Here is a 57,671-nt window from a genome sequence, read left to right on the forward strand (position 1 = left end):
ACTGGCGGTCGATGGCGCTCGCGGCGTATGTCGTTGTCGCCGCTCTGCTACTGGCCCGGCTGACCTACGGATTCCACCTTGCCCGCGGGCTCGTGGGTCGATCACGAGCCGTTGACCCCTCGCTCCTTCGACCGTTCGAAACGAATGGCGTTCGCGTCGTCGAGTCGAGCGAAGTCCGTGTGCCGTTGACGGCCGGCCTCTGGCGGCCCGCGATTGTGCTCCCCGCCGACTGGCGGAGTTGGTCCAACGAGCTGATCAAGATGGCCCTGCTGCACGAGGAAGAGCACGTCCGTCGGCGCGATGGGTGGACAAGGTTAGTGAGCGAGCTCAACGCTGCTCTCTACTGGGCACATCCCGTCGCTTGGTGGTTGCGTCGGCGGCTGAGTGAACTCGCCGAACAAGCGTGCGACGACGCCGTCCTCCGCACGACGGGCGACCGCGAGAGTTACGCCGAAGCCCTGGTTGCGATGGCGCGGCGGGTTGCGGCGCCGGGGCTGCGTGTCGTGCCGCTGGTGACGCCGATGGCCCAGCGGCCGATGCTCGAAAAGCGAATCGACGCCATCATCGACGCCAACCGCGCGCTCACCAAGCGGCTGCCTGCTCTGGTCGGCGTGGCGCTATTGGGGGCGGCGGCGCCGATCATTGCGATGGCGGCCGCCCTCGCGCCCGCGTTCCCCGCAGCGGCCGAGCCCAAGTCGTCCGACAGTGTCGCCGCACCCAACGCCGTTGCTGCTGACGCCGCCCGTGCCGAGCCAGTTGCGGAAGCAGTGGACGCCAAAGGCCCGCTCGCCGGGCGCGTCGTACTCGCCGAGAGTGGCGAACCTGTCGCCGATGCCCAGGTCCGGCTCCTCGTTTGGCCGCCGGACGCAACCAGCTACTCCGCTACGGTCACCCGCTCGGGTCCCGATGGCGCGTTCCGCTTCGACGACTTCGGCGTCGGCAAGCTGAAGCTGGCCGCCTTCCGGGGCGACCTGGCATCGCGCGCCAAGCTCTTCGGTGGCTACCAAGCCCGCCCGGGCGAGGGGGCAATCCGATTGGAAATGCGCGAGGCGCCGGCGCTGCGGGTCCGCGTCGAATCGAAGTCGACCGGCGAGCCAATCGCCGGCGCTACGGTGCGGCTCACTTGGACTGATCTCGAGAGAGATCATCCAACCGACGAAGACGGCGCCGTCACGATCCGTGGCCTGACGCCCGAGGTCTGGACCATCGAGGTCCACGCCGCGGGTTACGCAGAGGACGAGCAAGCGATCTCGCTGCCGCCTGCCGGCGTGACGACGGTCACCAGCAAACTCTCCCCCGGCGCCGAAGTGCGGGGCGTCATCCGTGACGAGCAGTCGGCGCCGCTCGCCGGCGTTGGAGTGAGCGTCTTTCCAGCCGACATGCAGGGCGGGCAGATTGAATACATGAAGACCGACGCCCAGGGCCGGTACCACTTTCGGTACCTACCGATCGCCGCGCTCCAATTCAATCTATCGAAAGACGGCTACGTAGACTTACGTCCGCAGGTAACGACACTCGCCGACCAGAACGAGCCCCAAGAGCTCGACTTCACACTTCCCAAACGCCCCGATGGCGGTTCGGTGGCGGGCATCGTGACCGACGAAGCGGGCGCCCCGATCGCCGGCGCACGCGTGGCCAATCGCGGCAACTCTTCCAGCGACCTCCGCGAGGCCTTCACGGACGACCAAGGCCGATTCCGAATCGACAACGTGTTCGACAGCGTCCGCGGGCACATGCTCTCCATCCGAGCGGAAGGCTTCGCGCCGCTCGCAAAAGAGTTCCGGCCCGGCGATGCCTCCACGCCCACGAAGGTGTCGGTCAAGCTCCGATCCGGCCACCGGGTCATTGGTCGAGTGGTTGACGAAGAAGGCAAGCCGATGGACGGGGTCCGCGTCTACTACGGATACGGCTACGAATCGTTCCACGAAGACCTCGGCGGCCACGTCATGACCGGCGCCGACGGCCGCTTCGAGTTCAACTCGCTCCCCGCCGATGTCCAATTCACGATCGACAAGAACGGCTACTCAAAGATCCAAGGCTGGGAGCTTCCCCTGGACGGCGATAGCATCGTCGACGTTGAGTTGCTCTCAGGGGGCGTGATCCGCGGCCGGGTGGTGAACGCGCAGACGGGCGAGCCGATCTCCCCCACCACGGTGCATCTCACCATCTCGCCCGACCGCACCAGCAGTGATCCTTCGGCGAGCCTCTCCGGCCCGGCGGCGACCGGCCCCGGCGAGCGCTTCGCGGCGCCCGGCGGCGACTTCCGACTGGCCGGACTCGTCCGCGGCATGCCTCTGCAGGTGACGGTCGAAGCGGATGGCTACCGCCGCGCGGTAAAGCGGCGTGTGGTCGTCACGAAGGAGGCCGACGCGTCGGAAGTCGTCTTCCGGCTCCAGCCGATCCAAGCGGATGAGCTCCAAACGATCGCTGGGCGTGTGGTGGACAAGAACGATCGCCCCGTCCCCCGCATCGCCCTGAGATTGATCGTCGCCGACCGCCGTCCCTTCCCACGCGACGAGTTCCCCTTCAACTGGGAGATGATTCAATACGCGGGCGGCGCCGGCGGCGCGGCGAAGAACGCGTCCGTCCGCCAATTCCTCACGGCGGTGACCGATGCGGAGGGTCGCTTCGCCTTCGAGCGCGTCCAACCCGGCGAAGATATCGAGATCGCTTATTGGGGCGAAGGCGTCGCCCGCGATCGGTTCGCCGGCATCGAAAAGCTCTCGGCCACTGAGCGGGCCGATATCGTGATCCCCACCATCGCCGGGGGAATCGTGCGAGGCACAATCGACGCGCAGGAGTATCCCGACGTAAATGACGTCATTCTGAGCGGATCAAGGAACTTCGTAAGCGGCGCCTTCGAGCCGGGCGACAACACGTTTGAGATCCGCAACGTGCCCGCCGGGAGCTACGAGCTCCAAATTTATGGACCGCGGGAGCCCGACGCCGCAAATCCCGAGTACAACGAGAGCGAAGTCATCAAGCGCGTCCGCGTCCACGTGGCTTCGGGGGAGACCGTCGAGATCACGGTCAACAGCGAGGCGCCGATCGGAGTGAAGCCCGCTCCACCGACGACGAAGAAGACAGAGCCGCCGACGAAGGAGTCCGCGCCCAGCCAAGGGCCACGCGGCGCCATCGACGCCGACACGATCACCATCGCTGGCACGGTCGCCAACGATTCGGGCGCCGCGGTCGTCGGCGCGCGGATCGTCCTGCCGCTTCCCGAGTGGCCCAAGGACCGCGACCGCGCGGTCGAGGCCACGAGCGACGCCGCCGGACAGTTCTCGCTTGTCGTCCCGCGACCGTGGGTCGAACCCGGTGGCTACACGCCCCTCTTCACGGCCTGGTGCTTCCATCCCGAGCAGCAACTCGCGGCCGGTTCGGTCTACGACCAACTGAGCCGCGGTTCGACCGACCCAATTCGATTCACGCTGAAGGCAAAGTCCGACACCGCCTTCGTCGTCAAAGGCCCCAGCGGTGACCCGATCGCCGGCGCCGTCGTTGAGCCTTGGTACTTCCTCATTGGCGCTTACCAGATTGTTCCGGCGTCGCTCCGTAAGGCGATCGGGGCGACGACCGACGCAAACGGGCTCGCTCGCCTCCCCGCGATGGGGCGTGAGGGATTCTCTGCGGTGCAAGTGACCGCCGAGGGATTCGGCATCCAGCAACTCCGACTGGCGGATTCCGCGTCGGCGCCCGCGACGCGCGAGATCGCCCTGCGTCCGACCGGACGTCTGGTCGCTCGATTGCTGACCGACGATCTAAGCGTGCTCGAGTCAGCGAAGGCCTTCGCGTACCAAGAGGACTTTGGCGGCAGGTACACCTCGGCAGCGGCCGAGCCCGAGTTCGACGCCGATGGCGTCATGGAGATTGCCGAGTTCGCCGAGGGACCGATCGACTTAGGCGTCCACATCGACGAGTCCCTGACCGTCCGGCCCCGCGTTCCCAAGGACCTGCAGGTCTACGCCGGCGAGACCACGACGGTCGATATCCCGCTCGAAGCTACGGTCCGCGTCCGCGGCCGGCTGCAGACCAAGGAGAACACTCTTCCAATCGCCGGCGCGCTGATCTCGGTGAACTATGGCGCCCGCTTTATGAGTGAGCAGGTCCGCACCGACGACGACGGCCGCTTCGTGGTGAATGCATTACCCGGTATCGTCCGGCAGCAACTTATCATGAAGCCGGATGCCTATTCGACTTGGGTCGAAGAGGACGCTGGCTGGCAGAATCCGGTGGAGGTACCGTCCGATGTAAAGGAAATCGACCTGCCGCCGCTTGAACTGATAGAGACTGTTGAGCGTGCGGGGCAACTCGTCGACCGGGCCAATCAACCGATCGAAGGGGCTCGAGTTTCCGCTGTCAGGGACAACCGGGTCTACGCGGGCGCCATGACAGACGCCGAAGGGAGATTCAAACTGTCGCTTCCGGCGTCACTGGCGGTCGGGGAATACACCGTCCACATCGGACGTGGCGGATCGAGATCGGTAGCGGCCGTCCAGAGCACGACTCCTTTAGTGCTCCAGGCTCGGGAATAAAGGGTTCAGTTCGTGGAGTTGCAGCGACCTTCACAAGACGTCCAGCAGCCGTCCGGACTCGTCATAAGACGTAACGGCCATGTTCTTGAAACGGCGCAGGGCATGGACTGAGGTTAGATGGACCGACGCTAATTCGGTCACGTTCAAATCGTAGTCGGATGGACCACCACCGGCGGCTTGGCCCGGCCGCGAAGTCGCAGCGGTCTCCTGGCAGCACGGACACCTCTGCAGTTTCGGAAGACGGCACGAGGGGTCAGTCGTCCGCTTCGAATCTGGGGTCGGTGGACATCACCTCGGCGGGTTATGCCGGTGCATGGAAGGTCTGTCAAAATATCAGAGTTCTCGGTGTCGCTTCTCGACGCAATTGCAGATTCACTTGTGAGCTTCCCCAGCGCCACGCGTCTTTCGCGTGCCGCCCGCGGCTAGCGCCGTCGGCTCAGTGGCCTTGGCTTGGCGCTAGCGCGCATGAAAAAGGGCCGGCGGATGCCGGCCCTCGTTCTCTCTGCGTCTTGGCGTCTCGGCGCGAGACGATTTCTCTCAGCTGGCCGCCGAGGCCTTCACGGCCTTGATCGCCTTCGTCAAGCGGGCCTTGGTGCGGGCCGCGGCGTTGGCGTGGATCAGGTTGCTGGACGCCGCCTTGTCGAGGGTCTTCTGGACCCGCAGGTAGGCCGCTTCGCTCTTCTCGACATCGCCCTCGGCGATCGCTGCACGGACCTTCTTCACCTGCGTCCGGAGCGAGGTGCGGGCGCTGCGGTTGACGAGGCGGCGCTCCTTGTTCTGGCGGAGGCGCTTCTTGGCGTTGGGCGAATTGGGCATAGCGAGAGGGGGCCTGGAATTTGACGCATCGGGGTATCGGACTCGCGGGGGGGATCGGCCACGCCGCCCCCCTGCCGCCACGGCTCCGCGGTGGCGAAGTCAGTGAGTTTTGCGGATCGAGGCCAGTTTGTCTAGCCTTGCCGACACGTCGCGGTACCCAAAATCGGCCGAAGCGAGGTCAGTCAGGTGTTTTTCGGCCGTATCGAGGTCCCGCAGCCCCATCGCCAGCACCCCGGCCCGGTAGAGGGCCAGTTTCCGCAGGTCGGTCCATTCGGTCGTTGGGCAGGCCGCGATCGCCGCCTCGTAGCTGCGGATCGCCAGCCGGTGCTGCTCGATCTGCTGGAAGCACTCGCCGAGCAGCAATTCGACCTCCGCCAGCCGCTTTTTGTCGGCCCGTGCGGCCTGCAGCGGGTTGACCGCCTCGCGGAACTTGCCGACCCGCTTGAGCCGCAGGCCGAACTCGAACTGGGCCCGCGGATCGCCGGGGTTGCGCTCGGCGCGGGCGCCGAAGACCTCGGCCTCGGCCTGGTTCGCCTCGCGGAGGGCCTCCTCGGCCAGTTTTTGACCGGCCGGGCCCCCTTGGCGGGCGGCCCGCTGCTCGGCGACCCGGGCCGCGTCCCGCTTGCGGGTCAGGAAGACCTCTTCGAGTTTCTCTAGCAGCGCCAGGTCGCCGCCCCCCGCCGCTTGGTAGGCCTTCTTGTAGAGCCGCTCGGCGTCGTGCAGCCGGCCCAGGGCCGTGTAGTGCTCGGCCAGGGCGGCGTACGCCTGCGGGTCGGCCGGGTTGGCGTCGATCGCCGCGCGGAGCTGTTCTTCGGTGAGCGTGACGGGCGCCGCTGCGGCTTCGGCCGGCGGCTGGTCGGGCGAGTCGTACTTCAGCCGCGCCGACGCCTCGGCCACGCCCGACGGGTGCGGCATCGACACCTCGCCGGCGCCCTTGAGCAGCTGCGGGTTGTAGCCGCCGCGGTCGATCGTCTTCTCGACGCTGAGCCGATTGATGGCGCGGTTGACCTGTTCGTCGTTCGGCCGCTGTTGCTGGACCCGCAGCCAACAGCCGATCGCCTGGTCGAACTCGCCGATCGCCTCGAGCGCGAGCGCCGCTTGGCGGTTGACGTCGAGGTCTTGCGGCGACAGGTCGAGCGCCCAACGGAGGTAGTAGAGCTCGCAGTCGGAATGGCCCAATTCGCCGGCGGCGGCGCCCATCTCGGAGATCACGCCGGTGTCGCCGGGCGTCTTTTTGAGCGCCTTGCAGCCGGCGGCGAACGCCTCGCTCCAGTCCCCCTTGCCGGCCGCCTTGGCGACCACGGCCCGACCACCGCCGAAACCGGGCAGCCCCTTAAAGTTGCTCGCCTTGGCCGCGACCGCCTTGGGGTGCATCTGGGCCAGGTTCGCCCGGAAGTGCTGCAAGTAGACCAGCGAACCGGGGTCTTCGGAGACGCACTGCGAGAACAGGTCGTGGGCGTAGGCGTAGTCGGCCTTCTGGAGGCACTTCTTGGCCCGTTCGAAGACCTGCTGCAGCCGCTGTCGCTCGGCGTGCGAGAGCCCCCCCGCGGCCGCCGGGGGCGGGTTCTGGGGCGGGGGCGTCTGTGAGGGGGACGGCGTGCTCATGCCTGCTCGGATTACAACGTCGCCCGCGCGCGGGCGACGTTGGCGTCGTGCCTGTTTTCTCGTTCCAGAAGAGGGGGCTGCGCGGGGCGGCCTCTCTCCTTGAGTCTACAACTTCCTGCCGCTGCGGACCAATCGGCGGCCGCCGCCCCTCGTTCGCCGGCCACGCCGCAGGGCATAATCGGTGCAGCTGGCGCGACCCGCGCCGCTCCACCCCCCCATTCGTCCCCCCCGCCACCGCGGATTGCACCCGTGCCGACGACCCCGCCAGGCCGCGACCCCGCCCCGTCTGCCAGAAGCAGTTCGGCGGCCGGCCGCGTCTACCTGGTCGGCGCCGGGCCGGGGGACCCCGAGCTGCTGACCCTCGCCGGCGCCCGCCGCCTCGCCGAGGCCGACGTCGTCCTCTACGACTACTTGGCCAACGACGCCTTGCTGCGCCACGCCGCCCCTCACGCCGAGCGCGTCGGCCTCGGCCGCCACGGCGTCGGTAAGCTCTGGACCCAGGACGAAATCAACCAGCGGATGGTCGCCGAGGCGCAGGCCGGCAGAACCGTCGTGCGGCTCAAGGGGGGCGACCCCAGCGTCTTCGGCCGAGTCGCCGAGGAGATCACCGCGTTGCAGGCGGCGGGCGTCGAGTACGCCATCGTCCCCGGCGTGACGACCGCCGTCGCCGCCGGCGCCTACGCAGGCGTCACCATCACCGACCGCGACCACGCCTCCTGCGTCGCCCTTGTGACGGGCCACGACCGCCGCGACGGCGACCCGTCCGGCACGGCCGACTTCGCCAAGCTGGCCGCCTTCCCGGGGACGCTTGTCGTCTACATGGGCGTGACGAACGCCCCCGAGTGGAGCCGCCGCCTCATCGAAGCGGGTAAGCCGGCCGACACGCCGGTGACGATCGTCCGCCGCTGTTCACTCCCCGATCAACAGACGCTGCACGGCGTGCTAGGCGACCTGCCGACGATCCTGGCGCCCAAACGGATGCGGCCGCCGCTGGTCGTGGTGATTGGCGCCGTCGCCGGAGCCACCGAGGACACCAACTGGTTCACCAGCCGCCCGCTGTTCGGCAAGACGGTGCTCGTCACCCGACCGGCGGGGCAGGGGGGCGCCATGGCGCAGCGGCTGGCAGACCTCGGCGCCCGGGTGCTCGAGCATCCCGTCATCGCGATCACGCCGCCCGATGACCCGGCGGCGCTCGACGACGCGATCGACCACTTGGCGGACTACTCGTGGATCGCCTTCAGCAGCCGCAACGGCGTCGACGTCCTGCTGACGCGGATGCAAGAGCGGGGCCGCGACGCCCGGTCGTTCGGCGGGGCCAAGATCGCCGCGATCGGACCCGCGACGTCCGAGGCGCTCGCCGCCTGGCGCCTCCACGCCGACGTGGTTCCCGATGAGTACCGCGCCGAGGCGCTCGCCGAGTCGTTGCGTGAAGAAGTCACCGGCCGGCGCGTCCTCTTGATCCGCGCGAGCCGCGGCCGCGAGACCCTCGCCGAAACGCTCCGCGAAGCAGGCGCCGAGGTCGATCAGGTCGTCGCCTACCAGAGCCGCGACGTGACGACGCCCGACGAGGCGATCCTTGAAGAAATCACCGCCGGCCGCGTCGATTGGATCACGGTCACCAGCTCGGCCATCGCCCGCGCGACGACGGCGCTGTTCGGCAAAGCGATCCGAGAGTCGCCGACGTCGCCCCGCTTCGCCGCCATCAGCCCCCTCACGGCCGCGACGCTGCAAGACGTTGGGTATGAAGCCGATGCAGTGGCGAGCGAGTACACCGCCGACGGCGTGATTGACGCGATACTTAAGCACGCGGGTTGGGAATCTTGATTCCCACATAACTCATTGCCACATAAAAAAAGCCGCCGGGGACCGAAGTCCCCGGCGGCTAGCAGGTGGCATCGCTGTGAAGGTGCGGTCTGCTCAACCGCAGCAGTCGCCCTTCTTCGCGTCACGCAGGTCGCGGACGCGGTCGTGGACCTTCTTGACGCCCTGGTACTGCTCGGCGATCAAGCCGGCGATCGGCGACGTGCCGACGTCCTTCAGGGCGTCCTCGTAGGCTTCCTTGATCTGATCCTCGCCGCGCTCGGCCTCAGAAAGTACAGTCTGCAGGCTATCGGACGAGCACGCCTCGCGGACCTTCACCCACGCACGGTGCATTGCGGCCAAGTAGCTGCCATCTTCCGCCTCGAGCTCGTCGTTCCACTCGATCTGGCGGCCGAGTTGATCGGCATTCTCGAGTCGTGACTTGGCGATCTCCGTGAAGGCCGACTTCGCCTTCGGGTTGTCAACGAGGTCGGCGCACTCGTCAAGCCCTTGGCCGAATCGACGTTCATCTGACGCAGCTCGCGGAGCTTCTTGAGCGTTTCGTCTTTCAGACCAATAACAGCAGTGGCAGTTGACATGAGGTTCCCTCCTGAGGGTTGATTTCGGTGATTGCTCGGCCACTGCCTCGGAGCGACGCAGGGCATTGCAGTTGAGGTCGTGGCCAGCTTCGAGAGAACGTTAGTGGGAATCCCATGCCAAACCCGTATTGAGGCCGCCGGGCCGGTTAGTGGGTCGCCGGTTGGTCGCCTGGCGCACGCCTTGGTGGATTTCGCCCCAGAGCGAGCCCCCTCGCCGCAGGAGTTCAGGACGCGTCGCCAGCGGGTTCGCGACGGCGACATGAAGGCGATATTAAGCCGTGATGACGTTACCCGTTGCGAGCGCGAGGGGGTCTCAAATCCCCCTCCCCCCGGTGGGGAGGCCACTTTCCCGGATAAGTGAGGGGAGGGGGACGGCCCGGGTACCCGGGTTCCTCACCCTTCCCCGACCCTCCCCATCAAGGGGAGGGGGATCTTGTGACAAGGGGGTATGGAGGCAAAGTCGCCTCGTGAAAGTCACATGACCTGTGAGTGGGCCGGCTGCGCTGGTGATGTCGCAAATTGTTGGAAGGACCTCGCGCGCTGGGACCGGGCTCGGTTTCATGAAAAACGACAACTGGCGCCGTCTGTCGGGCGGCCGGACGGGTTGTTGAGAAGCGTTGGGGCAAACCGCGCCGGTCGTGACGGGGGTTCCCGCTGCGGAAGGGGCGCCGTCGCGCTGGGAAAACTTCGGCCGGCGGCGTCGGGGCGGCCGATCCCCAGAGGAGGCGGGCCGGAATGCGCCCGCTGTGGCGTCGGCTGCTGGGAAAGTTCTTGTAACACCCCGCGACCGGCCCCGCTTAGTCCAGCAGCACGATCCCACGGGGGCATGGAGGGCCTCGCAGGACGGCCGTACCCGTTTGCCTGTAACGGAGCCGTTCCCCATGACCTACGTCACAGATCGATCCTCGACCGCACCTTCCTCCCTAGCGAGCGTCCCCTTTGCGAGCCGCATGAGCGTCTCGTTCCGCCGCGCGGGGCTCAGCGCTGACGAGGTCGCCGTCCGTCGGCTCCGCCGCCGGTTGCTGCGATTCATCCTCGAGAACCACCGGCGCCGCGAGGCGGAACGCGGTCTCAGCCAACAGCCGCTCGCGGGACGCCAATGAGCGGCCTCGCCGTGCGGATCGCCAGCTTACTTCTGTCCGTGTTCATCACGGCGCCGGCGGCCGCTGCGCTGTTCCAGGCGACTCCGTCGGCGCCCCACCCGGCCGTCTGCCGCGTGGCGGTTGTCGAGCGCGACGGCATGGCCTTCGGCAGCGGCACACTGATCGACGCCCGCGAGCAGTACGGCCTCGTCGTCACCAACTGGCACGTCGTCCGCGACGCCAAGGGGAAGATCGAGGTCCGCTTTCCCGGCGGGTTCACCAGTGAAGCGCGGCCGCTGAAGCTCGACGAGACGTGGGACTTGGCGGCGTTGGTTGTTTGGCGACCGCCGACCGAGCCCGCGCCGCTCGCCCAACGGCCGCCGCAACCGGGCGAGACGCTCACGATCTGTGGCTACGGCCAAGGCGACTACCTGCAGCAGACGGGCCGCTGCACCGACTACTACTCTCCCGAAGTGGGCCAGCCGCAGGAGTTGGTCGAGCTCAACGTCCAGGCGCGGCAGGGCGACTCGGGCGGGCCGATCTTCAACGAGCGCGGCGAGCTGGCCGGCGTCCTCTTCGGCGCGGCGCGGGGGACGACGCTCGGCAGCTTCGGCGGCCGGGTGCAAACGTTCCTGGCGTCGCTCGCCCCCGACATCGGTGCGGCGAAGGGGGCGTCGACCTTGATCGCCCAAACGCCGCGGCCGACGCCGCAACACGACCCGTTTCTCGCCGCGGAACGCTCGACCCCGCCGGAGGCCAGTCGTCCCCTATCGCCCGTCAGCCCCCCGCCGTCGCTGACCGACCGCAGTGCGGCGCCGGTTCTGGCGTCTTCAAGGCCACCGACACGCCACTCGGCCGACTCGTGGCGGTCGGCCGAAGCCTGGCAGCCGGCGGACCGTCCGGCTACCGGTGCGACTCCCGTGGCGGCGCCGATCGCCAGCGTAGGTTTTTCGCCCCAGGTCAGCCTGCCGGCGGCTCCTGGGACGGACAGCGTCGACTGGTACGACGATGGCCGCACGTTGCTGGCGTTGGTGGGGGTCGCCGCCCTGGTGGTGACCGGACTGCGGGCCCTGGGGTGAAACGGCCTCAGGGGTGATATCAGAGCAAGATTCGAGCGAAATCGGCGAACAGAAGGCATGAAGGCGAGGGCGTCTCGCGACAAAAAGCGCTCCCTTTTGTTGCGTTTGCGGGCGAGCCTTGATTTACGGGGTCCCGCCACGCAATCTAGAGAGACAGGCGGATCCAAAGGGCGGCGACGACACAATTGCAGGAGATGGGACGAACCGGATGGATCAACTGAGCGCCGAGAGCGCCTTTAGTAGCGTCGAGTTCGCCGAGAACCCCGAGCCGCGGGTTCCGTGTGTGCTGGTCGTCGATACCTCGACCTCGATGCAGGGCCTCAAGCTCATTGAGCTCTCGAAGGGACTCGCCACCTACCGCGACCAGCTGATGAAGGACGCCCTGGCGTCGAAACGCGTCGAGGTCGGCATCATCACCTTCGGTGGCCGCGTTCAACGACGCACGAAGTTCGTCACGGCGCCCGACTTCGTCCCGCCGCAGCTCGACGCGATCGGCGGCACCCCGATGGGCGAGGCGATTCTCGAGGCCATCACGATGGTCGAGGAACGTAAGCAGGCCTACCGCGAGAATGGCATCGCCTACTACCGCCCGTGGATCTTCCTGATCACCGACGGCGAGCCCAACGACCACTGGAAGCCGGTCTGTAGCCGGGTCGAGGCGGGCGAGAAGGACAAGTCGTTCTGCTTCTTCGCGGTCGGCGTGGAGGGCGCGAACATGGAGGTGCTAAGCGAGATCTCGGTCCGCAAGCCGCTGTGGTTGATGGGGCTGAAGTTCCACGAGTTGTTCACCTGGCTATCGAACTCGCAGCAGGCCGTTTCGCAGTCGAGTCCGGGCGAAGAAGTGGCGCTCCAAGACCCGACGTCGGGCCCCACGGGTTGGGCGGCGATCTAGGCGAGGGGTTAAGGACCGGGGACGAGGGCTTAGGCTTCGTTGCCGGTCCTGTAATTGCCCGACCTCACCGACTAGGCCCAAGCCGTCCCCGTTATAACTTCGCCGAGATCAACCCTCGTCCCCCGTCCCTGCCCCCCCGTCCCTTTCCCCTGCCATGTGGCGATACATCGCGGCTAGCGTCACGGGGCCGTCGCACGTGGGGAGCGGCGCGCCGTGCCAGGATAGCCATCAGGTCAGCGTCTTAACGCGGTTGGGCGATTCCGCCCTCGTCGCCTGCGTGGCGGACGGCGCCGGCAGCGCCTCGCGGAGCCAAGACGGGTCGGCGATGGCCTGCGAGGCGGTCCTCGAGCTCGCCACCGCCCACTTCGACGCCGCGCAGGGGTCGTTCGCCGGGGTCACCGCCGACGAGGCTCTCGGCTGGGTCCGGGAGGCCCGCGATCGGATCGAGCGGCTCTCGGAGATGCGGGGTGGCAAGCTGCGCGAGTACGCCACGACGCTGTGTGTCGCCTGCTTGTCACCGGCGGGGGGCGTCTTCCTACAGATTGGCGACGGGGCGATCGTCGCGCGTCGCAGCGGCGCGCTCGGCGTGGTATTCTGGCCTCAGTCGGGCGAGTATGCGAATTCGACGATGTTCCTCACGGGCGACCGGTTCGAGGAGCACGTCCAGTTCCAGGCCGCCGAGGGCGACTTCAGCGAGGTCGCTTTGCTGACGGACGGAGTTGAGAGGCTAGCGCTATCGTTCGAGGGGCGGACGCCCCACCCGCCGTTTTTTGACCCCCTGTTTAGCGCCCTCCGTTCTGCCCCCGATCCCGTCGCCCTTAACGCCGAGCTGACTCGATTCCTCGATTCGGAGTCGATGAGGCATCGGAGTGACGATGACAAGACCGTCGTCCTCGCTGCTCAGGCAGCCCCTCGATAAGCCGCTGCTCTACGACTCGTCGGATCGCGTCGTCCCCCTGGGAGACGCGATCGGCGCAGGCGGTGAGGGGACGGTGTTCGAAATCAACGGCCACCCCAAGCTGTTGGCCAAGGTCTATCACAAGGCCTCGCTCAACGATCAGCACGACCACAAGCTGCGGACGCTCGTCTCGCTCGGTGCCGAGGACTTGCTCGGCATCGCCGCTTGGCCGCGGGCCCTGCTGTTCGACCCCCGCACCAAGGCGGTCCGCGGTCTGATGATGGACCGCGTCGCCGACGCCCACCCGCTCCACGAGCTGTACGGCACCACCAGCCGTTCGCGCACCTTCCCGCAGGCGCAGTGGGGCCACCTCGTGCTGGCCGCCCGCAACCTGGCGGCGGCGTTCGGCACGCTCCACGAGCGCGGCGTCCTCGTCGGCGACGTCAACCAGGGCAACCTGCTGGTCGACGGCAAGATGTGCGTGCGGATGATCGACTGCGACTCGTTCCAGGTGACGCACCGCAAACACGTGTTCCGCTGCCCGGTCGGGACGCCCCACTTCACGCCCCCCGAGCTTCAGTCGATGAAGCTCGCCGACGTCGATCGCACGGCGGAGCACGACGCGTTCGGCCTGGCGATCCTGATCTTCCACCTGCTGTTTGTCGGCCGGCACCCCTTCGCGGGCCGCTACCAAGGCCCCGGCGACATGACGATAGAGAAGGCGATCGCCGAACGGCGGTTCGCGTTCTCGCACAACCGCTCCGACACCCAGGTCGACCCGCCCCCCGCTTCGCTACGGCTCGACGACTTGCCGCACGGCATCGGCGAGCTCTTCGAGCGCGCCTTCCGCGCCGACATCGACAATCCGGTCCGGCCGAAACCCGAAGAATGGATCGGCGAACTGGAGACGCTCATCAAGCAGCGCCGCGTCTGCCCGATCGAGGAGGCGCACGTCTACTCGTCGGCGTCGCTCGACTGCCCGTGGTGCCGGATCGAGAACGCGGGCGGGCCGTCGTTCTTCCTCAACATCGGCGCCGTCGATGGGACCAGCGAGTCGCGGCTCGCCGCGCTCGACGCCCAACTCGAAAAGATCGAGGCGATCCAATTCCCCGAGCTGCCGACGCTGACGCTCAAGCTGCCGCGGCTGCCGATGGCGATGCAGTCGGCCAAGGCGCCGCAGCGGGGCACGGCCGACTGGCTCGCCGCCGGCTGGATCGGCTCGGCCGCGCTGTGCCTCGGCGGCGCGTTCTGCGGGCCCGTGCTGGCGGCCGGGGCGGTCGGTTCGCTCGCTACGGCGGGGATGCTCGCCTTCGGCAAAGCGGGCAAGCAGCGGCGCCAGACGCTGGTCGAGGCCGACGCCGCGCTCAACGAGCGGCTGCGTAAGCTGGCCGCCGGCTCCTCGAAGATCTCCGCCGACCACGGCAAACGGCTTGAAGAGTACGACGCCTACGCGGCGAGCGTCTCGACCGGCATCCAGCGCTACAAAGCCGACACGGAGGACATGGAGACCATCCTCCGCCAGCTCCGTATCGAGCAGAAGGAAGACTTCCTCCGCGGCTACTCGATCCGTGACTACCGCCGCCGCATCCCCGGCCTGACGCCGCAGATGGTCGCGATGCTCGACTCTTACAGCATCGACTCGGCGTACCACGTCCAGAAGATCCTGCTAACGGGGGTGCCGGGGCTCACGCCGGCGGTGATGCTCGAGCTCCAGGCGTGGCGCACCCGCGTCGAAGAGAAGTTCGAGTACAAGGCCGAAGAAGGCATCACCGAGCGCGAGCTCAACGCGGACAAGCAGGAAGCGACGCGGCGGTTCAAGATCGCCCTGGCGCGCAAGATCCTGCAGGGCGCGAAGCGGATGCGTTCGATGGCGTTCGCCGCCCAGGGGCAGCTCGACCAAGCGATCGCCGTCTACAAACGCCACGTCGAACAGTGGCGCGGCCTCGCCCACCAGCGGCAGCAAACGCAAGCCGCCCGCGCGCCGTGGGAGCGGAAGCTCAACCTCAACCTGGCGACGGTGATCGGCGCCGGGGTGGGAGCGCCGCTGGTGGGAGCGTTGCTGTGGTTAATCGTGCGGTGACGCTCTGCGTGGCGCGCCGCTGGCTACCGCCCGCGGCTGAGGCCCACGAGGATGGTGCGATTACCGCCACTTCTCAGCCGCGGGCGGTAGCCAGCGGCGGCGCTACGAACGACTCGCGTGCTGATCGAGCACAACTCATTAGGCGTTCAAGGTGAGTCTCGATGAAAATCGTTACGAAGAGCACGATGTATTTGGCATGCACAACGGCGGTGCTGACCATTGGCGTGCTTTGGTTTGCCGTTCGAGAAGCGGTTGAAGCGGCTCGTCAATCTGCATGCCAAGGGCATATGAACGGGCTGCAAAGCGCACTCCGTAACTATGAAGCGTTGAATGGGCACTACCCACCGGCCTACATTAACGGCCCCGATGGGAAGCCGTGGCATAGCTGGCGTGTTCTGTTGCTCCCATTCCTTGGGGAGGAAGCTGTTTACGATCAGTATCGCTTTGATGAACCGTGGAACGGCCCCAATAACCAAGCGTTAGCGGACAGAATCAGCCCCAACCTGTTTCGATGCACAAACGCGCCGGGCGGCAAGCGTGAATGGAACACCAACTACGTCGCTGTGGTTGGTAAGGAGACGGCCTTCCCTGGAGCTGAAACGGTCGCTTCCGATGACATCAAGGACGGCGTCGAGAATACGATCTTGCTGGTCGAAATCGGAAACTCGGACATCCATTGGATGGAGCCGTGCGACCTGCAATACCGTTCGTTGACTTTGCAAACGGACCCTGAAAAAGCATCGTCAATGTCCGTCTCAAGCCGCCATCCGGCCGGTCCCGGCGTGGTGTTCGCCGATAGAATCACTGCCTACCGAATTCACTCGCCCTTACTACTATCGACTCTACGGGGACTACTCACGATTGCCGGAGGCGAAGAGGAAACAAAGGAATCTTTGGAAGGCTGGGACAACAGTGGCCGCTACCTTGTTGAGCCTCCAATCGCCAGCGATTGAATCGCCGAGCGAGTCCTCGCTTCTCGGGGCTTCCGCTACCCCTTATCCAATTCGCTGACCCCGACCAGTGCGCCCACGGCTCAGACGTTGATTGATGGCGAGTCGGCGACATCGCCCACAGCATCCCCGTAAAGGGCCCTGGAAGGCTCTAGAATTTTCGCCGACGTGTCAATGTGTCGGGTTGGCGAAGGAACGCGTCAGCGGGCCGCTGTGGGGCTTTGGCGCGGGGGTCGGTATTCCCCGCGTTTTAGCGGCTTTTTGCTTGCTTTTGGCCGCTAGGGTTTGGTTGCAGGGTCGGACGCAAGCGTCCGACCCGCCTCACCCCAACCCCAGCGTCATCACTTCAATAAAACTCGTGTGCCCCGCCAGGAGCTTTTCCACCGCGTCGTCGGTCATCGACATGCCGCCGTGCTTCTTTGCTTCGGCCGTTAGCTCGGGCTCCGGAGCGCGCTCGACGATGAGCCGCTGCATGCTGGGCGAGACGGGCAGCAGCTCGAAGACGCCGACGCGGCCGCGGTACCCGCGTTTGCCGCACAGCTCGCAGCCGACCGGCTCGTAGATCGCCGAGCCCGCCATGTCGGGGTGGCCCAGGGCGCGGGCCTCGGCGGGGGACATCTCGCGGCGCTGGCGGCACTTGGGGCAGAGCCGCCGCAGCAGCCGCTGGGCGACGCACAGCCGCAGCGTCGCGCCGACGAGGAACGGCTCGACGCCCATGTCGATGAGCCGCGTCACGGCGCCGGCGGCCGAGTTGGTGTGGAGCGAACTGAACACCAAGTGGCCCGTCAGCGCCGCCTTGATGCCGACATCGACCGACTCGAAGTCACGCATCTCGCCGATCATGATCACGTCCGGGTCGCTGCGGAGGATGTTCCGCAGCACCGAGCCGAACGCCACCTTGTCGGCCGTATCGACCTCGACCTGGGCGACGCCGACGATGTCGTGCTCGACCGGGTCCTCCACCGTGATGATGCGGCCCGGGTTGTTGGCCAGCCGGTGGCGAAGAGCGGCGTAGAGCGTCGTTGATTTGCCGGTGCCGGTCGGGCCGGTCAGGAGGATCATCCCCTGCGGCTGGGCGATGGCGGCCGCGAAGAGCTTGTGTCCTTGCTCGGTGAGGCCGAGGCGGTTGAGCGTCATCCGCGACGCCTCGATCGCCAGCAGCCGCAGCGTGAGCCGTTCGCCGTGCGTCGTCGGCAGGCAGGCGACACGCAAGTCGACGCGACGCTTGTCGGCGCCGAGCTGGACCATGAAGCGGCCGTCTTGCGCCTCGCGGTGCTCGGCGATGTCCATGCCGGCTAGCACCTTGAAGCGGGTGATGATCGCCGGGTGGTGCTTCTTGGCGAGCTTGCGGCACGGCTCGAGCGTGCCGTCAACGCGCAACTGCAGCAGGACGACGTTCTCTTCGGGGTCGACGTGGATGTCCGAGGCGCCCCGCTCGAAGGCCAGCTCCATGAGCTCGTCGCAGACCTGCACCGCGTTGATCGGGGCGGTTTCGGTCTCAAGGTCCTTGGCCTTCGGCTTGCCCATGCCGAGGCGGAACCCGCGGCGTTTCGGCTCGCCGGCGCCGTCCAAATCCGCAGCCGGGGCGTCGGCCGCGGTGGTCAATTCGAGGCCGTCGACGTAGGCGGCGATGAGCCACTCGTCCGAGTCGGCGTGGCGGACGCGGTGCGTCGGCATCAGGTTGCCGGCGGCTGCCCACTTCTGCAGCTTGGCCATCGGGTGCGGCCCGTAGACCTGGCCGTCGCCGATCTCGAAGTACCAAGCGTCTTTCATGGGGAGATGCGGGGATGGCGGCGTGCGGCAGTCAGCTCGCGGCCGGGTTCGGGCCCGCGAAGGCGACAGACGCACCGCTGAGATAGGGGGGATGGCGGTCTTGCCCTGGGCAATGCGACCCCTCAGGAAGGATAGCGTGCGTGAACAGTAAGGGCGATAAAGCCTGGAGACGGTCTTAACCGCACGCGCGGCCTAGCGTTCCATCCCGCAGGATACTCCATCCCGCAGGATACACAGCATCGAGCCGCCATCCCCCCCATCTCCTCGGAGAAAGCTACGCAGCAAGCCCCAACGAAACCTGACGCGGACGCCAAGCTGCAAAGAGACCATCCCCTCAATCCCCCCATCTCCTAGACCTTCACGTCCGCCGCCTTGCGCGGCGTGCGGCCGCCGGGGACGGCGTCGCTGGCGGGGTCAAACCACTCGGGATCGAACTCCATGCGGGCCTGCTTCTCGATGGCGATGTTCGTCGTCAGGGCGATCACCGCGTCGGCCAGCGCGACCTTCGGGTGGCAGTGGAGCGTCGTGGCGGGCTCGCCGTTGCGGATGCACCAGGCCCAGTGTTCGATCTCTTCTTGGTAGCCGCGGCTGACTTCCTGCGTGACCGCTTCGGCCGCCGGGGTGTAGCCGCCGCCGGTCTCGTACGAGTCGAGCGCCGTGGCGGCGTCGTTGACCGTCACCTTGGTGCGGGTCTTCGAACCGGCGTAGAGCATGACGTCCTTCTCGCGCTCGAGGATCAGTGTCCCTTCCGTGCCGAGGACAACCTCGCCATAGCCGCCGAAGCCGTTGCCATTGATCGACGAGTAGACGACGCCGACCTTCTTGTTGGCGTCGGCGACCTTGGCCTTGGTCGGGTCGTTGTCCTCGTAGTAGCCCTTGCCGGGGTACTCGTAGGTGGCGTAGACGTGGTCGTCGCAGTCGCGGTCGTGCGGGAAGATGTAGCGGCCGCCCACGGCGTTGACGCTCAGCGGGTTGACCTTCACGTGGCCCTCGAACTGCGAGCTGATGAAGATGCCCGAAGCGTCGAGTTGGTGGCTCCCCAGCTCGGCCATCAGGCCACCGCCGGTGCGGTTCCAGATCCGCCAGCGGATGAGCTCTTCCAGGGCGGTGCGGTGGTAACCCCCTTCGAGCGTGCCCGCTTCGTAGCCGTACTTGGCGGCGTCGACGCGGAAGTCGTCGAGCTGCTTCTCGGTCTGGGCGAGCCGCATCGAGAGCTTCTCTTTGTCGGCGATCTTCACCTTCGGGTCGTCGATCCGCTTCTTGTAAGCGGCGATTTCGCGGACCAGCTGGTGCTCGATCCGCCACTGGCGGAGCCCCTCCTCGCCGCCGGCCGCCTTGGCGGCGCGCTCGCCGGCGCTGATCTCTTCGGGGGTCAGCATCTCGGTCGGCAGCGGCGGCTGCCAGCTGTCGTTGCCCGGCAAGTTGCCGCGGTGCCACTGGGCGCGGATGCTGTGGATGTCGCCGATCAGGCCGCGGCGGATCGTGTCGACCGCGTTGTCGTACAGCACGCTGTAGTGGCGTTGGTGGCCCGTGGCGAGCAGCAGTTCGGTCTCGTCGGCGACGCGGGCCATCTCCTTGCACTGGGCGACGTCCCACGCCATCAGCTTCTCGGTCAGCACGTGCTTGCCGGCGCGCATCGCGGCGATGGCGGCCGGGTGGTGCATCCAGAGGGGCAGGGCGATGATCACCGCCTCGATGTCGTCGCGCTCGAGCAGCTCGTTGTAGTCCGTGTAGACCGCGATCTCCTTCTCGGCGGCGGTGCGGTCGGCGTAGCCGTAGACCTTGCAGAGGCCGGGGCGGGCTTTGAGGGTGCCGTCGCTCGACCAGTCGCCGTAGAACGCGCGGTGCTGGTTGAACGGCCGGATGTCGGCGATCGCCTTGACCTCAATGTAGTTCGGGTTCAACGCGCCGATGAGGACGTTCCCCTCGTCGCCGGTGCCGATGACGCCGACCCGCAGGCGGTCGTCGAGCTTCTTGCCGTAGCCCCAGTAGGCGGCGCCAAAGCCGCCCGCGGCGACGGCGCCGGCGAGCGTGACGTCCTGGAGGAAATCGCGGCGCGACGGGTTGGTGCTGATCAACTCGCCGGTAACGCGGCGGAAGTTGTCCTGGCCGATGGCCTTTTCTTCGTCCGAGAGATTCATAACGGCTGGCGGAGGGGAGAAGGTGGTTGGCGAGGCCCCCGCGAAGGGACGCGTCGGTGTGTTGTTTGAAGACCGTTAGTTTACGCAACGGCCGACGAGGCGGGTCGGTCGGGCAGACGCTGGTAGCGGGGTGACAAGTCACCAAACCGCACACGGGCGGCGTAAAATAACCCGTCGATCCCGGCCCACCGGCCCGCGCCGACCGCGGCGAGCACCAGGAAGGCGGCCATCTCGATCGACCAATTGAAGAAAGCCGTCATATCCGCCCCCGCGATCCACGGAGGCTGGGTAAGGATGAGCGAGAGCAAGAAACACGCGGCGAGGACCGCGGCGACCCGCGTCAGGAGCCCCAAAAAGACGCAAATGCCGGCCCCAAGAACGACGCAAGCGACGGCCGTATCGAGGCGGCTGACGACCGAGCGCTCGCCCAGGGCGTCCTGGACCCGCCGCGGTCGAACATCGAACTCGGCCTCGATCGCCTGGGCATCCTCAATGAAAGAGTTCTCGATTTGACGCACCGTGGCGATCCACGGCTGCATCGTCTTCCAGATTTCGTCGGCTTTCTCGTCGATCCGCAGCTGGAGATACGCCGGCGGAGAGACGCCCCCTTCGTCACGGAGCTTCGTCAGCCGCCATTCCTCGTGCTGCAGGTCTTCGATCGAGGGGAAGATGCCGTGGAGGTAGTAGACGATCTCGCCCAGCTTGGCGTCGCGGAGGGCCTGCAGGCGCTCGGCGCTGTCCTCGTCGCCGCCGAGCCGACCGAGTCGCTCCAGACCTTGGTCCCACCCCTTGGCGATGTTGCCGACCCAGCCACTCCCCGGAACGGCCGGGTCGATGTCGTGGGGCAGCGGCTCGGCGTTCTTAACGGCGTCGTCGGCGCGGCGGGCGTAGTCCGCCAGCCACTTGTCGATGGCGGCTTGGTCCTCGGCGCTACGCGAGCCGTATTCGATCGGCCGGGCCAGATCGACGTGCGCGCCGTAGGGGCCGGGGATCATCGACCGGAAGATCGGTGCGAACGGCCCCCGGGCGGTCCGCAAGAAACCGGCGGAGGTGAAGTTGGGGTCGAGCTTCTTGACCCCCTCGTTGAAGAAGTGCCATCCGGTCAGCAGCCGAAGCAACACGACGGCGATGATGGCGATAGTGGAGAGTTTGGTCATGCGATCGGGGAGAACGCCGCGAGAGCGGGGCGGCGAGGACGTTATCAGATGGCGTGAACGAGGGCGTCGGCGTCGGGGCCGATGCCCGACACCGGAGTCGATCTCTGGGCCCCAGGGGGACGACGAGTGGCGACGAGCGCGAAGCCTCCACTTTAACCGGCGAAAACGAAGGTTGCCATCGCCCGGCGGGCGTTCAGGCGAAATCGACCGCCGACGTAAAGCGTTCGGAGGGCTCGACTTGGCCGGCTTTCGGGGTGAGACTTCGGCCAACCCTCTCTACTGATACCGCCGCTTCCCGGTAAGTTGCGTCCGATCATGCCAAACCGCTCCAAATCGTCCGAAAAGATCGTTCTCTGCTACCCGGTCGAGCCCCAGCACCTGCGGCAGATCGAGAAGACCCTCGACGAGCTGGGCGTCGAGGCGGAATTGGTGAATGCCGGCCAAGAGCGGATCGCTGAGGAGTTGCCGACCGCGACCATTTACTGCGGTCACGCCAAAACGCCGGTCCCATGGGCCGAAACTGTCAAAGGCGGCCGGCTCCGCTGGATCCAAAGCTCCGCGGCCGGCATGGACCATTGCCTTGTGCCGGAAGTGATCGAGTCGGACATCTTGGTCTCGAGCGCCTCGGGCGTGCTCGCCAACCAGGTCGCCGACCATACGCTGGCGCTGCTCCTCGGCCTGCTGCGGAGCCTTCCGGTCTTTTTCCGCGCCCAGCAGCAGAAGGAGTTCATCCGCCGGCCAACGCGCGACCTTTACGGCGCCCGGATTGGCATTGTCGGTTTGGGGGGGAACGGACGCCGGCTGGCGGAGGTGTTTCAGCCGTTTAATGTCCGTCTGCTGGCGACCGACTGGTTCCCCGAGGACCGGCCCGAGGGGGTCGAGGCGCTGCTGGCGGCTGACCGGCTCGACGAAATCTTGCCAGAAGTCGACGTGCTGATTCTTGCCGCCCCGCTCAACGATCTCACCCGGGGGATGATCGACGCCCGCCGCCTGGCGCTGCTGCCAGAGGGCGCCCTGCTGGTGAATATGGCCCGCGGCCCGCTTGTCGTGGAGTCGGACTTGGTGGACGCCCTCGAGTCGGGACATCTGGGAGGAGCGGGGCTCGACGTCACCGAGTTGGAACCTCTGCCGGTCGAAAGCCGTCTCTGGGAGCAGCCGAACGCCATCATCACCCCGCACGTGGGGGGGCAATCCGCTTCCCGCATCGACGATATGACGAACCTCTTCTGCGCGAATCTGTCACGCTACTTCGCAGACCGAAGTCCTCTCAATTACCTCGCCGAGAAGCGGCTCGGCTTCCCCCATCCTGAGCACGCCGCGTGGCGGGGCTGAAGGCTCGCCGCAACGGCGTCGCCGTTCACGGCTCGCCCGGTTCCCCCAGGCTACCCAATTGAAGGTAAACTTTGAGGGAGTCCCTCCACGATCGGCTGCCTACAATGAGGGGACGCCCCGAGGCGCACCGCGGCGTCTCCTCCGCTAATCTCACCAGCTCGAGGCCTCCGCAGGGCCTGCTCAATTCGCTACAGTTCTTTCCCGGTGAGTGACGACTCGCTGTCCGAATGCTACCGAGAGTGGCCGCCGCGCCACGCCTATGAACACGACGGTCATCCAACAGAGCAAGACGCTCACCTTCCACGGCGATCCTCCTCGCTCGAAGGAGAACACCGTCCTCTGCAATCGGTACGACGAGCTGATCCAGTCGGAGAAGCTCGGCTGGACCGAGCACTTGCGGTTGAAGAGCCTGCTGGGAACGGGCGGGCAGGGCGTGGTGTACCTCAGCGAGCGCCGCGGCGCCGACAGCTTCACCCTGCCGGTCGCGTTGAAGTTTTTCTCGCCCGAGCGTTACAGCAACGAACACGCCTACGACGAGGCGATGCGTCGGATGGCCGTGGTCAGCGGCCGCGTCGCGTTGATCGCGCACGACAACCTGATCGACGTGCAGAACTTCATCGAGCGGGACCGCGTGCGGATCCTCGAGATGGAGTGGATCGACGGCTACGACCTCGACCTGTTGCTCACCCCCGCGATGCTCCGCCGCGCGAAAGACCGGGTCAGCACGCGGCGGTGGGAGTACATCAACAACGTCATCGCCACCCGCGGGCCCGTCCGGCCACGGCTCAAGCCGGGCATGGCGATCGCCATCATGCGGGAGATCATCGGCGGCCTCGCCGCGCTGCACCGCGAAGAGATTGTTCACGGCGACATCAAGCCTTCGAACATCATGGTGAAGCGGACCGGCAACGCCAAGATCATCGATATCGGTTCCGCGATCGACCTCAACGACATGCCGACCCAGCGCACCTGCACGCCGCAGTACGCCGCGCCGGAGATGCTCGAGCGTGAAGAGTTCACGCCGCGGTCCGACCTGGCGAGCCTCGGCTACGTGCTGATCGAGCTGCTCTCCGGCCAGCCGCTGTTCGCCGGCATCAACGACTACGCCAAGCTGCTCGAGGCGAAGCGGACCCTCCCGCAACGGCTCGACACGCTGCTGCCGGACGAGGTCACCGACAGCGACCTGTTGATGGGCATCTGCCGGCGGCTCACCGCCCCCGACCCGATGCTCCGTTACGGCAGCGCCGAGGAGGCCGACACGGCCGAGATGGGATTCGCCGAGTTCCAGCGCACGCTTGTCCGCGGCGACTTGGCGAGCGAGTACGAGAATGAACTGCGCGTGTGGCTCGAAGAGCTCGATTGATCGCCGCTGGCGCCGCTGGCGCGCCGCCGGTCGGGGCAAGTTGACCTTGACTCCGGTCTAGCGTCGGACGACGTTGTGGCCGATGTGGTCAGGAAGACCGCCATTTCGCCCCCGCCTCAACGTTGCGGAGACGCAAGGATGCGTTTCGCCCTCTCCCCCGCGCTCTTCTGCGCTATCGTCCTGTCTCCGTTCGACGCCTTGGCGGCGGAAGAGGACCGTTACGGCGGTGATCTCTCGACCTACGACTTTGGCTCGTTCGACAAGGCGAGCCCCAGCTCCGCCGTCGGCGGCTACCACAGTCCGTCGACAAATCCCGGCTCAACGGCGGCAAGTCCCACGACGACAACACCGTCGTCCAGCTCCAACGACCTGCGTTCTGGCGCGTCGCCGAGTTCGACGACGCTGCCGCCGCGCCCGAGCCAGAGCCAGGTGACGCTCCCGACCACCACCCGGCCGACAACGGCGCCCACGACCAATCCCAATCCGCCGAGCCCGCGCGGCTCGGAATTCTCCGCCGGTTCGAGCCAAGCAACGCTGCCGAGCCGCAGCACGACACCCGGCTACGGGTCGTCCAATTCCGGGTCCCCCAATTACGGAACGTCGCCGAGCTACAACACGACGCCCAGCTACGGCTCGACTCCCAACCGTAGCACTTCGCCAACCGCGTCGGCGGCCAGCCCCTCGACAACGCCGAGTGACTTGCGGAGCTACTCGCAGCCCTCGACGAGCCGTCAGGCGACGACGCCAACGAGCCCCGCGTACGGTTCGACGAGCAATCAGCCCACGAGACAGAACTTGTCGGAGTCGTCGGCGCTGACGAGCCGCGTCGGCTCGACGGTCGATCCGCAAGCGGGAGTGCGGGAGCGGAAGACGCAGGAGATGCTCGAGAAGATGCTCCGCCCCCGGTCGGATTCGAAGCTGTCGGGCACGCCGATGTCGCTGACGTCGGTCGTCTCTTCAGCGGCGAGCCGCGAGGAGCAGGCGCGCCGTGTCGACGCCTACTGGTCGCTCACCTCGGCGGTCGCCGACTACTACTTGGGCCTCGCCGAAGTCGGTGAGATGGACCGGCTCCGCCAGCGGCTTTCGACTTACAGCACAACGATCGGTCAGGCCCAGACGAGCCTCAATACCCGGATCAACACGTCGCTTAAGGCGGCGCGGGCGGCCCAGTTCCGGCTGGCGCAACTGATGGGAGGCGGCGTCATGCCGTTGCCGTCGGACACGCCGTTTACCGGGCCCTACGCGACACGTTTCGAGACGGTCTTCCCGGCCGGGGCGCCGGAGGAGGCGCGCCTTGTGGCTGAATTGTTGCCGCTCCGCCTCATCGAGCTGCAGGACGCCGCCGAGTCGGTGGCAAGCTCCGAGTCGTGGATCTCCCGGGTCGCCAGCGACCAGGCCGCCCAGTCGGACGGGACAGGCGTGATGCGGGCGCTAGAGCTTTTGGCGCTCAATCGCCGCGCGTTCGTCCAGATCGCCCGGGACTACAACCTGCAGATCAACCGCTACACGCAGCTCGCGGCGCCAGAGCGAGTCGACACGGGGCGGCTCGTGGCTATGCTCATAAGGACGGCGCCAACGGGCGCCCAGTCCGCCGAGGACGCGTTGATGGCCGGCTTCTCGGCCGGAGCGACCAACTCGGCCAGCCGCACCCCTTCCACGGACGCCCCCGCGCGACGCTAGCCGTCGCGGCGACGGCGGCGCCCCAATGGCCCCGCTATGCCGAACGGCATCACCGCTATCGCCGCCGCCAAGCCGCCCCGGCCGAGCGCTGCGCACGACGCGATGACGCTGCCGCTCGTCGAACCGCTGCGGATCGGCGACCTGGTTGTCGACCCGCCGATTCTGCAGGCCCCGATGGCGGGTTACACCAACTACGCCTTCCGGCAGATCGTCCGAAGCTTCGGCGGCGCCGGGCTCTTGGCGACCGAGATGGTCAACGCCCGTGGCTTTGTCTGGATGGACAAAGAGCTGGCCGAGCACCCCGACCGGCTGTGGGGCGTCGCCGACGAGCCGCGGCCGCTCGCCGTGCAGATCTGGGACAACGACCCCGACACGCTCGCCCAAGTCGGCGCCCGACTGGCGCACGAGTACAAGGTGTCGGTCGTCGACATCAATTTCGGCTGCCCCGTGCGGCAGGTGACCGAGAAGGCGCACAGCGGCTCGTACCTGCTCCGCACGCCCGACCGGATGGGCCAGATCATCGAGCGCGTGGTGGCCGCCTGTCATCCGACGCCCGTCACCGCCAAGACCCGCCTCGGTTGTAGCCGCGACAAGATCAACATCATCGACGTCGCGCAGATCGTCGAAGGCGCCGGCGCCGCGGCCCTCACGGTCCATGGGCGGACCGCCGCCGACATGTTCCGCGGCGAGGCGTCTTGGGACCTGATCAGCCAGATCAAGCCGCACCTCAAGCGAATCCCGCTGATCGGCAACGGCGATCTCGACACGGCCGACAAGGTCGTCGAGGCGTTCCGCCGCTGGAACGTCGATGGCGTGATGATCGCGCGGGCCAGTCTCAACAAGCCGTGGCTCTTCCAGCAGGCGGCCGCGGCGCTGCGCGGCGAGCCCGTGCCGCCCGACCCGACGGTCGAAGAAGAGCGCGCCCTGATGGTCGAGCACTTCCGATTGGTCTGCGAACGCTTCGGCGAAGAGCGTGGCGCGGTCCTGATGCGGAAGTTCGCCTGCTGCTACGCCCAGGGCCGCCCCGGCGCGCGTGAGTTCCGCAAGCATGTCGTCATGATCGATACGGCTCGCGAATTCTTCGACGTGGTCGCGACTTACTTTCCGAAGGCGTAGGCCTTCGTAGAGACATTAACCGCTTTCCTCGGGGCGTCTCCGGCGCCTCCCAGCACGGACGCCGACTTGGACGCTCTCGAAGACGCGGTATCAGAGTCCGAGACGCTACAACGCCTGCAGGCGTTGCTCGAGCCAGAGGACGCTTCGTCCGCTTCGTCGGCCGAGGCGATCAACCTGTTGCTCGCGTCGCTCGACGCCCGCGAGACCGCCCGCGTGGTCTGCGAGCTGCCGACCGAGCAGCAAGCCGACCTGCTGTCGCGGCTGACGCCCGAAGACGCAGTCGGGTTGCTCGAGGACCTTCCGGAGGTGACCGCCATCGAGGCGGTCGAAGCGCTGTCGGCGGAAGACGCCGCGGCGATCGTCCACGAGCTGCCGAGCGACGATCAGGCGGACTTGATCGGGGCCATGGACGCCACGGCGGCCGCGGCCGTCCTCGCCGAACTGGACGAGGACGAGGCCGAGCGGATCGCCGAGCTCGCCGCCTATCCCGAGGATACGGCTGGCGGACTGATGGCGACCGAGGTTGTCGCGCTCCGCGACATCGCGACGGTCGAAACAACGCTCCGCCGCCTGCGCGCCGGGGCGACGCGGCTGCGCGACCTCGACGTGCAGTACGCGTATGTCGTCGCCAAGGGCCGCCGACTCGTCGGCGTGTTGCGGCTCCGCGATCTGCTGGTCGCCGAGGAGGCGTCACGGCTCGCCGACATCATGATCGCCGACCCGCTGTCGATTTCGGCGACGATGCCGCTGGAGGAACTTGTCGCGTTCTTTGACGAGCACGCATTTATCGGGGTCCCCGTTGTCGACTCCGAAGAGCGGCTGGTCGGCACGGTGAGCCGGCGCGCTGTCGACGAAGCTTCCGAAGAGCAAGCGAGCAGCGATTATCGCCGCTCGATGGGCGTCGTCGCCGAGGAGCTCCGCTCGATGCCAACGCTGCGCCGCAGCCGGATGCGGCTGGCTTGGCTGAGTGTGAACATCGTGCTGAACGTGATCGCGGCCAGCGTCATTGCCTTCTACCAAGACACGCTGAGCCAGGTGATCGCCCTAGCGGTGTTCCTGCCGATGATCTCCGACATGTCGGGCTGTAGCGGCAATCAATCGGTCGCTGTGAGCATGCGTGAGCTGTCGCTCGGCTTATTGCGGCCGACCGAGTGGCTGCGGGTCTGGAGCAAGGAAGCGGGCGTCGGCCTGATCAACGGCTTGGTGCTCGGCGGACTGTTGGGGACGGTCGCCGCCTTCTACGCTGGCAACCTCTGGCTGGGGGTCGTCGTGGGGGGCGCTTTGGCCGTCAACACGCTGGTCGCGGTCCTCCTGGGCGGCGTGATCCCGTTGGCGTTGAAGCTCGCCAAGGTCGACCCGGCCCTCGCTTCGAGCCCGCTGCTTACAACGGTCACCGATATGTGCGGCTTCTTCGCGGCGCTGAGCCTCGCCACCCTCTTGCTCGACAAGTTGCTCTGATAGAGTCAGCGCTCGTCGGGTGCGGATCGTCCCACTGGGGCCACGACGCAGCGGCAGTGATATTTTCTTTGCGGAGCGGTTGACGATGGTGGCCTTCGGGTTGCTGGCGGTGGGTCTGGTTGCTTTGGTTGTCGGCGCCGAGATGCTGGTGCGGGGCGCCAGCCGGCTGGCGGCGGCTGCGGGAGTGTCGTCGCTGGCGATCGGGCTGACGGTGGTCGCCTACGGCACCAGCGCCCCGGAGGTCGCGGTGAGCGTCAACGCCGCGCTGCACGACCAAGCCGACATCGCCCTGGGGAATGTCGTCGGCAGCAACACTTGCAACGTGCTGCTGATCCTCGGAATCTCCGCCATCGCGGCGCCGCTGGCGGTCTCGTCCCAATTGGTGCGGATCGACGTGCCGCTGATGATCGCAGTGTCACTTGGCGTGGTGGGGCTGGCCTACGACGGCGTGCTCGGTTGGGGAGACGGCTGCCTACTGCTGTTGGGCGCGGCTGCTTACACCGTGCTGCAGCTAGTTCTCGCCAAGAGGGATTCTTCCCCGGTGGACCCCGAGGCGCCCAAGGTGTCGGTCATGGCGTCGATCTTGCTGGTCGCCTTCGGCCTCGCGACGCTTGTGTTGGGTTCGCGATGGATGGTCGACGGAGCGGTGCGCATCGCCGAGGCGTGGGGCGTCAGCCAACTGGTGATCGGCCTGACGATCGTCGCGATTGGGACCTCGCTGCCCGAGTTGGTGACGTCGCTCGTCGCCAGCCTCCGTGGCGAGCGCGACATCGCCGTGGGGAACATTGTCGGCAGCAACCTGTTCAACCTGACGGCGGTGCTCGGCGCGGCCGCGTTCGCGTCGCCGGCGGGGCTGCCGATCTCGGCCGAGGCGTTGCGGTTCGACCTGCCCGTGATGGTGGGCGTCTCGGTCGTCTGCCTACCGATCTTCTTCACCGGGATGACGATCAACCGCTGGGAAGGGGCGCTGCTGCTCGCCTACTACGTCGCCTACGTGGCTTACTTGGTCCTCGAGTCGCAGCGTCACCACGCGGCCGTCGCGCTGGGGGACGCCCTGCGATGGTTCGTCTTGCCGATGACGGCGCTGGTGCTCGTCACGCTCGCGATGAAAGAGCTGCGCCGGCGGCCGTGACGGTCCCTGTTCAGCTCCTGATCAGCCCCGCACCTTGAGACGCGGCTTACGGTCGATGTCGGCCTCGAAGTCGCCCATCTTGTAGGCCTGCCAGTAGTCGTCGAGCTTGAGCTTGACCTTCTTGGACAGCAAGAAGAGTCCGAGCATGTTCGGCAGCGCCATTGAGAGGATCATCAACTCGCTAAAGACGTTGACGTTCCGCGCCGTCACCACCGCCCCTAAGAAGACGAAGCAGAGAAAGATCAGCTTGTACGGTAGCGACGCCGCCGCTCCGAACAGGTAGGTGAAGCAGCGCTCACCGTAGTAGCTCCATGAGATCATCGTCGAGTAGGCGAACAAAGACGCCGCGAGGGCCAGCACCATCGGGAACCAGCTGATCTGCGTGGCGAAGGCGTTGGAGGTGAGGGTCGCCCCCTGGTCGGCGACGATAATCTCGGCGTGTTCGGGGAACCGCGCCGTGTCGTAGGCGCCCGTGATGACGATCACCAAACCCGTCATGGTGCAGATAACGACGGTGTCGATGAACGGCTCGAGCAGGGCGACGATCCCTTCGCGGACGGCGTACTGCGTTTTGGCGGCCGAGTGGGCGATCGCCGCCGACCCGATGCCGGCCTCGTTGCTAAAGACGGCGCGCTTGATGCCGACCACCATCACGCCCAAGAAGCCGCCGAAGGCCGACTCCCACTTGAACGCCTCGGAGAAGATCGTGCCGAAGGCGGCGGGGATCGCGCTGAAGTTCATGCCGAGGATCGTCAGCGCGGCGGCGACATAGATGACGCACATCAGCGGGACGATCTTCTCCGCGGTCGAGGCGATCCGCTTGATGCCGCCGAGGATCACGATCCCCACCAGCGTGACCATCACGGCGCCGTAGACCCACTCGCGGCCTTCCAGCCAAGGGAGCTGCGACTTGACGACGTCCATCGACTGCGACACCTGGAACGAGCAACCGCCGCCGAGCGAGCCACCGAAGCAGAGGAGTGCGAAGAAGATGGCGAGCGGCTTGCCGAGCCAGGCCATCCCCAGGTCCTCGAGGCCCTCGCTCAGGTAGCGCATCGGCCCGCCAGAGACGTTGCCCTGATCATCGACGCGCCGGTACATCTGGCCGAGCGTGCACTCGGTGAATTTGCTCGACATGCCGAGCAGGCCCGCCAGGATCATCCAGAAGACGGCGCCTGGTCCGCCCGTGCCGACCGCGATCGCAACGCCGGCGATATTGCCAAGGCCAACGGTCGCCGAAAGGGCCGAGGCGAGCGCCTGGAAGTGGGTGACCTCGCCCTCGTCGTCGGGGTCGTCGTAGCTGCCACGGACGACCTTCACCGCGTGCCAGAAGGCGCGGACGTTGATAAAGCCCATCCGCAGGGTCAGGTAGATCGCCCCCAGCAGCAGCCAGGCCACCACGAACGGAACCGACGTGCCAAGCCACCGCTCTGACTCGAAGTCGTAGAACAGGACGGTAACGAGGGGGGTAACCAGATAGTCGCCGAACCACGCATCGAGCGAGTCCATCCAGCCGGCTGTCGCATCGACTTCTGCCGGAGCTTCGGCGGTGGTATCAGCCGGCAGCGTCTCGGCGGGAGGGGCCGGCGCCGCCGGTTCCTCTTGGGCCAGGGCCCCCGATGTCACCGTTAACAGACCCGCCAAGGCAAGGCAGGCGATTCGGAGCGCGCGGGTGGGGGCTGGCATGAGGTGGGGTCCCTCGGTGGTGGGGGGTGCTTTCAGTCCGCTGGCGTCGGTGGGCCGTTAGGAGACCAGGAAAGAGTCCTGGTGGACGCCGCTGCTGGCAGACACGCTAGATGATAAACCTTAACGGGTCAACACTTTACGGCGCAGCGCAAGCGGGTTAATGCGACGCGATCTCATTAAAAACATTATGGGTTGTCGAAAATGCCGTCAGCCATAGGATAGGGGTGTTATGACTCCCAGCGACGAAACCGATCGCCTGTTGCTCGACCACCTCCGCCGCCACGCGACGGCGTCGGTCGGTGATTTGGGCGAACTGCTTGGCGTGACCGCTACCGCGATCCGCCAGCGGCTTACCAGGCTGATGGCCGAGGGGCTGATCGAGCGGAAACTCCATCAGTCGGCGGTGTCAGTCGGGGGCCAAGAGGGCGGCGAAGCGAAGAAGCCCAACGGCCGAGGGCGGCCCAGTTACGACTACGCCCTCACCGACCGCGGTCGTCAGGCCGCGGGCGACAACTACCACGACTTGGCCGAGATCCTCTGGGAAGAGATCCGCAAGATCGACGAGCCGCGGGTCCGCGTCGGCCTCGTCAAGCGGGTCGCCGAGCGGCTAGCCAGCCGCTATTCCAGCCAGACGGACGGCCAGGATGTCGCCGATCGGATGCGTCACCTGATGCGTCTGATGGGTGAGCGCGAGGTGCCAGTCGATGTCGACGAGTCGGGTGGCTTGCCGGTGCTGACGATGCTGGCGTGCCCCTACCCGACGCTCGCCGAGCAAGACCGCAGCATTTGTGCGGTTGAGAAGGCGATGATCAGCGAGATCGTCGGCCGCGGCGTGCGGCTGAGCGAGTGCCGGCTCGATGGCGGCGGTTGCTGTTCATTCGAGGCGTCGGCGCTGCCGTCCGATTCAGTTGAGATTGGCGCTGTTGAGATTGGCGCTGTCGAGGTTAGCGCTGTCGAGGTAGGTGACTGACGCCCATGGTTCCCGACACCTTCAACTCGACTGACGACACGGTTCCCACGACGCTGGGTCCCGATGGGATTACCTACACCGCCGATGGCCGGCCTTGGATCGAGGGCCGCTTCGAAGAGAACGTCATCACGACGACGCTCGAACAGGCGATCAATTGGGCCCGCGAGTCGAGCCTCTGGCCGATGACGTTCGGCATCGCTTGCTGTGCGATCGAGATGATGGCGACCGGCGCCGGCAAGTACGATCTCGACCGCTTCGGCGCCGGCGCCTTCCGCGCCACGCCGCGGCAGGCCGACCTGATGATCGTCGCCGGGACGGTGACCTACAAAATGGCGAGCCGTATCCGCCGGCTTTACAACTTGATGCCCGACCCGAAGTATGTCATCGCGATGGGCGCTTGCACCGTCGGTGGTGGACCCTACTTCAAATACGGTTACCACGTGGTGAAGGGGGTCGACTTGGTCGTTCCCGTCGATGTCTACGTGCCGGGCTGCCCGCCGCGGCCCGAGTCGTTGCTCGAAGGGCTGATGCGGGTGCAGGACAAGATCCGCAACCACCGCATCGCCCGGGCGGCCAACTCGCCGGTGGGCGTCACCGACGGCGACGAGTTGCCGATGCCGCACCACTCGGGACACACCATCCCGGCGGTCGACGTCGAGCCGGTCCGCGGCCACCAGCACTACCTCGAACAGATCAAGGCGGCGTCGAAGGCTTAATCCTTTGAGAAGGATGGGGCCCACGGATCGACGCGAATAAGCACGAAAAAATAACAAGCACTGCGATCATCGAACCACTAAGCGAGACCTGACTGCCAGAAGCAAGCGAGTGAATGCAGTTCCGGAAGATTCGAGATAATTCGTGTCATTCGTGGGCAGTTCCTTCATTCGCGAGAATTCGCGTTGTTTCGCGGTTCCCTTAGCAGTCGCCTACCAATCATCACTTCAGCGAAGCTTCAAGCAAGACAAACGATGTCGAAAACACTCCGCATTAAGAACCTCCACGTTTGTGTCGAAGGCAAGCCGATCCTCAACGGCGTGAACCTCACGATCAACCGTGGCGAGACGCACGCCCTGATGGGTCCCAACGGCTCGGGCAAGAGCACGCTCGGCAACGCCGTTATGGGGCACCCGTCGTACGAGGTGACCGACGGCACGATCGAGCTCGTCGACGCCGACGGGACCGTGACCAACGTCCTGGAAATGGACGCCTCGGAGCGGGCCCGCGCGGGGCTGTTCATGGCGTTCCAACGGCCGATGGCGATCCCCGGCGTCAAGCTGGCCGACTTCATGCGGCACGCCACTTCGAACGTCCGCAACCCGGACCGCAAGGAGGGCGAAGGCCTGATCCCGATGCGGGAGTTCCGCAAGGAGCTGAAGGACAAGATGGGCCACCTGCGGATGGACCTCGACTTCGCCCGCCGGTACGTCAACGACGGCTTCTCCGGCGGCGAGATGAAGCGTGCCGAGATCCTGCAGATGGCGATGCTCAAGCCGAAGTTCGCGATCCTCGACGAGACCGACTCGGGGCTCGACGTCGACGCGGTGAAGCTCGCCAGCGAGTCGATCGCCGAGATCTCCGCCGACGCCGCGGCCGACGGCGCGATGGGCGTCTTGATCATCACGCACCACGACAAGCTGCTGGAACGGAACACGCCCGACTTTACGCACGTCATCCTCGGCGGCCGGATCGTCGAGACCGGCGGCGTCGAGCTGGCGAAAGAATTGCACAACGACGGCTACGACCGCATCCGCGCGGCCTACCCCGAAGCGGCGAAGCTCAATAGCGAGATGGCGGAAGAAGACGCCGTCACGGTTTAAAGACTCACCGCGGAGGCGCGGAGGTCGCAGAGATAAAGTTCGCTTGGCGTCTCTGCCTTCCGCCTCAGCACCGCGGCCAGCACCAACACCAGCACAGCCAAGCGATCAGCTCCGCGTCCTCCGCGCCTCCGCGGTAAATAATAAAGAGAGACAGGAAATGGCTACCGACACGATCCCCACCGTCGCCGACCTCGAACGTCCCGTCGACGACGTGCCGCACGAGATCAATAAGTACGACTTCATCACGCAGACCACCGGCGTCTTTAAGGCGCGGAAGGGTCTGAACCGTGAGGTGGTTGCGCAGATCTCGGAGATGAAGAGTGAGCCGGGCTGGATGCGCGACTTCCGCCTCCGTTCGCTCGAGATCTTCAAGTCGAAGCCGATGCCCAAGTGGGGCGGCGACATCGCCATCGATTTCGACGACGTCTACTACTACCTCAAGCCGACCGAAGGCCAGAGCAAGAATTGGGACGACGTTCCCAAGGAGATCAAGGAGACCTACGACAAGCTCGGCATCGTCGAGGCCGAGCAGAAGCGGCTGGTCGCTGGCGTTAAGGCCCAGTTCGAGAGCGAGGTCGTCTACGGCTCGCTGCAAGAGGACCTCGGCAAGCAGGGCGTCTTGTTCACGGACACCGACACGGCGGTCCGCGAGCATCCGGAGCTGCTCCGCCAGTACTTCGGCAAGATCATCCCGCCGGAGGACAACAAGTTCGCCGCGCTCAACTCGGCCGTCTGGTCGGGGGGCTCGTTCATCTACGTGCCGCCCGGCGTGCACATCGAGTTCCCGCTACAGGCCTACTTCCGCATCAACGCGGAGAGCATGGGGCAGTTTGAGCGGACGCTGATCATCGTCGACGAGGGCGCCTCGGTGCATTACGTCGAGGGCTGCACCGCCCCGATGTACACGACCGAGAGCCTCCACTCGGCCGTGGTCGAAGTGATCGTCAAGAAGAACGGCCGCGCCCGTTACACGACGATCCAGAACTGGGCCAACAACATCTACAACCTGGTGACCAAGCGGGCGATGGCCTACCAGGACTCGTTGATGGAATGGATCGACGGCAACCTCGGCAGCCACCTGACGATGAAGTACCCGGCCGTCTACATGATGGAGCCTGGCGCGCGGGGCGAGATCCTCTCGATCGCGTTCTCGTCGAAGGGTCAGCACCAAGACGCCGGCGCCAAGGTCGTGCACTGCGCGCCGAACACCAGCAGCCGCATCGTCAGCAAGAGCATCAGCAAGAACGGCGGCCGCAGCAGCTACCGCGGCCTCTGCAAGGTCGAGAAGGGCGCCACGGGCGTGAAGAGCAACGTCGTCTGCGACGCGCTGATCCTCGACCACGACAGCCGTAGCGACACCTACCCCTACATCGAAGTCGAAGAGCAAGACGTCTCGATCGAGCACGAGGCTTCGGTCTCGCGGATCGGCGAGGAGCAGCTTTTCTACCTGATGAGCCGCGGACTGACCGAGGCCGAGGCGAGCTCGATGATCGTGTCGGGCTTCATCGAGCCGCTCGTGCGAGAGCTGCCGATGGAGTACGCCGTCGAGATGAACCGCCTGATCGAATTGCAGATGGAAGGCAGCGTCGGCTGATCCCTCGACTTTCCTCTTAATAAAACGGCGAGCCGGTCTCTCGATAAGACGGCGAGCCGGCGACGTCAGTCGTCGGTGTGAATCACGATCAACTCCGCCACCCACCGACGACTCACGTCGCCGGCTGGCCGACCCTCAAAACAACCGCAGCCACGTCCCTAGCGACGCAGCCACGAGTACAGCGACTATGACCGCGACCCTTCCCGCCGATATGCAGGCGACCCGTTTCGACGCGGCCGGCTTCGAGGCCCTCCTCGCCGCCCGCCCCGGCGAGCCGGCTTGGCTCACCGAGCGCCGCCGCCGTTCGTGGGAGGCCTTCGAGGCCGCCCCGTGGCCGTCGAACAAAGACGAGGAGTGGATGCGGACCGACATCCGCCTCTTCAAGCTCGACAAGTTTGGCCCGAGCCTCGGCGCCGCGGAGTCGATCGTCGGTGAGCAGCCTTTGCTGTCGAACGGCGTCGAACTCGGCGGCCGCGTCGAGGCGCTCAACGGCGTGGCGACCCTCTCGGAGCTCGACGAGGACCTAGCGGCCCAAGGGGTCGTCTTCGGCGGGCTCGGCGAAGCCGTGACTTGTCACAGCGAGAAGCTTGAAAAGGCGTTTGCCCGTGAGGTGGTGAGCCCGACGTACGACCGCTTCGCGATGCTCAACGACGCTTGCTGGACCGGCGGCGTCGTGCTGCACGTCCCCAAGGGGGTGCGGATCGAAAAGCCGCTGCACGCCATCGCCCGGATGGCCGGCGCCGGCGCCAGCGACTTTGGGAAGACGATTATCGTGCTCGAAGAGGGCGCCGAAGCGACACTGCTGATGGAGACCGCCTCGACCGACGCCGAGTCGGCCGGCCTGCACAACGGCACGATCGAGATCGTCGTCGGCCGCAACGCCAAGCTCCGCTACGTGAATCTCCAGAACTGGAACAACAGGACCTGGCACTTCGCGCACCAGAAAGCGGTCGTCGGCAGGGAAGGGCAGTTGCAGTGGACCATCGGCGCGCTGGGCGCCCGGCTCGCGAAGGTGAACCAGCGCGTCGCGCTGACCGGTGCCGACGCCGAGGCGCAGGTGAACGGCGCCATGTTCACGCAGGGCAAGCAGCACCTCTGCTACAACACCCACCAGCACCACGAGGCGCCCTACTGCCGCAGTGACCTGCTCTACAAGAACGCCCTGCAGGACCATTCACGGACGGTCTGGCGCGGCATGATCCAGGTCGACGAGGCGGGCCAGCGGACCGACGCCTACCAGCGGAACGACAACCTGATGCTCGCCGCCACGGCGCGGGCCGACTCGATCCCCGGCCTCGAGATCGAGGCGGACGACGTCCGCTGCACGCACGGCAGCACCAGCGGCCGCGTCGACGACACGATGATCTTCTACGCCATGAGCCGCGGCTACACCCGCCAAGAAGCGGTGCGGATGATCGTCGCCGGCTTCTTCCAACAGGTCTTCGACCGCATCACCATCGACAGTGTCCGCGAAGCGCTCGGCGAAGCGATCGGGCAACGCGTCCAGGACCTCCCCAATCAATGAGCCAGTTCTTTCCCGTCGGCCCCGCCGGTGACTTCGCCGACCCGTCGTCCACGCTCGTCGATGTCGATGACGAATCGATTGTGCTGATCCACGCCTCGGGCCGGTTCTACGCCCTCGACGATGTCTGCACACACGACGGCGGCCCGCTCAGCGATGGCCCGCTCAACGCGGGCGATGATCCGCCGTCGATCGAGTGCCCGCGGCACGGCGCCGAGTTCGCGCTGGCCGATGGCGCCGCCCTGACAATGCCCGCCACCAAGCCCACCCGGGCGCATGAGGTGAAGGTCGAAGACGGCCAGGTCCTGGTGCGGCTGTGTGACTAGTGAACAGAGCGGCGCGGCACAATTACCCGTGGAGTTGTGTCGTCCATCGGAAAACACTGCGCTAGCAGGTAGGCCGGGGAGTAGAGCAATTGGCTGAGCGCCCTCTGTAGACGCATGATGGTATTCGAGGAGTCCGGTCGGATCCTGCGCTGGGCGAGCTCAGGGCTGAACGACGCTCGCGAGAAGTGAGGGGTGGCGTCGCAAATAGTCCGCAGCTCGGCAAACGAGCCGAACGGCGCTAAGGCCTCTTGATAGGGCCCCACTGCCGCCATCAGACGCTGCCGCCCACGAGTTCTCAGCCACCCGATCAGCATCGAGATCAAACCGAGCGATATCGTTACCAGCCAGAGAAGGTGGTTCCAGCCGATCTGCCAGACCGCGCCGGCAAAACAGGCGAGAGCGACCACGGCGACCAGCTGGGTTAGTGACCATAGGCGGCGGCGTTCCAACGCGACGCTACAGTCCGATTCAAGCAGCAGGAGCAACCGCTGTAGATACTTCCATCCCCGGCGGTCGATCACCACTTGGTGGTCTTTGCAGTCGTCGTAGAATAGCCATGCCTCGTTCGACACAAATCTCACGACAGGGTCCTCCGATAGCGGAGCGTCAAAGATCCGTTCGTCGAGTTGGAATGCCGTGATCTGGTCGTTGAGGTAGTCGCGTAGGTCTGCGGCGAGGCGATCACGCGCTTCACGGTCGATGGGGCCAGCCGGCATCGCGCGAGAAGCGGGGAAGGCAGCGTAGGGATTGTCGTCCATGGATTCCTCGCGTTTGGAAGCCGTGGTTAACGAGCCGGCACTACGATAGAATCAGATCCTAACAAAATTTGTGCCGGGAGTGCCACCGAATGCCAATCGCCGAAGACACCGTCCGCGAAGCGCTCAAAGAGGTCATCGACCCCGAGCTGTTCGTCAACATCGTTGACCTGGGGCTGATCTACGAGGTCACGGTCACGCCCAACGACGAGTCGGGCGCCGAGGACGTTTCGATCGACATGACGATGACGAGCCCCGCGTGCCCCGCTGGGCCGCAGCTCATCTCGAACTCGCACGACGCGATCAAGAAGATCGACGGCGTCGGCGAGGTCGAGGTCAAGGTCGTCATGGTCCCCCCGTGGACTCCCGACCGGATGACCGAGGACGCCCGCGACCAACTCGGCATCTTTTAGTCGACCGCTTTCGGAAGCTAGCAATCCCTGTCCCACTACTGCGCCGGAGCCTGGATTGCGTACGCGTCTTGTCAATCTCTGGCTCTCGTTCTCGTCGAGCTTCTGGTTCGTGCCGGGCGTGCTGATGGTCGCCGGCATTGGGCTGGCGATTCTGCTCCCCGAAGTCGATCGCCAGATCGCCGGCGTCCTCCCGACGTTTCTGCGCGTCACCGGCGACACGGCGCGGACGACCATCAGCACGCTCGCCGGCGCGATGGTGACGGTCACCGGTATCGTATTCTCGACGACGACGGTCGCGATCTCGATCACCGCCGCCCAGCAAGGCCCCCGCTTGTTGCGGAATTTCTTCGCTAAGGCGGTGACCCAAACGACGCTGGGCGTCTGCCTCGCGGTGAGCGTCTATTGCCTCTTGCTCCTGCGGACCATCGACGAACGGGAGGGGGAGTTTTTTATCCCTCAAGTGTCGGTGCTCGCGGCCTATCTCTTCGTGTTGGGCGCGTTGTTGGCGATCCTTGTCTTTACGCATCAAGTCGCAGGACTGATGCAGACCCAGAATGTCGCATCGGACGTCGCCGACGATCTCGACAGCGCCATCAGGCGGCTCTATCCCGACGCCATGGACCCCGACGCCGAAGAGAGCGACGACTCGCCCGCTTGGCGCAAGTGTTGGGAAGGCTTTGACGACGAGGCGTCCCGCGCGGTGTCCGCCCCCGGCGATGGGTACGTCCAGGCGATCGACATTGACGGTCTGGTTCGGATGGCCAAGAGCCGCGACGTCTTGCTGAGAGTCGAGGCGCGGCCGGGAGACTACGTGCGGGAGGGGGACTGCCTGCTCTCGGTGACTCCCGAGGACGGCTTCGATGACGACGATGCGAAACAGGCCGGCGTCGCCTTCATGTTCGGTAAGCTCCGCACGCCGCAGCAAGACGTCGAGTGCGCGGTGCTCGAGTTGGTGGAAATCTCGGTGCGGGCGTTGTCGCCCGGCATCAACGATCCGTTCACAGCCGTCACCTGCGTCGACCGACTGAGCGGGTCGCTGCGTCGGCTTGCCGGCCGGAAGCCCGCGCAAGGACTGTGGCGGGATGACGGCGACGAGGCCCGTTTGATTGTCAAACCACGCGCTTTCGCCGACGTTGTCGACGCCGCGTTCAACCAGATCCGCCAACACAGCCGCACCGACGTCTCGGTCACGGTCCGCCTCTTGCAGGCGATCGAGGCGATCGCTCCGGCCGCTCGCGACGCCGAGTCGGTCGAGGCGCTCGATCGGCAGGCCGGGATGATCCTCGCCGCGGCCCGCACGGCCGGCCATCCGAAACAGGACTTGAAGGACATCGAAGACTTCTACAACCGAGCGGTCCGATCGCTGGGGACGAGCGCCGACGCCGCGGCCTCGTAGCGGGGCGATTTTGTCCTGGGGGCCCGCCCGCCGCCCGGTCCGGTCCTACCGCTTGCGAGGTCGCGCGAGGTGGGTTGTGAAAAGCCGCCGATGCTCCAGAACGCATGCCGCGCGGCCCCGGCGACGTAGCCTTTGGCGGAAGCGCCGCGGCCGTGGCGAAGACGTAACTCGGGCGAAGTCACTGGGATGATTACATCGCGTGTTAAACCGATTGACCAACCGGCGTGGTTTGAGCCGCACGAGTTGTTCTTCTCGCTGACGGACGAGAAAGGCAGGATCCGCTACGGCAACCAAGTCTTCACCCGCGTGTCGGGCTATGCCGAAGACGAATTGCTCGGCAAGCCGCACAACTTGATCCGGCACCCCGACATGCCGCGGAGCGTTTTTCGCTTGCTCTGGGATTACCTAGAAGCCGGGAAAACGATCGCGGCGTACGTGAAGAATCTCGCGGCCGACGGGAGCTACTACTGGGTCCTGGCGGCGGTGACGCCTTGCCGCGACGGCTATCTGTCGGTGCAGCTGAATCCCTCGAGCGGGCTTTTCGAAGCGGCGAAGCAGGCCTACGCCGAAACGCTCCAGTACGAGGCGCCGCTAGAGGCCGAACACGACAAGGCGTATGCGATCAAGCATTCTCTCGAACGACTCAACGAGATTCTCGCTGACCGAGGGTTCAAGAGTTACGACGAGTTCATGCGGGCGGCGGTGCGGCTCGAACTAACCGAAAGAGCCAAACAGGTCTCCGGCCGGACGCCCCCACTGCTCGGGCGGGTTGACACGCCCGCCCACCACCTTCTGCTGTCGTTGCACGGATCGTTGGGATTGGTCCGAGAGCAATTGAACGAGGTGTTTAGCTCGCTCGACGTGTTCGACTCGCTCAGCGCCAGGCTGGTCGAGAAGCACGAGGCGATAGCGGAACTCGGCCCGTCGCTCACGTTTCTGTCCCTCAACACGCACATCAGCGCCGCGCGGCTGGGTATCGACGGCGCTGTGCTGTCGGTGATTTCACGCAACCTGGGGGAGCGGTCCAAAGACGCCGACCGCCTCATCGCCACGCTGATGGAGCGGATGGCGCCGGCGTGTGACTCCGCCCGAGCGATCGCGTTCGATGTCGCGATCGCGCAGCTCGAGGCCGAGGTCTGCGAGTCGTTCGTTCAAGAGTTGCTCGTCAGCGAGGACGGCGCGAACCAAGACCTCGTGGCCGAGAGTCTGGCGTCCTTGATCGCCGAGCTCGGCAGCCGCTGTGGCAAGGTGCTGGCGGCGCTCCACGCGCTGCGCGAGGACATCCGCGTCCTGGCGACCGCCGCCCACGACCTCGTCGGCCAAGTGGGGCAGATGAAGACCGCCCAACTGAATGGCAAAATCGATATCGCGTCGCGCCGCAACACACAGGGCTTCGAGGCGATCTTCGAAGACGTCGCCGTGATCGTGGCGGACGCCCGCCGAGACTGCGACGATATCCTCGAGCTCCTCGACTCGACCGGCGAGAAGCTCAGCGGCTTGCTGCAGATGGAGAACGCCTTGCGGGGCGAGCTCTCGGAGGTTGCCTCGGCGACCGGGCAAGTCGTCGGGGCCTCCTTCGAGCCGGCTACCGCTTCTTAGCGAGGGAACAGCGGGCTTGCGGGCCCGTTCGAGTAACCGTCGCGGGCGACGTTGATCGCCTCGTCGAGGAAGAACCGGGTCGTCTCTTCGGCGGCGAGCTTGATGTCGAGGTCACGGCACAGCACCTCGGCGCGGAACAGGTGCGTCCCTTCCTCGTAGGCGCGGGCGTGGATCTTGAAGACAAGTTGCTCGCCGGCAGAGAGGCGATCGATCGTCGCGAAATCGACCCGTCCGTCCTTGATGTCGCTGACCGAGCCATCGACGTGGTGCGGCTCGATCCCTTCGGAGAAGAGCCCGACGACTCGCACGTCGTGGGCGTCGCACGAGCCACGGTTGGTGATCCGGACCTCGTAGGTGACTTCCTGGTCGGTGGCGATCGGTCCCTTCGGATCGAGCACGTCGAGCTTCAGGTCCGCCAAAGCGATCACTTCAGTCAGAGCGGTGACCGGCTCCGAACGGGTCTCGTCGGCCCCCGCGGCGCTCAGCACGAAGGTGTTTTCGCCCGCTTGCCGCATCACGCCGTGGAGCTCGAAGACGCGCTCTTCGCCCGCCGGCAGGGCGCCGAGGCGGTAAGCAAGCCGGCCGTTCTTAACGCCGGGGGTCGCCTCGTCGGCGAGCACCTCAAAGCCGGCCGGCAGTTCGACGTCGAGGACGACATCGGGCGCCGGGGCCGTGCCCGGGTTGCGGACGCGGAAGTAGTAGACCGACGGCGCGCCGGCGTACCGGTCGGCTGGGCCTCGCCAGTCGATGGCCAGCTCGGGCTTGCGGCAGAAGACTTCCTTGGTCAGCTGGGCGGAGACATCGCCATCGGCGTCGGCCGTCGCATTGACCGCCAACTGGCCCGCCTCACGGGCGGTCAGCTCGATCTCGACGGTCCGGTCATCGCCGGCGCCGATCAAGCCAAACTCGTGGCTCGTCTGGCGGGTGGTGTCGCCCCCGGGGGGCGTCAGGTGCAGCGTGACGTTTTCGGCCGAGCCTGTGCCGGGGTTCGAAATCGTCAGTCGGAACAGCTGAGGCTTGCCGTAGAGCACTTCATCGGGGCCGACAATCGCCAGGGCGAGCTTCGGCTCTTGAACCTCGACCATCGTGTGGCCGTTGAGCGGTTGATGCGAGTGATTCACGCCGAGTTCGATCGGCTCGCCTGTGCGGGCGATCAACTGGAGGTCGAGCTTGATGACGGCGCCAGCGGCAAGCCGATTAGCGCGCCAAGTGAAGACGCCCGGCTCGGCCGACCCGGTGAGGTCGACGACGCCATCGGCCGATTGGGCGCCAACCACTTCGGCGCCATCGGGAACGCTGATCTGAGTCACCACTTGGTCGGCGGCGATGTCGCCACGGTTGGCGAGCAGCACGCGGTAGGTCGCCTCGCGACCGACGGTGATCGTCCGCGGACCGGCGACTTTCGACACGAGCACCGGCATCCGTTGGGTGAGGAGCAGGTCGTCCTCGACCGGCTCGGGCTTCGCAGCGGCCGCCGACGGCGTGGGCGCGGCGCCAGCCGACAGCGGGCCGGCCGCGAGGTTGGCGTCGGACTTCGGTTCCTTGGCGCCCACCGTTGACGTGGTGGTGCTGTACCGATTGCCAATGAAGAGCGGCAGTTTGGTGGGATTGGACGGTTTCGAGGCGACGCTGACGCGGCCCGAATCGGATTCGGCGAACGGTGACTCCACGACGCGCGGAGCATTGCTAGCGACGGGGGCTTCGACGGTTGGGGCTTCGACGGCGTCGGACGCCGGCGACTCGGCCTCGATCGGCGTCACCCCGTCAGCGGCGGGCGCCGACGCCTCGTTCAGAAGGGGCGCCGGTTCGGCGGCGTCGCCGTAGGGCAGCAGGTTGGTTCCGGCCACGAGCGGCGCGATGTCGTCGTCGGCGAGCGGCGCTCGGCGCGGCGCCGGCGTCGCGGCGAGGGCGCTAGCCGCCTCGGCGGCGATCGACCGGGCGAGCCGGGCGTTGGTGGAGGCCGCGGTAGCCGCCTCGGCGCCGCTCGCCGGGGCGTCGGTCGAGAGGGCGCTGCCGGCGCGGGCCGGCGGTCGACGACCTTCGTAGTCGCTGGCGACCGGCAACCCTTCGGTGCGTTGGATATCACGGAGCAACCGCGACTGGGCCGACCCCGACGCGGCGACCTTTGGCGCCTGAGAGTTCGCCGGCGCCGGCTTCGGGATTGCCGGCTCAGAACCGGCCGACCCAAACCAGTTCCGTGGCAGCAGCTCACGCGGGTTGATCCGCGGCAGCGAGGACCGTTGGTCGGTCGCCATTGCCGGGTAGAGATCGCCCCCCGCAGCGGACGCAGCCGACCCTTGGGCCAACGCGTCGGCTCCGCAGGCGACGAACAGAACAATCAACAGGCACTCTGGCAGCCGCTTCATACCAATGCATCCCTGCATGGTGCAGCGCGTCGCTGATAGCGTCCGCGCACGGATCGATACTCCACTCTCTGGCGTCATCGGCCGACCGATCGGCGCGGGTTGAGCCGAAAGTTGAGAATCTTCCGGTTAGCGAAGCGGGGCAAACTGAGTCGACCTTGCCGCTAGCAGACGCCGACCTCTTCGCGGAGCACCGGCTCGAAGCCGAGGTCTTCGATCATGTCGTAGTCCGACTGCGGGGCCTGCCCCGCGGTTGTCAGGTAGTCACCCACGAAGATCGAGTTGGCCAGGTAAAGGCCGAGGGCCTGCAGGCTCCGCAGGTGCAGTTCGCGGCCGCCGGCGATCCGCAACTCCCGATCGGGATTCACCAGTCGGAACATTGCTAGCACCTTGAGGCAGTAGCGCGGGTCGAGGTCGACCGGCTTGCCGATCACGGCGCCTTCGATCGGGATCAAGAAGTTGACCGGGATCGAATGCACCCCGAGGTCGCGCAGCTGCTGCGCCATCGCCACCACGTCGGTTGGTTTCTCACCCATGCCGACGATCCCGCCGGAGCACATCTCCATGCCGGCGTCGCGGACCGACTCGAGGGTCCGGACCCGGTCGGCGTGGGTGTGTGTCGTGCAGACCTCGGCGTAGTGCTCGGCGCTGGTGTTCAGGTTGTGGTTGACGCGGTCGACGCCGGCGGCGGCGAGGCGTTGGGCCTGCTCATCGGTCAACAGGCCGAGGCACGCGCAGACCTTCAGGTTGTGCTCCGCCTTGATCTGCGGAACGATCTCCTCGACCGCACGGATCTCGCGCTCGTTCGGGCCGCGTGCGGAGATCACGATGCAGTAGGTGCTGGCGCCCCGCTCGACCGCCATCTTGGCGCCCGACAACAACTTGTCGCGGCTCAGCAGGTTGTATTTGGGGATCTCGGCGTCGGAGACCTTCGACTGCGAGCAGTAGGAGCAGTCCTCGGGGCAAAGGCCGCTCTTGGCGTTCATCAGGAAGTAGAGCTGCACCCGCTTGCCGAAGTGCTCCCTGCGGACGCGGTAGGCCGCGTCGATAAGGGAAAGCAGCTCGTCGTCGGGGCAGTCGAGCACCGAGCGGGCTTCTTCGTCGGTCGGGCGTTCGCCGGCCAGCACGCGATCGGCGAGGGCGGACCAATCGGTCCGGGTGGCGGCGGCGGGGCAGGGGGGGGCTTCGGCGGGCATCGGATAATCTCGGGAAGCAGAAACGCGGGGTTCGCTCGGGGGCAGTCGGATGCCATGATACTTAGATCGGCCGGTGTGCGCCAGCCGCATGCCGGAGCAAGTCCAACACCGCTCTCCTCTCCAGAGAACCCCCCGCGTGAACCACCTCGTGCGAGTCGGCGCCATGGGCCATGTCGGGCGATTCCGCTCGGCCGACGGGCTCGGCTACCGCCGGGGCCAGCGGGTCATCGTGCGGACCGCCCGCGGCCTGGAGTGCGGCGAGGTCCTTTCGGACGACCCCGGTTCGCAGGCCGAGTCGGACGGGCCCTTGCTGCGACGGATGACCGACGCCGACGAGATGCTCGCCGAGCGGCTCCGGCGGAACCGCGACGCCGCCTCCGAGGCGTGCGTGCGGCTCCTCGCCGAAAGGGGCTCGAACGCCGTGTTGCTGGACGTCGAGCACCTGTTCGATGGCCGGGGGCTCTATTTCTACTTTCTTGGTGACGTCGACTCCACGACCGAGGCGATCTCCGCCGAACTGGCCGACGCCTACAACGCCGAGGCCCGCTTCGGCCAATTCGCCGACGCCCTTGAGCAGGGCTGTGGGCCGGGCTGCGGCACCGCGGAAGCCGAGAACGGCTGTGGCACGGCGGGTGGCTGTGCGACGTGCGCGGTGGCGTCGGCCTGCTCGCGTTAGGCACGCTTCAAGGCGGTGCTTGTGGGAGGCGTCTGGCACGCCGATTACGGTGTCCCTTCCGAAACGGCATGGGGCGCGTTGTCGGCGTCGGAGTCGCCTCCCACAGGTTTCTTTCCTCAAAGGCGCCCAGGCCGGCCAGCCGGCAACGTGCAATGAACAGCCGGTTGTGTAAACTGCACGCCACACCGCACCCCCGGGATTTCCCATGGCGATCACCAGCGCAATCCGCGACGGCATTCTTTTTGTTCAGATCGAAGACTCGCGTCTGCTCGACGAGGCCAAGATCCAGAAGCTCGAGCAAGAGCTCGACGCCGCGATCGACGCCTCGACCGAGCCACGTGTCATCCTGGACTTCAGCAAAGTCCAGTTCATGTCGTCGTCGATGCTCGGCAAGCTGGTCAAGACCCAGAAAAAGGTCACCGGCTACAAAGCCAAGATGAAGCTCGCCAACGTCTCGCCCGACATCCAAGAGGTCTTCAAGATCACGCGGCTCGACAAGCTCTTCAGCATCGAGCCCGACGTCGAATCGGCGCGGAAGGCGTTCTTGAAGAAGGGGTTCTTCGGCTAACCGGGATCGCGGACGCCTTCTCGTGGGGCGCGCAGTGGAGACCTCCCCGTAACCGCTGCAAGAGCTCCCTCGTTGGCGTCGGCGTCGCGGAGGTCATCCAGTTTATCCAATCAGCGATTGGACGACGGCGGGCCGGCCGTAGTAAAAGCCTTGCCCGCAGAGGAAGCCCATCTGGGTACAGACCTCGTGGTCCTCGCGAGTCTCGATCCCCTCGGCTAAGGGGATGATCCCCAGTTCGGCCGTCATTTGGACGAGCCGCTCGACCATCTTTTGCCGTTCGAGCGACGCGGCGTGGATGTTCTGCACGAGCTTCATGTCGAACTTCAGGTAGTCGGGCGGCACCTCGACCAACTCTATAAGCCGCGCCTGACCGGCGCCGAAGTCGTCGTACGCGAGCCCGATGTTGAGATCGTTCAGCTTGGCGCGGAGCTCCCGCATCGGTTGGGCCTGCGTGGCGGTCGCCTCGTGGATTTCGAGCACCATCGGCCGCATCGGCGAGGTCTCGCGCAGCTCGCGGAGCGAGAACTCGAGCAGCTCTGGCTCGTCGATCTCGTTCGGGTGCGTATTGGCGAAGAGCAAGTGGTTCGCCGGGAGTGCGGCGCCGGCGTTGAGCCCTTCATCGCGGAAGATGCGGCTCAGCTCCGACTCGAGATTGAGCACGGCGGCGGCGCTGAACATCGCGTGCGGGTGCGTCAGGCCGAACAGCCGGCTGCGGCCGAGAATCTCGTACCCAAGTGTCTGCTGGGTCTTCATCGACACGATCGGCTGGAAGTGCGGCACCACCGCCCGTTCGGTCATCAGTTTGTCGAACTGGATCAACGACAACGCGCGGTCCGCCGAGTCATCCCGGACGGTCTGGTGGTGGGTCGATGGGACGTTGCGCCCAGCGCGGAACACCACCTGAGCGAACTGCACGAGGTCGCCGTGCCCCAAGGGGCAGTCGCCGTGGACCCGCTCGCCGTTGACGAACGTGCCGTTCGTGCTGCCAAGGTCGCGGACAACCAAGCCGTTCCCAACAATGAGAATCTGCGCATGCGCGCCCGAGACCGTCGGCGAGGCGAGCGAGAGTTTCTGGTCGGGGCGGCGTCCAACGGTGAACGGGGACACGTCCAGCGCGTACTGCCGCATCGGTTCGTCGTCGCTGACTTGGCCGCACAGCATCCAATTGTTTGCTGGTGCGAGCGTGTCGGGAGTGTTCATAGGAGCGAGTCGGAGTCAGCTGAAGCAGGGTTGGATTGTCAGGGTCGAGTTCACGATCAGCCGATTAGGACGGTCGCTTGGGGTTGTGAACCCGCGGTCTCGAAGAGCGGTTTGGCGGGCTCCTCGAAAGAGCTGATTACCGGGTCGTTCCAGGCGATGTCTCGCCGACTTCGAATTCTTTCGGCGAAGGCCGCGTAGTCACGCCGCCCGCCGATCAGCGACGCGGCTACATGGGGGAGCGACACCCCCGACATCTCCGTGACGAGCAGCAATTCGTTCTGATTGCCGTCGAGTCCCTCGCGGCGGGAGGGCTGTTCCAAGGTGAGACGCCGGAACACGCCGCCGCAGTCGGCGAGCGGCGGCGCGGCGAAACCGGCCGCCAAGGCCGCGTCGGCGGCCGCGCGGACCGTCGAGGCCTCTTCTCGCGAGACCTTTTGGGCCGCGTGTGCGAGCATCGCCTCCAAGACCTCCGTCGGCGTTTCTCCCGAGAGGACGGCGAGCAAACCCCCGTGCGCGGCGAGGTAATCCGCCTGCAGACGTTGCTCAACCGCGATTGAGAAGCGCTCCACTTCGCCGCTGACTGAGGGGGCCTCGGACTCGTCGGTGAACATCGAATCGAGCTGAACCACGACGCTGCGGAGCGTGTCGAGCTCGGATCGCAGGCTCTGCAGCCGTGACCGCAACCGCATCGCGATAGTGCGGGCGGCGACCAGAGCGGCCGCATCCAGGCGCAGCCGGAAGAGCTTGAACCGCGTGTCGTTCGCGTTGCCGGTCGTCAACCGGACCCGCTCGGTTTCGATATTGGTCGCCACTTTAGCAAGGTCGCCATCGACAGCCACGAGGTAATCGTCGAGCCAGAGGATGGCCCGCGACGCCCCTTCGAGCCGCTCTTGCGTGTCGTTCACCCGATTGAGGGTCCAGCAAACGGCCTCGTCCGCGAGTCGCGTGGTGATCGGTTCGACGATCGACTCGATTGATTTGCCACGGACCTGCCGTGGCGGGCTGTCGCTGTTGACGATCCCGAACGAGCGGTCCATCTTCGTCGCGAACTCATCGAGAGTCGACGAGTCATCAGAATGCAGCTTCGCGTCGAAGTACGCCGAGGCGTCGCCCCCGAGCGAGGCCTCAATCAGCGACCGGCAGTTCGACGCGAGCGTCGAGGAGTCGAGTTGAGTCTTGCCCAAGAACGCAACGGCGCCGTGGACCATTTGATCGGTCGTTTGGACCTTATTTGGCGTCAACGCTGTCGACTCGCCGCCCGCCCAACGCCGGAGCACGCGGGCCAGCGCCGCCCGTTCTAGCGCCGTCGGCTCGGCTTCCGACTGGCTATCACGGCTGCGGATAGCGAACGAGCGGAGTGTCGATCCGGTTTCGCCGCCGTCGCTCGATTCGCGGCACGCGTCGAGCAGCCGCTGGCCTGGCGTGAAGGCGTCTGCGAACAGGTACTCGGCGATCTCGTCGGCGGCCGACTCGAAGGCGGGCGTATCGATCTGGTCGCCCAACGGGACGAAGTAGGTATGGTCGAAGGCGGCGACGCCCGGTTCGTGCGCCGGGAGGCCGACTCCCGAGTCGCCGGGGTAGCCTTCCTCGCCGCGCCGCAGCCCCTCGAACTCGCTGAGCCACGCGTAGGAGTTGACCCGCGCCAGTTCGCACCGCTTGGTTTCGCGGAACGTTGAGTGGGTCATCACGCCGATGATCTTGGCGTCGTCGACGCCTAAGCGGCTGACGATCGACCGGACGGCGTAAGCGACGTCGATCGACATCCCCGAGCCGGAGCCGCCGGCCGTCGAGGCGACAACGTACACCCGCAGGCCGGGCTGGTCGAACGGCAGGCCGACCGCCTCGGTCGAGGCTTGGCGGCTGTTTTCGTCGATGGCGCTCGTGAGGACCGCGCGGAGCCGTTGAAATGCCTGCCGGGCATGGTCGATCAACGCCAGCCGGCCGAGCGGGCGGATGCCTTCGGTCTGCAGCGAGCGAGGGATATTGTACAGCCACCGGCGGCCCAGCCAGCGGAGGAGCAGGTCCGCCTTTTCGCGGTAGGCCTGCGGGCGGCGGAGCGGGAGGGTGACCGTTTCGGTGGCGTCGAGACCCAGGCCTCGTTCGCCGCCTCGTGACGCCGAGGCGAGGCTCTGGGCGTCGGTGTCGAACAGCAGCATCGGGGCCGAGGCGAGGGGCGCCGTCGCCCCCAGGTGCTCGTGCATCTGGGAACGCAACGCCCGGAGGACGCGCGCCCCCGAACCGCCGATACCGATAAACACCGCCGGCGCCGCGGCGAACGGGCCGGCGTCGATCACCGGCGCCGCGACTTCTTGCGGGGTGGCGTTGGCCAACGCCGGCGGGCGCATCGTTGTCATTTCGGACGCGTTGCCGAAAGCTTCGCCGGCGTCCGCTTCAAACACCTCGGTGACGGAGTGGCGGCTCGGCTTCGACGCGGGCGGCCGGGCGCTCGCTCGGCACGCGGCCGTCGTGCTCGTCTCGGCGCCGAACGATGGCGCCGTGTCGGAGGCGGATCGGAGCGCTTCGACAAACGCTTTGGCGGACTCGTACCGGTGCAGCGGGTCCTTCGCTAGGGCGCGTGAAACCGCGAAGCGGTCGCCATCCTCCAGGTACCCCAGCTCCGGGTCGTCCTTCATGTGCTGCAGCGTCAACTCGGCGGCGTTCACCCCCGAGAACGGCAGCGCGCCGGTGAGCATCTCTTGGTAGAGGATCGCCAGGCTGTACTGGTCGCTCTGCCGTGTTGGCGTTCCACGGAACACCTCGGGCGCGGCGTAAGTCGGCGTCATGCCGCCAACCAGCGACGCCTGCGCCTGATTGCTGAGGCTCTTCACGAGGCCGAAGTCGGCGACCTTGACGTGACCCGCCACCAGCAGCAGGTTCTCGGGCTTGATGTCGAGATGCGCCAGGTCGTTCCGCTCGGAGATGAAGTCCAACGCGTCCGCCGCGTCAGACAAGTATCCCAGCAGCTCGGCGCGGGGAATGCCCGGCATGCCCAGCGTTAGGCATTCGCTGAATCGGTCGCGGAGGCTGCCATCCGCCAGCTCCGAGACGACAATCAGCCTGCCGTCGACGACCTCGATACGGTCGAGCGACAACAAGAAGGGGTGGCGGACCGCTTTGATCTTCTCCAGCGCGTGCATTTCGCTGGTGGCGCGTTTGTCGTACTCGTTGCCGAAGACGAACTTGACCGCCTTACGGATCCCGCCGGGAGCCGTAGCGCTCCAGACCTCGCCGTAGCCGCCAGCGCCGATCTTTTCGACGAGGTCGTACCCGGGGAGTTTGACTTCGGGTTGTTGAGGAAGGTCGCTCACGGCGCTTCGTCCTAAAGAGTTCGTTCGTTGAATCAGCCGCCGCCGCAGAGGGCGGTGAAGTACGCCCCGACGGCGCGGTCGAGGTAGTCCGGCCGCAACTCGACCGGCAACCCTTGGTACGCGCAGAAGTTCCGCACCTGCATCAGCAGGTCGCGGGCGTGGCACCGGCGGAGCGGCATCTTCCGCGGGTGGTAGTGCTTCTGCAGCAGGTAGTCGACCGCCTCGGGTCGGTACGCACAGCCGATCGCCTCGCAGCCGCTGCGAAACAGCGTGCGGAACTCGTCGACCGACGGGTCGGTCACTTCCACCTTGTAGGGGATGCGCCGCAAGAACGCCTCGTCCGCCAGTTCGTGCGGCTCGAGGTTGGTCGAGAAGATGATCAGCTGGTCGAACGGCGCCTGGATCTTCTTGCCGCTTGCCAGCGTCAAGTAGTCGCAGCGGTTCTCGAGCGGGATGATCCAGCGGTTCAAGAGCTCGGTCGGTTCGACACGCTGGCGCCCGAAGTCGTCGATCAGCAGGCAACCGCAATTGCTCTTGAGCTGCAGCGACGCCTCGCTGACGTTCGTCACGGGATCGTGGCGGATCTCGAGGTTGTCCATCGTCAACTCGCCGCCGACGATCGCCGTCGGGCGGCGGATCTTGATCCAGCGGGGATCGACTCCCTCCTCGGTCAGCCGCGCGCCGCCATCGAAGTCGTCGGCTTTCGCGGCGGGCGTATGGATCGCGGTGTCGTACAGCTTGATGATCTGGCCGTCCTCGATCAGCGCGTGCGGGATCCACACGTTGCGGCCGAAGCAGCCCGTGATGCGTTTGGCGAGCGTCGTCTTGCCGTTGCCCGGCGCCCCGTACAGGAACAGGCCGGCGCCCGAGTTCACCGCCGGGCCGAGCACGTCGAGCAGCGCCGGCTCCACGCTGATGTCGGCGAAGGCCCGCACCAGTTGGTCGCGCTGCACGGCCTCGGCGCGGATCGTTTGGGCCTCGACCGACAAGACGTAGTCGTCGAGCGGCACCGGCGCCGGACCGACATACGCGGACGACTTGGTCGCCGCCAACGCCCGGTCGCGGCCGCTGTCGGTGAGGGCGTAGTAGTAGTCGTTGAGCGGCGCCTGACGCTCGTGGAACATCAGCTGCCGCGACCGCAGATCGCTGAGGAGCGGCTCGATCAGGCCGAACGGCAGACAGATACGGCGTCCGATCTCGCGCCCCGCCGCCGAACCAACCTGCAGAAGCAGCTTAAGCGCCAACCCCTCGAGCAGGACGCGGCTGACGCCGGTCTCTTCGACGGTCAGCGGTTCGCGCGGGCAGAATTCCTCGTCCGCAAGCAGCGGCGAGAAGAGTGGGCTGTCGGCGAGTGGCGATTCGATCGCGACCATACTGGCGGGCGGAAAGCGCGTCCCTCTTGCCCCATCGACAACGATCGAGGGCGCAAGGGGGACACAACGGTTGCCGAACCGTACGTCACCCGACGGAGTGGACGGCTTCACCACGGTGGTCGGTGCGCGTGAGCGTAAGCCGACTAATCCGGATAGCCGGCGCCGCCGATGCAGGCCTACCCGACCGGCGTTACTAACGCGCCTTCGCGGTCACGCCTGGCCAGTCGTCCGTCCTGAAAGGGGTCAGCGGCAGCCCCGCCGAATCGAAGACGTTCACCACCGGGTTGTTCGCCCAACCGTAGCGGACGGCGACCGGCTGGGGGACGTTCGGCGACGTGAGAACGACTCGCTTCCCCTCTTTTATCTCCGCGGTCGCGGCGTGGAACACCCGGTCCTCGCCGGCAACCGTGAAGCCCCGCGGCTCGACACCGTCGAAGGTCTTCAGCCCGGCGCCGACGTCGGCGATGGTGACGGTCGCCTTGCCGTCTTCAACGGCGAGGCTTTCGTAACGGGGGCTCTGGGCCTTGATCGGCAGGCCATAGGTCTCGCCCAACGCCAGCCGGGCCAGCCGCAATCCAACGTCACGCTTGTTGCGTGGGTGGATGTCGTTCGCCTCGCCGATGTCGATGATGACGGCTTGTCCGGCGTTGGCGAGGCTCTCGGCGGCCATCGTCTGCGCCTCGCGGAGCTCGGCCCAGTCAGAGCCTTCGACAGGCCCCGCGGTCTCCTTCTGGAAGTCGGCGAGCTGCACCCAATAGAACGGGAAATCCCCCTGGCCCCAGGCGGCGCGCCACGAAGTGATCATCCTCGGAAAAAGGTCGCGGTACTGGTAGGCGCGGCCCGCGTTGGTTTCGCCCTGGTACCAGATGACGCCTTTGATCGTGAAGGGCGTCAACGGCAGAACGCGGGCGTTGTAGAGGTTGGCCGGGCGGTGTTGGTTGAATAAGAGGTTGTCCATGCTAGGCCGCTGCGGTAAGGGATTGCCGGCGGCGTAGGCGGCGGCGCGCCGCTCGTAGAAGTCGGCAAGCTTCGTGGCGTACTCCGCGCGGAGCGACGCCTCGTCGATCTTGCTCTCGGTCTCCGCCCAGCGCTCGAGCAGCGGCTCGTAGAGCGGCTTCTCCCGCAGTTCAGCCAGCGGGACCCAGGCCTCGCAGGAAGACCCGCCCCAGGCGTTTCCGATGAGCCCAATTGGTGCGTCGAGCGTTTGTTGCAATTGCACGCCGAAGAAGTAGCCGACTGCCGAGAACGACTTGGCGGTCTTCGGCGTCGAGACCCGCCATGCCCCGTCGATGTCGTCGAGCGGCTCCTGCGCGCCCATCTGTTCGACTAGTAGGAGTCGGAGGTTGGGCCGCTTGGCGGCGAGGAGTTCGAGCTTCCCGTCCTTCGCGTTCTCGAGCGACCACTGCATGTTCGACTGGCCCGAGCAGATCCAGACGTCACCGACGGCGACATCGCGGACAACGACCGGCGCGTCGCTCTGCGAGCCCTCCACGACCAGCTCACGCGGCTCCCCCAGCGACAGCGGATCGAGCGTCACCCGCCAGGCGCCCGACTCGTCGGCAGTCGCTTGGTGGGTTTGGTCGCCGAACCTGACCGTGACCTTCTCCTCCGGCGCCGCTTTCCCCCAGACCGGGGCGGGCTGGTCCCGCTGCAGCACCATGTGGTGCGTAAAGACATAGGGCAGCCGGACATCCGCAGCCGCCACGGCAACGGTCGAGAGCACTACCAGGCCAATCAAGAAAGGAAGTCGCATCGAACGAGGCTCCGAGAAGTCGACCGAGAAGTTGAAGAGTACTGAGAAGTTGAAGCAAAAGGCCCCGCCATATTAAGCCTCGGATCCATCCGATACGAGCATCGCCAGATCTCGTGAGCTCGCATGGCTAAGCCAAGGCGGCGGTTTGCCGCCGCGCCGGGTCGAAGGGCGTCGTCGGCAAATCGCAGGCGACCCTGCGGATCATCGCGCTGATCAACACGGCCGTCGGCGGGGACAACTGCAGCCCACACCGGTGGTGGCCGCTTGCGACCCAACCATTGGCGACGCCGGGGAGGGGGCCGATCTGTGGCAACGCGTCCGCCGAGGCGGGTCGCAGCCCCGCCCATTGCCGTTCGACCATCGCCGCGCCGAGCGCCGGATGGATCGCACGGGCCGCCTCGAGCAACTCGTCCCGCGCCGCTGTCGTCGTGGTCTTGGAGAATCCTTGTTCCTCGACAGTCGCGCCGACCAGCACCAAGCCGTCGCGTCGCGGGACGGCATAGTGGGGGTACCGATGGACGATGCGCCGCAGCGGCGTCCCGGTCGGTCGCAGCAGCAGCATCTGTCCCCGCACCGGTCGGCCCGGCGCCCGCGACCACGCTAACTGAGCGAGTTCGGGCGTCCAGGCGCCGGCGCAAAGGCAGTACGCGCCGGCCCGGTACCGCCCGGCCGCGGTGACAACCGCTTCGATAGGGCCGTTGGGCCGCCGCTGGAAACCCTCGACGGCTGCCCCCGTCTCGATGCGGACGCCGCGTAGCCGGCACGCCTGTTCTAGCGCCTGCAGGCGGAGGGGGTTGCGCACTTGGGCCTCGGAAGGGACCCGCCAAGTCGTCGATTCGCCGGCTACTGAATCAACGTCGATTCCCATCGATTGCCAGCGGGCGAAGGCTGCCTGCAAATAGGAACGGTTCGCCGCGGTCTCGACATAGTCGGCGCCACAGCGGTCGTACTCGTCGTCGATCCCGGTTTCATCACACAACCGCTTCGATAGCGACGCATGCTGGAGACTCGCAACCCGCGCCATCGCGTCGATCGCCGGGTGGTCGGTGTACCACGAAGCGGGGGGCAAGATGCCCGCCCCGGCCCAAGAGGCCTCCTTGCCCAACTCGCCACGCTCGAGCAGCGTGACGGACAGCCCCTCGCAAGCCAGTTCATAGGCGATCGAGAGCCCGATGACGCCGCCGCCTACGACCACGGCGTCGTCGTGACGGTCGGAACGGGTCATCACACGGGAGGATCGGAGGGGAGGGACAGACCGACCAGTCGGTCGATCCGCGCGCCGAGTTCGCGGAGGGCGTCGTCGCCCCCCCCAATCATGGCGCGTAGACGAGCCAAGTCGTCGCTCGTGTCGATATCGTACCAGCTGTCGACGGCCCGGTAATCGTGCCCCTCGCGCCAGCCGGCCGCTTCGAGTCGCTTGAGGGTCGTCGCGTAGAGGGTTGCCTCGCTCCACGGCATGGCGTCGAAGATCGGCGGCGTCCTGCCGCGGACGCCGATCAGCCAGTAACCGCCGTCGTCGCTCGGCCCGATCACGAAACGCCGCGCGTCGCCGCTTTCGCCAAGCCACGCCATCGCCGATTGCACCGACTCGGCTGGCAGATGGGGGCTGTCCGAACCGAGCAGGATCGCCGTGGGATGGTTGGCGAAGAACGCCCGCATCCTTTCGCCGAGCGTCCCCTGGCTCTGCGGGACGCATCGCCACTCTCCGCGTCGTACCGCCGCTAACTCCTCGAATTCTTCCCGTCGAGTCGCCGGGGAGTAGGCCAGGACGAGGTCATGCCGCCCTGCCGACAGGGTGGCGAGCCTTTGTAACGTCGTCTCAAGAAAGGCGTGCGAGAGCTCCGCCGCCTTCGCCGCGCCGATTGTTGCGGCGAGACGCGTCTTGGACTTGCCGGGGGTCCAGTGCTTCGCCAAGACCCCCACGACGAGCCGTTCGGGGTGTCCCGATCGGGACGCACGGACAGACCCGGTAGACTCCTCTGTGGGGGGGTGCGTCGGCTCCCTGGGGGGGGTGTCAGCCATGAATCCGTCCCAACCGATTTGCGACTTGCCGCATGGCTCTTTGGAGGGGTTCGCTGTGGGTTCTGCCGTTGGTCAATCTCCGACCAACAGTAACTCGCTGCGCCGTCGTGAGTTGCGTAAGGACGGCGAGCCGGACAGTCGTTGGACCCCCTCGTAAGGCGGGGGTGTTGTGGACCGCTTTGGAGGGGCTCTGGAGCCTATTGGAATAGCGTAAGGTACTATTCAGTAGTGACTTATGGCAATGTTTGATCCCGCGATTCGTTGCTGCGTAGCATGTTCATAGAGCTCGCTAGATCGCCCAAACAACCACTGCCGTGGGCGTCAGGCTGAGCCCGCTCGATTGATTGTCGAGCGTCCGCGCACCGTGTTGTTCATGGGAACGACGCTCTCGGGATGGAGGCCGTGAGAACGAGTTCGGCGTCGCGATGAAGACCAACCAACCTTCTGTAATGACGCCATGGCCGCTCGTTCATCTCGCCGAGACTTCAAAGGGAAGCTGCCCGCGCGCTTGACACGTCGCCGCAATGGCGCGGTCTCAGCGCAGCTTACCCGTGACGCGCGTCCCAAGTCACGACGTGGCGTCGCGCAACGCAACGAGTCGTTGCCATTCTCTCCCCCCGAAGACTGGCACGAACCCACCGAAGCGGGCAACGGCTATCGCGTCGTGGTCCAGTCGCCGGGCGCCGGGTATCGCCACGTGCTGTCGGCCAAAGACGTCCGCGAACGGCTCGCCGATCTCCCCGAGTTCTTCCTCCGAGACCTCGAGGTGGTGCAATTCAGCCGGATGACCCGCAAGAAGCAGTCGCTGCCGTGCTACGGCATGCAGTGGGGGCCGGCGCTGTACCTTTACCCGATCGACGAATCGCTGGTGGAGCACTTCGGCCGGGCGCCGACGCCCGACATCTACAACGAATCGCGGATGTACGGCGGGCGCTGGCACGAGTTGGAGGGGGGCGCCTGGTCGCTCACCTGGTCCGAGTCGGCGATCCGCGACTTCTACCTCAATAACATCCTGATCCACGAACTGGGGCACCTGCTCGACGAGCGGAACACGAGCTACGTCGATCGCGAGCGCTACGCCGAGTGGTTTGCGACCGAATTTGGGTACCGCCGGACCGGTGGCGCCGACGCCCGACGGCCCAAGCGGAAAGTGCGGCGTCGGCATCACGCCCTCTGAGGGCGGTGGGCCGGTAGCGAGGTTAGCGGCGTGAGTCATTTCACATGGCGGCGATCTGCCGCAAAGACCTGCCTTATGCGGGCGGCCTGAGAGGCGTACGGTGAGGAGACGATTACTCGACTCCGCTCACAAATCGCCCCCGCTGGCGAACCGACTCACGCATGACTTATCTCGATATTGTCGCGTCGGTCTACCGCGACGTCGCTCAAAAGCCCGCTGATAACCTGTGCTGTGTGGCCACGGCCCCGCGTCGGTATCCGGGTTTGCGGATCCCCGGGATCATGCACGAGATGAACTACGGATGTGGCTCGTCGGTGCGTCCGGAGGACCTCAGCGAGGGGCAGCGAGCCCTCTACATCGGCGTTGGCGGCGGGCTCGAGGCGTTGGAGCTCGCCTACTTCACCCGCCGCCCGGGGGGCGTGGTGGCGATCGACCCGGTCGCCGAGATGCGCGAGGCGGCGGAGCGGAA

At 66.4% G+C, this 57,671-nt stretch carries 43 protein-coding genes (2 of these 43 only partly in view); 27 read left to right on the forward strand and 16 right to left on the reverse strand.

All coding sequences use genetic code 11. The annotated features are described in order from the left end of the window. A protein-coding gene (locus Pla108_RS03085) for a M56 family metallopeptidase (protein WP_146442840.1) crosses the window boundary here: on the forward strand, nucleotides 1-4,535 show its 3' portion. The gene continues 469 nt to the left of window position 1, outside the view; only the last 4,535 of its 5,004 coding nucleotides appear in the window; its start codon lies off the left edge, out of view; the stop codon is at nucleotides 4,533-4,535. Nucleotides 4,536-5,072: 537 nt separating this feature from the next. Here Pla108_RS03085 and rpsT read toward each other — a convergent pair. After that, complete coding sequence (gene rpsT / locus Pla108_RS03090; RefSeq protein WP_146442843.1) at nucleotides 5,073-5,351, reverse strand: 30S ribosomal protein S20; 279 nt, start codon at nucleotides 5,349-5,351, stop codon at nucleotides 5,073-5,075. A gap of 99 nt (nucleotides 5,352-5,450) precedes the next feature. Next, nucleotides 5,451-6,956: a tetratricopeptide repeat protein gene (locus tag Pla108_RS03095; RefSeq protein WP_146442846.1), complete on the reverse strand. Its 1,506-nt coding sequence runs from the start codon at nucleotides 6,954-6,956 to the stop codon at nucleotides 5,451-5,453. A gap of 249 nt (nucleotides 6,957-7,205) precedes the next feature. On the opposite strand from Pla108_RS03095, the gene cobA reads away from it, so the two are divergent. After that, complete coding sequence (gene cobA, locus Pla108_RS03100; RefSeq protein ID WP_231934268.1) at nucleotides 7,206-8,780, forward strand: uroporphyrinogen-III C-methyltransferase; 1,575 nt, start codon at nucleotides 7,206-7,208, stop codon at nucleotides 8,778-8,780. A 93-nt stretch (nucleotides 8,781-8,873) separates the two neighbouring features. On the opposite strand, the gene Pla108_RS03105 is transcribed toward cobA, so the two are convergent. After that, on the reverse strand, nucleotides 8,874-9,398 hold the full coding sequence (locus tag Pla108_RS03105) for a PA2169 family four-helix-bundle protein (protein ID WP_197526201.1): 525 nt from the start codon (nucleotides 9,396-9,398) through the stop codon (nucleotides 8,874-8,876). An 838-nt stretch (nucleotides 9,399-10,236) separates the two neighbouring features. On the opposite strand from Pla108_RS03105, the gene Pla108_RS03110 reads away from it, so the two are divergent. The 6 genes from Pla108_RS03110 to Pla108_RS03135 all read left to right on the forward strand — a co-directional run bounded on the left by Pla108_RS03110 (nucleotide 10,237) and on the right by Pla108_RS03135 (nucleotide 16,339). Beyond that, the gene (locus Pla108_RS03110) at nucleotides 10,237-10,458 is read left to right on the forward strand and encodes a hypothetical protein (RefSeq protein ID WP_146442852.1); all 222 of its coding nucleotides are present in this window, start codon (nucleotides 10,237-10,239) and stop codon (nucleotides 10,456-10,458) included. Beyond that, on the forward strand, nucleotides 10,455-11,516 hold the full coding sequence (locus Pla108_RS03115; protein WP_146442855.1) for a S1 family peptidase: 1,062 nt from the start codon (nucleotides 10,455-10,457) through the stop codon (nucleotides 11,514-11,516). The genes Pla108_RS03110 and Pla108_RS03115 overlap by 4 nt, the downstream gene beginning before the upstream one ends. A 208-nt stretch (nucleotides 11,517-11,724) precedes the next feature. Continuing rightward, nucleotides 11,725-12,408 carry a vWA domain-containing protein gene (locus tag Pla108_RS03120; RefSeq protein WP_197526202.1) on the forward strand — a complete coding sequence of 228 codons (684 nt, stop codon included), beginning with the start codon at nucleotides 11,725-11,727 and terminating at the stop codon, nucleotides 12,406-12,408. A gap of 154 nt (nucleotides 12,409-12,562) precedes the next feature. Further along, nucleotides 12,563-13,327 carry a PP2C family serine/threonine-protein phosphatase gene (locus Pla108_RS03125; RefSeq protein ID WP_146442859.1) on the forward strand — a complete coding sequence of 255 codons (765 nt, stop codon included), beginning with the start codon at nucleotides 12,563-12,565 and terminating at the stop codon, nucleotides 13,325-13,327. Then, entirely contained in the window at nucleotides 13,284-15,386 is a 2,103-nt protein-coding gene (locus Pla108_RS03130) for a helix-hairpin-helix domain-containing protein (protein ID WP_146442862.1), read from the forward strand. Before Pla108_RS03125 ends, Pla108_RS03130 begins: the two co-directional genes overlap by 44 nt. Nucleotides 15,387-15,547: 161 nt before the next feature. Further along, a complete protein-coding gene (locus Pla108_RS03135) occupies nucleotides 15,548-16,339 on the forward strand; it encodes a DUF1559 family PulG-like putative transporter (RefSeq protein ID WP_146442866.1) in 792 nt (263 codons plus the stop codon). Nucleotides 16,340-16,657: 318 nt separating this feature from the next. Here the strand turns inward: Pla108_RS03135 and Pla108_RS03140 are convergent, their stop codons facing one another. The 3 genes from Pla108_RS03140 to Pla108_RS03150 form a co-directional block, all read right to left on the reverse strand. Next, nucleotides 16,658-18,109 (reverse strand): ATPase, T2SS/T4P/T4SS family, encoded by a 1,452-nt coding sequence (locus Pla108_RS03140; protein ID WP_146442869.1) that lies wholly within the window; start codon nucleotides 18,107-18,109, stop codon nucleotides 16,658-16,660. A gap of 350 nt (nucleotides 18,110-18,459) precedes the next feature. Continuing rightward, nucleotides 18,460-20,250, reverse strand: coding sequence for a Gfo/Idh/MocA family protein (locus Pla108_RS03145; RefSeq protein WP_146442872.1), 1,791 nt, complete (start codon nucleotides 20,248-20,250; stop codon nucleotides 18,460-18,462). A gap of 80 nt (nucleotides 20,251-20,330) precedes the next feature. Further along, nucleotides 20,331-21,407, reverse strand: a complete 1,077-nt coding sequence (locus Pla108_RS03150; protein WP_146442875.1) for a DoxX family protein — start codon at nucleotides 21,405-21,407, stop codon at nucleotides 20,331-20,333. Nucleotides 21,408-21,722: 315 nt separating this feature from the next. On the opposite strand from Pla108_RS03150, the gene Pla108_RS03155 reads away from it, so the two are divergent. The 6 genes from Pla108_RS03155 (at nucleotide 21,723) to Pla108_RS03180 (ending at nucleotide 29,488) form a co-directional block, all read left to right on the forward strand. Further along, complete coding sequence (locus tag Pla108_RS03155) at nucleotides 21,723-22,739, forward strand: D-2-hydroxyacid dehydrogenase (protein ID WP_146442878.1); 1,017 nt, start codon at nucleotides 21,723-21,725, stop codon at nucleotides 22,737-22,739. A gap of 259 nt (nucleotides 22,740-22,998) precedes the next feature. After that, on the forward strand, nucleotides 22,999-24,102 hold the full coding sequence (locus Pla108_RS03160; RefSeq protein WP_146442881.1) for a serine/threonine-protein kinase: 1,104 nt from the start codon (nucleotides 22,999-23,001) through the stop codon (nucleotides 24,100-24,102). Between the two features lie 138 nt (nucleotides 24,103-24,240). Next, complete coding sequence (locus tag Pla108_RS03165; RefSeq protein ID WP_146442884.1) at nucleotides 24,241-25,782, forward strand: hypothetical protein; 1,542 nt, start codon at nucleotides 24,241-24,243, stop codon at nucleotides 25,780-25,782. Between the two features lie 102 nt (nucleotides 25,783-25,884). After that, entirely contained in the window at nucleotides 25,885-26,898 is a 1,014-nt protein-coding gene (gene dusB, locus Pla108_RS03170) for a tRNA dihydrouridine synthase DusB (RefSeq protein WP_146444416.1), read from the forward strand. Between the two features lie 66 nt (nucleotides 26,899-26,964). Beyond that, the gene (gene mgtE, locus Pla108_RS03175) at nucleotides 26,965-28,356 is read left to right on the forward strand and encodes a magnesium transporter (RefSeq protein ID WP_146442887.1); all 1,392 of its coding nucleotides are present in this window, start codon (nucleotides 26,965-26,967) and stop codon (nucleotides 28,354-28,356) included. Nucleotides 28,357-28,375: 19 nt separating this feature from the next. Then, a complete protein-coding gene (locus tag Pla108_RS03180; RefSeq protein ID WP_231934269.1) occupies nucleotides 28,376-29,488 on the forward strand; it encodes a calcium/sodium antiporter in 1,113 nt (370 codons plus the stop codon). 21 nt (nucleotides 29,489-29,509) lie between these two features. On the opposite strand, the gene Pla108_RS03185 is transcribed toward Pla108_RS03180, so the two are convergent. Further along, on the reverse strand, nucleotides 29,510-31,174 hold the full coding sequence (locus Pla108_RS03185; protein ID WP_146442890.1) for an alanine/glycine:cation symporter family protein: 1,665 nt from the start codon (nucleotides 31,172-31,174) through the stop codon (nucleotides 29,510-29,512). Nucleotides 31,175-31,403: 229 nt separating this feature from the next. On the opposite strand from Pla108_RS03185, the gene Pla108_RS03190 reads away from it, so the two are divergent. From Pla108_RS03190 to Pla108_RS03215, 6 genes are all read left to right on the forward strand, one after another. After that, nucleotides 31,404-32,144, forward strand: a complete 741-nt coding sequence (locus tag Pla108_RS03190) for a helix-turn-helix transcriptional regulator (RefSeq protein ID WP_146442893.1) — start codon at nucleotides 31,404-31,406, stop codon at nucleotides 32,142-32,144. Nucleotides 32,145-32,149: 5 nt separating this feature from the next. Then, a complete protein-coding gene (locus Pla108_RS03195) occupies nucleotides 32,150-32,860 on the forward strand; it encodes an NADH-quinone oxidoreductase subunit B (RefSeq protein WP_146442896.1) in 711 nt (236 codons plus the stop codon). A 252-nt stretch (nucleotides 32,861-33,112) separates the two neighbouring features. After that, nucleotides 33,113-33,961: a Fe-S cluster assembly ATPase SufC gene (gene sufC, locus Pla108_RS03200; RefSeq protein ID WP_146442899.1), complete on the forward strand. Its 849-nt coding sequence runs from the start codon at nucleotides 33,113-33,115 to the stop codon at nucleotides 33,959-33,961. 157 nt (nucleotides 33,962-34,118) lie between these two features. Continuing rightward, entirely contained in the window at nucleotides 34,119-35,555 is a 1,437-nt protein-coding gene (gene sufB / locus Pla108_RS03205) for a Fe-S cluster assembly protein SufB (protein WP_146442902.1), read from the forward strand. A gap of 187 nt (nucleotides 35,556-35,742) precedes the next feature. Further along, the gene (sufD, locus tag Pla108_RS03210; protein ID WP_146442905.1) at nucleotides 35,743-37,080 is read left to right on the forward strand and encodes a Fe-S cluster assembly protein SufD; all 1,338 of its coding nucleotides are present in this window, start codon (nucleotides 35,743-35,745) and stop codon (nucleotides 37,078-37,080) included. Then, nucleotides 37,077-37,403 carry a Rieske (2Fe-2S) protein gene (locus Pla108_RS03215; RefSeq protein WP_146442907.1) on the forward strand — a complete coding sequence of 109 codons (327 nt, stop codon included), beginning with the start codon at nucleotides 37,077-37,079 and terminating at the stop codon, nucleotides 37,401-37,403. The genes sufD and Pla108_RS03215 overlap by 4 nt, the downstream gene beginning before the upstream one ends. Here Pla108_RS03215 and Pla108_RS03220 read toward each other — a convergent pair. Then, nucleotides 37,400-38,161: a hypothetical protein gene (locus Pla108_RS03220; RefSeq protein ID WP_146442910.1), complete on the reverse strand. Its 762-nt coding sequence runs from the start codon at nucleotides 38,159-38,161 to the stop codon at nucleotides 37,400-37,402. The two genes, Pla108_RS03215 and Pla108_RS03220, sit on opposite strands and share 4 nt — an antisense overlap. A gap of 89 nt (nucleotides 38,162-38,250) precedes the next feature. Here Pla108_RS03220 and Pla108_RS03225 point away from each other — a divergent pair, with 89 nt between their 5' ends. From Pla108_RS03225 to Pla108_RS03235, 3 genes are all read left to right on the forward strand, one after another. Continuing rightward, a complete protein-coding gene (locus Pla108_RS03225) occupies nucleotides 38,251-38,571 on the forward strand; it encodes a metal-sulfur cluster assembly factor (protein ID WP_146442913.1) in 321 nt (106 codons plus the stop codon). A gap of 55 nt (nucleotides 38,572-38,626) precedes the next feature. Beyond that, nucleotides 38,627-39,967, forward strand: a complete 1,341-nt coding sequence (locus tag Pla108_RS03230; RefSeq protein WP_146442916.1) for a DUF2254 domain-containing protein — start codon at nucleotides 38,627-38,629, stop codon at nucleotides 39,965-39,967. 186 nt (nucleotides 39,968-40,153) lie between these two features. After that, on the forward strand, nucleotides 40,154-41,566 hold the full coding sequence (locus tag Pla108_RS03235; RefSeq protein ID WP_146442918.1) for a PAS domain-containing protein: 1,413 nt from the start codon (nucleotides 40,154-40,156) through the stop codon (nucleotides 41,564-41,566). Here Pla108_RS03235 and Pla108_RS03240 read toward each other — a convergent pair. Both Pla108_RS03240 and bioB read right to left on the reverse strand, forming a co-directional pair. Continuing rightward, nucleotides 41,563-43,932 (reverse strand): CARDB domain-containing protein, encoded by a 2,370-nt coding sequence (locus Pla108_RS03240; RefSeq protein WP_146442921.1) that lies wholly within the window; start codon nucleotides 43,930-43,932, stop codon nucleotides 41,563-41,565. The two genes, Pla108_RS03235 and Pla108_RS03240, sit on opposite strands and share 4 nt — an antisense overlap. A 161-nt stretch (nucleotides 43,933-44,093) precedes the next feature. After that, nucleotides 44,094-45,125 carry a biotin synthase BioB gene (gene bioB, locus Pla108_RS03245; RefSeq protein ID WP_146442924.1) on the reverse strand — a complete coding sequence of 344 codons (1,032 nt, stop codon included), beginning with the start codon at nucleotides 45,123-45,125 and terminating at the stop codon, nucleotides 44,094-44,096. Nucleotides 45,126-45,261: 136 nt separating this feature from the next. On the opposite strand from bioB, the gene Pla108_RS03250 reads away from it, so the two are divergent. Together Pla108_RS03250 and Pla108_RS03255 are read left to right on the forward strand one after the other, a co-directional pair. Beyond that, nucleotides 45,262-45,801, forward strand: coding sequence for a PSP1 C-terminal domain-containing protein (locus Pla108_RS03250; RefSeq protein WP_197526203.1), 540 nt, complete (start codon nucleotides 45,262-45,264; stop codon nucleotides 45,799-45,801). Nucleotides 45,802-46,006: 205 nt separating this feature from the next. Further along, nucleotides 46,007-46,369: an STAS domain-containing protein gene (locus tag Pla108_RS03255; RefSeq protein WP_146442932.1), complete on the forward strand. Its 363-nt coding sequence runs from the start codon at nucleotides 46,007-46,009 to the stop codon at nucleotides 46,367-46,369. A 102-nt stretch (nucleotides 46,370-46,471) separates the two neighbouring features. On the opposite strand, the gene Pla108_RS03260 is transcribed toward Pla108_RS03255, so the two are convergent. The 6 genes from Pla108_RS03260 to Pla108_RS03285 form a co-directional block, all read right to left on the reverse strand. Further along, nucleotides 46,472-47,569, reverse strand: coding sequence for an EAL domain-containing protein (locus Pla108_RS03260; protein ID WP_146442935.1), 1,098 nt, complete (start codon nucleotides 47,567-47,569; stop codon nucleotides 46,472-46,474). A gap of 56 nt (nucleotides 47,570-47,625) precedes the next feature. Continuing rightward, nucleotides 47,626-50,877 (reverse strand): serine/threonine protein kinase, encoded by a 3,252-nt coding sequence (locus Pla108_RS03265; protein WP_197526204.1) that lies wholly within the window; start codon nucleotides 50,875-50,877, stop codon nucleotides 47,626-47,628. Between the two features lie 32 nt (nucleotides 50,878-50,909). Beyond that, nucleotides 50,910-52,250 (reverse strand): AAA family ATPase, encoded by a 1,341-nt coding sequence (locus Pla108_RS03270; protein ID WP_146442940.1) that lies wholly within the window; start codon nucleotides 52,248-52,250, stop codon nucleotides 50,910-50,912. Between the two features lie 193 nt (nucleotides 52,251-52,443). Then, nucleotides 52,444-54,003 carry a sialate O-acetylesterase gene (locus tag Pla108_RS03275; RefSeq protein WP_146442945.1) on the reverse strand — a complete coding sequence of 520 codons (1,560 nt, stop codon included), beginning with the start codon at nucleotides 54,001-54,003 and terminating at the stop codon, nucleotides 52,444-52,446. Between the two features lie 127 nt (nucleotides 54,004-54,130). After that, a complete protein-coding gene (locus Pla108_RS03280; protein WP_146442947.1) occupies nucleotides 54,131-55,228 on the reverse strand; it encodes an NAD(P)/FAD-dependent oxidoreductase in 1,098 nt (365 codons plus the stop codon). After that, a complete protein-coding gene (locus tag Pla108_RS03285) occupies nucleotides 55,228-55,917 on the reverse strand; it encodes a TIGR04282 family arsenosugar biosynthesis glycosyltransferase (protein ID WP_197526205.1) in 690 nt (229 codons plus the stop codon). Before Pla108_RS03285 ends, Pla108_RS03280 begins: the two co-directional genes overlap by 1 nt. Before the next feature lie 709 nt (nucleotides 55,918-56,626). Between Pla108_RS03285 and Pla108_RS03290 the strand changes: the two genes are divergently transcribed. Then, complete coding sequence (locus Pla108_RS03290) at nucleotides 56,627-57,202, forward strand: hypothetical protein (protein WP_146442953.1); 576 nt, start codon at nucleotides 56,627-56,629, stop codon at nucleotides 57,200-57,202. A gap of 161 nt (nucleotides 57,203-57,363) precedes the next feature. Next, a protein-coding gene (gene arsM, locus Pla108_RS03295) for an arsenosugar biosynthesis arsenite methyltransferase ArsM (RefSeq protein ID WP_146442956.1) crosses the window boundary here: on the forward strand, nucleotides 57,364-57,671 show its 5' end (the start). The gene runs 661 nt beyond the window's last position; only the first 308 of its 969 coding nucleotides appear in the window; its start codon is at nucleotides 57,364-57,366; its stop codon lies beyond the right edge, outside the window.

This window comes from Botrimarina colliarenosi (assembly GCF_007859955.1).
Taxonomy (GTDB): Bacteria; Planctomycetota; Planctomycetia; order Pirellulales; family Lacipirellulaceae; genus Botrimarina; species Botrimarina colliarenosi.

Excerpts from the sequence above, each read along its gene's own strand:
- rpsT (WP_146442843.1), bottom strand. The coding sequence starts at position 5,351 with ATGCCCAATTCGCCCAACGCCAAGAAGCGCCTCCGCCAGAACAAGGAG.
- Pla108_RS03095 (WP_146442846.1), bottom strand. The coding sequence starts at position 6,956 with ATGAGCACGCCGTCCCCCTCACAGACGCCCCCGCCCCAGAACCCGCCC.
- Pla108_RS03110 (WP_146442852.1), top strand. The coding sequence starts at position 10,237 with ATGACCTACGTCACAGATCGATCCTCGACCGCACCTTCCTCCCTAGCG.
- Pla108_RS03115 (WP_146442855.1), top strand. The coding sequence starts at position 10,455 with ATGAGCGGCCTCGCCGTGCGGATCGCCAGCTTACTTCTGTCCGTGTTC.
- Pla108_RS03120 (WP_197526202.1), top strand. The coding sequence starts at position 11,725 with ATGGATCAACTGAGCGCCGAGAGCGCCTTTAGTAGCGTCGAGTTCGCC.
- Pla108_RS03125 (WP_146442859.1), top strand. The coding sequence starts at position 12,563 with ATGTGGCGATACATCGCGGCTAGCGTCACGGGGCCGTCGCACGTGGGG.
- Pla108_RS03130 (WP_146442862.1), top strand. The coding sequence starts at position 13,284 with ATGACAAGACCGTCGTCCTCGCTGCTCAGGCAGCCCCTCGATAAGCCG.
- Pla108_RS03135 (WP_146442866.1), top strand. The coding sequence starts at position 15,548 with ATGAAAATCGTTACGAAGAGCACGATGTATTTGGCATGCACAACGGCG.
- Pla108_RS03140 (WP_146442869.1), bottom strand. The coding sequence starts at position 18,109 with ATGAAAGACGCTTGGTACTTCGAGATCGGCGACGGCCAGGTCTACGGG.
- Pla108_RS03145 (WP_146442872.1), bottom strand. The coding sequence starts at position 20,250 with ATGAATCTCTCGGACGAAGAAAAGGCCATCGGCCAGGACAACTTCCGC.
- Pla108_RS03150 (WP_146442875.1), bottom strand. The coding sequence starts at position 21,407 with ATGACCAAACTCTCCACTATCGCCATCATCGCCGTCGTGTTGCTTCGG.
- Pla108_RS03155 (WP_146442878.1), top strand. The coding sequence starts at position 21,723 with ATGCCAAACCGCTCCAAATCGTCCGAAAAGATCGTTCTCTGCTACCCG.
- Pla108_RS03160 (WP_146442881.1), top strand. The coding sequence starts at position 22,999 with ATGAACACGACGGTCATCCAACAGAGCAAGACGCTCACCTTCCACGGC.
- Pla108_RS03165 (WP_146442884.1), top strand. The coding sequence starts at position 24,241 with ATGCGTTTCGCCCTCTCCCCCGCGCTCTTCTGCGCTATCGTCCTGTCT.
- dusB (WP_146444416.1), top strand. The coding sequence starts at position 25,885 with ATGACGCTGCCGCTCGTCGAACCGCTGCGGATCGGCGACCTGGTTGTC.
- Pla108_RS03185 (WP_146442890.1), bottom strand. The coding sequence starts at position 31,174 with ATGCCAGCCCCCACCCGCGCGCTCCGAATCGCCTGCCTTGCCTTGGCG.
- Pla108_RS03190 (WP_146442893.1), top strand. The coding sequence starts at position 31,404 with ATGACTCCCAGCGACGAAACCGATCGCCTGTTGCTCGACCACCTCCGC.
- Pla108_RS03195 (WP_146442896.1), top strand. The coding sequence starts at position 32,150 with ATGGTTCCCGACACCTTCAACTCGACTGACGACACGGTTCCCACGACG.
- sufC (WP_146442899.1), top strand. The coding sequence starts at position 33,113 with ATGTCGAAAACACTCCGCATTAAGAACCTCCACGTTTGTGTCGAAGGC.
- sufB (WP_146442902.1), top strand. The coding sequence starts at position 34,119 with ATGGCTACCGACACGATCCCCACCGTCGCCGACCTCGAACGTCCCGTC.
- sufD (WP_146442905.1), top strand. The coding sequence starts at position 35,743 with ATGACCGCGACCCTTCCCGCCGATATGCAGGCGACCCGTTTCGACGCG.
- Pla108_RS03215 (WP_146442907.1), top strand. The coding sequence starts at position 37,077 with ATGAGCCAGTTCTTTCCCGTCGGCCCCGCCGGTGACTTCGCCGACCCG.
- Pla108_RS03220 (WP_146442910.1), bottom strand. The coding sequence starts at position 38,161 with ATGGACGACAATCCCTACGCTGCCTTCCCCGCTTCTCGCGCGATGCCG.
- Pla108_RS03225 (WP_146442913.1), top strand. The coding sequence starts at position 38,251 with ATGCCAATCGCCGAAGACACCGTCCGCGAAGCGCTCAAAGAGGTCATC.
- Pla108_RS03235 (WP_146442918.1), top strand. The coding sequence starts at position 40,154 with ATGATTACATCGCGTGTTAAACCGATTGACCAACCGGCGTGGTTTGAG.
- Pla108_RS03240 (WP_146442921.1), bottom strand. The coding sequence starts at position 43,932 with ATGAAGCGGCTGCCAGAGTGCCTGTTGATTGTTCTGTTCGTCGCCTGC.
- bioB (WP_146442924.1), bottom strand. The coding sequence starts at position 45,125 with ATGCCCGCCGAAGCCCCCCCCTGCCCCGCCGCCGCCACCCGGACCGAT.
- Pla108_RS03255 (WP_146442932.1), top strand. The coding sequence starts at position 46,007 with ATGGCGATCACCAGCGCAATCCGCGACGGCATTCTTTTTGTTCAGATC.
- Pla108_RS03260 (WP_146442935.1), bottom strand. The coding sequence starts at position 47,569 with ATGAACACTCCCGACACGCTCGCACCAGCAAACAATTGGATGCTGTGC.
- Pla108_RS03270 (WP_146442940.1), bottom strand. The coding sequence starts at position 52,250 with ATGGTCGCGATCGAATCGCCACTCGCCGACAGCCCACTCTTCTCGCCG.
- Pla108_RS03275 (WP_146442945.1), bottom strand. The coding sequence starts at position 54,003 with ATGCGACTTCCTTTCTTGATTGGCCTGGTAGTGCTCTCGACCGTTGCC.
- Pla108_RS03280 (WP_146442947.1), bottom strand. The coding sequence starts at position 55,228 with ATGACCCGTTCCGACCGTCACGACGACGCCGTGGTCGTAGGCGGCGGC.